The 48,985-nt window shown below is 29.6% G+C and carries 45 protein-coding genes, 5 tRNA genes and 1 pseudogene; 11 read left to right on the top strand and 40 right to left on the bottom strand.

Features of this window, described 5'->3' with window-relative positions:
• The first annotated feature begins 950 nt into the window (after positions 1-950).
• The gene (gene ispF, locus B3W71_RS03795) at positions 951-1,424 is read left to right on the top strand and encodes a 2-C-methyl-D-erythritol 2,4-cyclodiphosphate synthase (protein ID WP_346887612.1); all 474 of its coding nucleotides are present in this window, start codon (positions 951-953) and stop codon (positions 1,422-1,424) included.
• A 59-nt stretch (positions 1,425-1,483) separates the two neighbouring features.
• Here the strand turns inward: ispF and B3W71_RS03790 are convergent, their stop codons facing one another.
• The 9 genes from B3W71_RS03790 to pyrB form a co-directional block, all read right to left on the bottom strand.
• Positions 1,484-1,972 (bottom strand): YhcN/YlaJ family sporulation lipoprotein, encoded by a 489-nt coding sequence (locus tag B3W71_RS03790; protein WP_346887611.1) that lies wholly within the window; start codon positions 1,970-1,972, stop codon positions 1,484-1,486.
• A gap of 256 nt (positions 1,973-2,228) precedes the next feature.
• Positions 2,229-2,459 (bottom strand): hypothetical protein, encoded by a 231-nt coding sequence (locus B3W71_RS03785; RefSeq protein WP_346887610.1) that lies wholly within the window; start codon positions 2,457-2,459, stop codon positions 2,229-2,231.
• 172 nt (positions 2,460-2,631) lie between these two features.
• Entirely contained in the window at positions 2,632-3,204 is a 573-nt protein-coding gene (pyrE, locus tag B3W71_RS03780; RefSeq protein ID WP_346887609.1) for an orotate phosphoribosyltransferase, read from the bottom strand.
• Positions 3,205-3,216: 12 nt separating this feature from the next.
• The gene (locus B3W71_RS03775; RefSeq protein WP_346887608.1) at positions 3,217-4,113 is read right to left on the bottom strand and encodes a dihydroorotate dehydrogenase; all 897 of its coding nucleotides are present in this window, start codon (positions 4,111-4,113) and stop codon (positions 3,217-3,219) included.
• A 10-nt stretch (positions 4,114-4,123) separates the two neighbouring features.
• Positions 4,124-4,867, bottom strand: coding sequence for a dihydroorotate dehydrogenase electron transfer subunit (locus tag B3W71_RS03770; RefSeq protein ID WP_346887607.1), 744 nt, complete (start codon positions 4,865-4,867; stop codon positions 4,124-4,126).
• Positions 4,868-4,941: 74 nt separating this feature from the next.
• Positions 4,942-5,817 (bottom strand): orotidine-5'-phosphate decarboxylase, encoded by an 876-nt coding sequence (gene pyrF / locus B3W71_RS03765; RefSeq protein ID WP_346887606.1) that lies wholly within the window; start codon positions 5,815-5,817, stop codon positions 4,942-4,944.
• A 19-nt stretch (positions 5,818-5,836) separates the two neighbouring features.
• Positions 5,837-7,024: a dihydroorotase gene (locus tag B3W71_RS03760; protein WP_346887605.1), complete on the bottom strand. Its 1,188-nt coding sequence runs from the start codon at positions 7,022-7,024 to the stop codon at positions 5,837-5,839.
• Positions 7,025-7,046: 22 nt separating this feature from the next.
• Positions 7,047-7,481: an aspartate carbamoyltransferase regulatory subunit gene (locus B3W71_RS03755; protein WP_346887604.1), complete on the bottom strand. Its 435-nt coding sequence runs from the start codon at positions 7,479-7,481 to the stop codon at positions 7,047-7,049.
• A gap of 21 nt (positions 7,482-7,502) precedes the next feature.
• Entirely contained in the window at positions 7,503-8,426 is a 924-nt protein-coding gene (pyrB, locus tag B3W71_RS03750; protein ID WP_346887603.1) for an aspartate carbamoyltransferase, read from the bottom strand.
• A 646-nt stretch (positions 8,427-9,072) separates the two neighbouring features.
• Between pyrB and B3W71_RS03745 the strand changes: the two genes are divergently transcribed.
• Positions 9,073-9,210, top strand: a complete 138-nt coding sequence (locus B3W71_RS03745; RefSeq protein ID WP_346887602.1) for a hypothetical protein — start codon at positions 9,073-9,075, stop codon at positions 9,208-9,210.
• Between the two features lie 75 nt (positions 9,211-9,285).
• Here the strand turns inward: B3W71_RS03745 and B3W71_RS03740 are convergent, their stop codons facing one another.
• The 3 genes from B3W71_RS03740 to B3W71_RS03730 form a co-directional block, all read right to left on the bottom strand.
• Complete coding sequence (locus B3W71_RS03740) at positions 9,286-10,758, bottom strand: methyl-accepting chemotaxis protein (RefSeq protein WP_346887601.1); 1,473 nt, start codon at positions 10,756-10,758, stop codon at positions 9,286-9,288.
• Positions 10,759-10,877: 119 nt separating this feature from the next.
• Entirely contained in the window at positions 10,878-11,774 is an 897-nt protein-coding gene (locus tag B3W71_RS03735; RefSeq protein ID WP_346887600.1) for an HD domain-containing protein, read from the bottom strand.
• Between the two features lie 100 nt (positions 11,775-11,874).
• On the bottom strand, positions 11,875-12,438 hold the full coding sequence (locus B3W71_RS03730; protein ID WP_414631976.1) for a DUF1836 domain-containing protein: 564 nt from the start codon (positions 12,436-12,438) through the stop codon (positions 11,875-11,877).
• A 743-nt stretch (positions 12,439-13,181) separates the two neighbouring features.
• On the opposite strand from B3W71_RS03730, the gene B3W71_RS03725 reads away from it, so the two are divergent.
• Positions 13,182-13,427, top strand: a complete 246-nt coding sequence (locus tag B3W71_RS03725) for an AbrB/MazE/SpoVT family DNA-binding domain-containing protein (RefSeq protein ID WP_346887598.1) — start codon at positions 13,182-13,184, stop codon at positions 13,425-13,427.
• Between the two features lie 213 nt (positions 13,428-13,640).
• Here the strand turns inward: B3W71_RS03725 and B3W71_RS03720 are convergent, their stop codons facing one another.
• The 3 genes from B3W71_RS03720 to B3W71_RS03710 form a co-directional block, all read right to left on the bottom strand.
• Positions 13,641-14,804, bottom strand: a complete 1,164-nt coding sequence (locus B3W71_RS03720; protein WP_346887597.1) for an NlpC/P60 family protein — start codon at positions 14,802-14,804, stop codon at positions 13,641-13,643.
• 189 nt (positions 14,805-14,993) lie between these two features.
• Positions 14,994-15,836, bottom strand: a complete 843-nt coding sequence (gene rsmI / locus B3W71_RS03715) for a 16S rRNA (cytidine(1402)-2'-O)-methyltransferase (RefSeq protein ID WP_346887596.1) — start codon at positions 15,834-15,836, stop codon at positions 14,994-14,996.
• Between the two features lie 29 nt (positions 15,837-15,865).
• A complete protein-coding gene (locus B3W71_RS03710; protein ID WP_346887595.1) occupies positions 15,866-16,612 on the bottom strand; it encodes a tRNA1(Val) (adenine(37)-N6)-methyltransferase in 747 nt (248 codons plus the stop codon).
• A 671-nt stretch (positions 16,613-17,283) separates the two neighbouring features.
• On the opposite strand from B3W71_RS03710, the gene B3W71_RS03705 reads away from it, so the two are divergent.
• Complete coding sequence (locus B3W71_RS03705) at positions 17,284-17,943, top strand: type II toxin-antitoxin system VapC family toxin (RefSeq protein WP_346887594.1); 660 nt, start codon at positions 17,284-17,286, stop codon at positions 17,941-17,943.
• A gap of 112 nt (positions 17,944-18,055) precedes the next feature.
• Here the strand turns inward: B3W71_RS03705 and B3W71_RS03700 are convergent, their stop codons facing one another.
• The 8 genes from B3W71_RS03700 to B3W71_RS03665 all read right to left on the bottom strand — a co-directional run bounded on the left by B3W71_RS03700 (position 18,056) and on the right by B3W71_RS03665 (position 23,668).
• Positions 18,056-18,745, bottom strand: coding sequence for a LysM peptidoglycan-binding domain-containing protein (locus B3W71_RS03700; RefSeq protein ID WP_346887593.1), 690 nt, complete (start codon positions 18,743-18,745; stop codon positions 18,056-18,058).
• A 148-nt stretch (positions 18,746-18,893) separates the two neighbouring features.
• Positions 18,894-19,097, bottom strand: a complete 204-nt coding sequence (locus tag B3W71_RS03695; protein ID WP_346887592.1) for a heavy-metal-associated domain-containing protein — start codon at positions 19,095-19,097, stop codon at positions 18,894-18,896.
• 10 nt (positions 19,098-19,107) lie between these two features.
• The gene (locus B3W71_RS03690; protein ID WP_346887591.1) at positions 19,108-20,016 is read right to left on the bottom strand and encodes a stage 0 sporulation family protein; all 909 of its coding nucleotides are present in this window, start codon (positions 20,014-20,016) and stop codon (positions 19,108-19,110) included.
• A 2-nt stretch (positions 20,017-20,018) separates the two neighbouring features.
• Positions 20,019-20,948 (bottom strand): DNA polymerase III subunit delta', encoded by a 930-nt coding sequence (locus B3W71_RS03685; protein WP_346887590.1) that lies wholly within the window; start codon positions 20,946-20,948, stop codon positions 20,019-20,021.
• Between the two features lie 77 nt (positions 20,949-21,025).
• Positions 21,026-21,355 carry a cyclic-di-AMP receptor gene (locus B3W71_RS03680; RefSeq protein ID WP_346887589.1) on the bottom strand — a complete coding sequence of 110 codons (330 nt, stop codon included), beginning with the start codon at positions 21,353-21,355 and terminating at the stop codon, positions 21,026-21,028.
• A gap of 19 nt (positions 21,356-21,374) precedes the next feature.
• Positions 21,375-22,001 (bottom strand): dTMP kinase, encoded by a 627-nt coding sequence (gene tmk / locus B3W71_RS03675; protein WP_346887588.1) that lies wholly within the window; start codon positions 21,999-22,001, stop codon positions 21,375-21,377.
• Between the two features lie 42 nt (positions 22,002-22,043).
• Positions 22,044-23,480: an aminotransferase class I/II-fold pyridoxal phosphate-dependent enzyme gene (locus B3W71_RS03670; protein ID WP_346887587.1), complete on the bottom strand. Its 1,437-nt coding sequence runs from the start codon at positions 23,478-23,480 to the stop codon at positions 22,044-22,046.
• Positions 23,462-23,668, bottom strand: a complete 207-nt coding sequence (locus tag B3W71_RS03665) for a sigma factor G inhibitor Gin (RefSeq protein WP_346887586.1) — start codon at positions 23,666-23,668, stop codon at positions 23,462-23,464. Before B3W71_RS03665 ends, B3W71_RS03670 begins: the two co-directional genes overlap by 19 nt.
• Before the next feature lie 433 nt (positions 23,669-24,101).
• On the opposite strand from B3W71_RS03665, the gene B3W71_RS03660 reads away from it, so the two are divergent.
• Positions 24,102-25,250, top strand: coding sequence for a hypothetical protein (locus B3W71_RS03660; protein WP_346887585.1), 1,149 nt, complete (start codon positions 24,102-24,104; stop codon positions 25,248-25,250).
• 107 nt (positions 25,251-25,357) lie between these two features.
• Here the strand turns inward: B3W71_RS03660 and B3W71_RS03655 are convergent.
• The 8 genes from B3W71_RS03655 to B3W71_RS03620 all read right to left on the bottom strand — a co-directional run bounded on the left by B3W71_RS03655 (position 25,358) and on the right by B3W71_RS03620 (position 28,042).
• Positions 25,358-25,431: transfer RNA gene (locus B3W71_RS03655), tRNA-Cys, on the bottom strand.
• 4 nt (positions 25,432-25,435) lie between these two features.
• Positions 25,436-25,510 (bottom strand) — tRNA-Gly (locus tag B3W71_RS03650).
• A 7-nt stretch (positions 25,511-25,517) separates the two neighbouring features.
• Positions 25,518-25,593 (bottom strand) — tRNA-Phe (locus tag B3W71_RS03645).
• A 22-nt stretch (positions 25,594-25,615) separates the two neighbouring features.
• A tRNA-Asp gene (locus tag B3W71_RS03640) sits at positions 25,616-25,692 on the bottom strand.
• Positions 25,693-25,704: 12 nt separating this feature from the next.
• Positions 25,705-25,780: transfer RNA gene (locus B3W71_RS03635), tRNA-Val, on the bottom strand.
• A gap of 152 nt (positions 25,781-25,932) precedes the next feature.
• Positions 25,933-26,814 (bottom strand): Hsp33 family molecular chaperone HslO, encoded by an 882-nt coding sequence (gene hslO / locus B3W71_RS03630; RefSeq protein WP_346887584.1) that lies wholly within the window; start codon positions 26,812-26,814, stop codon positions 25,933-25,935.
• Between the two features lie 4 nt (positions 26,815-26,818).
• On the bottom strand, positions 26,819-27,565 hold the full coding sequence (locus B3W71_RS03625) for a class I SAM-dependent methyltransferase (protein ID WP_346887583.1): 747 nt from the start codon (positions 27,563-27,565) through the stop codon (positions 26,819-26,821).
• Positions 27,566-27,799: 234 nt separating this feature from the next.
• Positions 27,800-28,042, bottom strand: a complete 243-nt coding sequence (locus tag B3W71_RS03620) for a small, acid-soluble spore protein, alpha/beta type (protein WP_346887582.1) — start codon at positions 28,040-28,042, stop codon at positions 27,800-27,802.
• 791 nt (positions 28,043-28,833) lie between these two features.
• Here B3W71_RS03620 and B3W71_RS03615 point away from each other — a divergent pair.
• Positions 28,834-30,510, top strand: coding sequence for a peptide ABC transporter substrate-binding protein (locus tag B3W71_RS03615; protein ID WP_346887581.1), 1,677 nt, complete (start codon positions 28,834-28,836; stop codon positions 30,508-30,510).
• Positions 30,511-30,753: 243 nt separating this feature from the next.
• Here B3W71_RS03615 and B3W71_RS03610 read toward each other — a convergent pair whose 3' ends face one another.
• Both B3W71_RS03610 and B3W71_RS03605 read right to left on the bottom strand, forming a co-directional pair.
• A complete protein-coding gene (locus B3W71_RS03610; protein ID WP_346887580.1) occupies positions 30,754-32,436 on the bottom strand; it encodes a peptide ABC transporter substrate-binding protein in 1,683 nt (560 codons plus the stop codon).
• Between the two features lie 1,219 nt (positions 32,437-33,655).
• Complete coding sequence (locus tag B3W71_RS03605; protein WP_346887579.1) at positions 33,656-35,338, bottom strand: peptide ABC transporter substrate-binding protein; 1,683 nt, start codon at positions 35,336-35,338, stop codon at positions 33,656-33,658.
• Between the two features lie 508 nt (positions 35,339-35,846).
• Here B3W71_RS03605 and B3W71_RS03600 point away from each other — a divergent pair.
• Positions 35,847-35,960, top strand: a pseudogene (locus B3W71_RS03600) (IS982 family transposase); the annotation flags it as partial.
• A 198-nt stretch (positions 35,961-36,158) separates the two neighbouring features.
• On the opposite strand, the gene B3W71_RS03595 reads toward B3W71_RS03600, so the two are convergent.
• From B3W71_RS03595 to B3W71_RS03575, 5 genes are all read right to left on the bottom strand, one after another.
• Positions 36,159-37,844, bottom strand: a complete 1,686-nt coding sequence (locus tag B3W71_RS03595; RefSeq protein WP_346887578.1) for a peptide ABC transporter substrate-binding protein — start codon at positions 37,842-37,844, stop codon at positions 36,159-36,161.
• A gap of 668 nt (positions 37,845-38,512) precedes the next feature.
• Complete coding sequence (locus B3W71_RS03590) at positions 38,513-39,481, bottom strand: ABC transporter ATP-binding protein (protein WP_346887577.1); 969 nt, start codon at positions 39,479-39,481, stop codon at positions 38,513-38,515.
• Between the two features lies 1 nt (position 39,482).
• On the bottom strand, positions 39,483-40,505 hold the full coding sequence (locus B3W71_RS03585) for an ABC transporter ATP-binding protein (protein WP_346887576.1): 1,023 nt from the start codon (positions 40,503-40,505) through the stop codon (positions 39,483-39,485).
• Between the two features lie 12 nt (positions 40,506-40,517).
• Entirely contained in the window at positions 40,518-41,438 is a 921-nt protein-coding gene (locus tag B3W71_RS03580; protein WP_346887575.1) for an ABC transporter permease, read from the bottom strand.
• Between the two features lie 11 nt (positions 41,439-41,449).
• Positions 41,450-42,382 carry an ABC transporter permease gene (locus B3W71_RS03575; protein ID WP_346887574.1) on the bottom strand — a complete coding sequence of 311 codons (933 nt, stop codon included), beginning with the start codon at positions 42,380-42,382 and terminating at the stop codon, positions 41,450-41,452.
• A gap of 1,060 nt (positions 42,383-43,442) precedes the next feature.
• Between B3W71_RS03575 and B3W71_RS03570 the strand changes: the two genes are divergently transcribed.
• From B3W71_RS03570 to dapB, 3 genes are all read left to right on the top strand, one after another.
• Positions 43,443-44,444: an aspartate-semialdehyde dehydrogenase gene (locus tag B3W71_RS03570; RefSeq protein WP_346887573.1), complete on the top strand. Its 1,002-nt coding sequence runs from the start codon at positions 43,443-43,445 to the stop codon at positions 44,442-44,444.
• A 176-nt stretch (positions 44,445-44,620) separates the two neighbouring features.
• Positions 44,621-45,499, top strand: coding sequence for a 4-hydroxy-tetrahydrodipicolinate synthase (gene dapA, locus B3W71_RS03565; RefSeq protein WP_346887572.1), 879 nt, complete (start codon positions 44,621-44,623; stop codon positions 45,497-45,499).
• Positions 45,500-45,511: 12 nt separating this feature from the next.
• The gene (gene dapB / locus B3W71_RS03560; protein WP_346887571.1) at positions 45,512-46,261 is read left to right on the top strand and encodes a 4-hydroxy-tetrahydrodipicolinate reductase; all 750 of its coding nucleotides are present in this window, start codon (positions 45,512-45,514) and stop codon (positions 46,259-46,261) included.
• Between the two features lie 71 nt (positions 46,262-46,332).
• On the opposite strand, the gene B3W71_RS03555 is transcribed toward dapB, so the two are convergent.
• The gene (locus B3W71_RS03555; RefSeq protein WP_346887570.1) at positions 46,333-47,487 is read right to left on the bottom strand and encodes a pyridoxal phosphate-dependent aminotransferase; all 1,155 of its coding nucleotides are present in this window, start codon (positions 47,485-47,487) and stop codon (positions 46,333-46,335) included.
• Between the two features lie 19 nt (positions 47,488-47,506).
• Complete coding sequence (locus tag B3W71_RS03550) at positions 47,507-48,046, bottom strand: cob(I)yrinic acid a,c-diamide adenosyltransferase (RefSeq protein ID WP_346887569.1); 540 nt, start codon at positions 48,044-48,046, stop codon at positions 47,507-47,509.
• Positions 48,047-48,256: 210 nt separating this feature from the next.
• On the opposite strand from B3W71_RS03550, the gene dapD reads away from it, so the two are divergent.
• The gene (gene dapD / locus B3W71_RS03545; RefSeq protein ID WP_346887568.1) at positions 48,257-48,967 is read left to right on the top strand and encodes a 2,3,4,5-tetrahydropyridine-2,6-dicarboxylate N-acetyltransferase; all 711 of its coding nucleotides are present in this window, start codon (positions 48,257-48,259) and stop codon (positions 48,965-48,967) included.
• Positions 48,968-48,985: the final 18 nt, after the last annotated feature.

The following is a 48,985-nucleotide window of genomic DNA, read 5'->3' as shown; positions in this document are numbered from 1 at the left end:
TATTCTTTGATAATAGTTCAACCTCTTTAGCAGTAAAAGTCTTTTTACTCATTTTAATCACCTCATACTTTTATTGTACAAAAAAAGAACCTATACTGATAGGCTCTCTTTTTATAGTGTCTATCATATAGGTTCCATTTTATTTTTTTATCTCCCTTCTTTTTAATTTAGATTAAAATTCTCCTTTACATAACTGAATTTAGACAGACTACCCTATCTTAACTCTTCCTAAATCTATATTAAATATAAAACTATATCACATCCTCCAAAATTTTCAGTATACTATCCTACATAAAAATCTATTAACATACATTGTTAATAAAACTTTGTCAATTATTGAACTAAAACCTCTTAATAAATATTTTGTTTGTAATCTAATGTTATACTCTCTTACTTGTCCATATTATCAACATTATCCACAGATACCCTGTTCATAACTTAGTGAATTCAATGTTAATATCCACATTTTCATCTCATAATTACATAATTTTTATAAACTATCCCCTCATAACTATTATATACCTGATTAATTCATAAAATATTATCAACATTATCCACAGTTATGTTAATAACCTGTTTATAATTTTTAATAACATATATCATACTAGCTCATTTAGTAATTTCTATATTTAAATATTTTAATCCGTTATTCTATTAAATATATAGCTTCTCATAACGAACATCCTTAAATTTACTAATTAATATATAAAATTTTACCTATGAAAATATATAAATATTTATATATTTAACTTTTTAAATAGAATGCTAGTTTTAAAGGATTTTTCCTCTAAATTGTGCCACTTAGAGCATATTAAAATGTGAATGATTAATATTACATTGATATTAATTTTAACTCACACTATAAGTTATTTTATCTTATCAATAGATAATAATCATTGAAATGTGTTAAACTTGGGTTATATTATTTATAAATAATTGGAGGTTTATATATGCGAGTTGGTATAGGATATGATGTGCATAAATTAGTGCCTAATAGAGATTTAATTGTTGGTGGTGTAAAAATTCCTCATTCCCTTGGTCTTTTAGGCCACTCTGATGCTGATGTTTTGCTTCATGCAATCATGGATAGCTTACTAGGTGCTGCAGCGCTTGGTGATATAGGAAAACACTTTCCAGATGCAGATGATAGATTTAAAGGTATTTCTAGTATTAAACTTCTTAATGAAGTTAATGCCTTACTAAATAAAAATAATTATATGATAGAAAATATAGATGCAACTATAATTGCTCAGAGCCCTAAAATGGCTCCTTATATTACATCTATGAGACAAAACATTAGCGAAGCATTAAATATTTCTATTGAGCAAATTAATGTTAAAGCTACCACCGAAGAAGGCCTTGGCTTTACTGGTGCCAAAGAAGGGATATCCTCTCAGGCTATATGTTTAATTAACAAAATTTAATAAATCAAAATATAAGTCCAAGGTTAAAATTCTAATAACCTTGGACTTGTAAAAACCTATTACATTTTTTCTATTATTTCTTCTAAATCTTTCTTAAACTCTTGAAAAGGCTTATTCTCTTTAAAAGATTTTAATAATTTATCTATGGATTCATATACATATTCATCATTACTTATAGCTATAGTTTTGGCATCAGAATAAGTGTCCTTTACTCTTTCCTCAATTTTCATTCGTAATTCAGGAGATATATCATTGTAGTTTTCCTTTAGCTTTAATGCAACTAATACAGATTCATGGTTTATAAAAGTTACTACTGACTCTACTTCTGGAATTTCTTCAACCTTTGACATAACTCTTTCACAAGTAGCTATAGCATTACGAATTTCTTCTTCCTTAGCTATAGGTTCATCACTCATATCTTCTATTGTAGGTCCAGCTCCAACAGTATCACTTTTTTTATTATCCATATTACATCCCATTAATACTACAGTTACTATAATTAATAATACTACAACAAATAATAGTATATCATTTATCTTTTTCTTCATCTTATAACCTCCTATATATGATTACATTAATTTAGTTTCTATATCTCATAGAACTAATAAACAGAGTTCTAAGCTTCAGAGGGGATTTTTATACTCCTACTGAAGCTTAGAAATCGTTATCCAGGATCGTAGCCGCTCTTTACCCCTACTTTGAAGAAGATGAGAGTATTAGAGCGGGTAGTCATCGGATAAATAATCATATATAGTTTGGCTTATAATCATAAGTATATTCCTATTTTAATTTATATCTTCGTATCTATATACCTTGTAGTGTACCTGAACTCTCAAATATATCTTTTGTAATAATAAAACTACCATTATTTTCGATTAGATCAAATTCACTTATACTCGTTATTCTTTCCTCTCTCTCAACGTGAAACACATATCCAACTCTTCCTTGTTTTTTAAAAAATACCTTAGTTGATTTTATAACTCTAAGTGGATTTTTATTTTTATCGTATATAATACTAGGAACATTATTAATCATATTTGCTTCTCCTTACACCAGTTGTTAATTAATGATATATAATATTAACCTTTTATACAATTTATGACTCTAATTATAGCTAAGTATAAAATTTACTTATAAACTTTATATAAAAAAATTTACCTTACTATACACAATGGTAGGTAAGGTAAATCTTATTTTATCTATATGACTATTTAATATTTCTGCTGCCTGGTTTTACATAAGATATATTCTTTTTACATAGAGGGCATTCTTCCTTCTCAAAACTTTCTATTTCTAACTTGCATGCACTATACACTGGTAGAGTTAAAACACAATTTTCAACTCTTCTATCAACTATACAACATACACCTACAACTTCTGCTCCTAAACCTTTTAGTACTTCTACAACCTCCATCGTAGATTTTCCTGTGGTAACTACGTCTTCTGTAATCAGAATTCTTTGACCAGGTTTAATTTCAAATCCTCTTGTTAATGTCATCACTCCATCTTTTCTTTCAGTAAATATCCCTGGTTTTCCTAACTGCCTTGCTAGCTCATAAGCAACTATTATTCCACCCATAGCAGGCCCTACTAACATATCTATATCTAAGTCCTTAACTTGATTTGTAACTATCTCTAATACTTCTGCTGCCTTGTTTGGGTATTGTAGTAACTTTGCACATTGACAGTATCTATTACTATGTTTACCTGATGATAATAAGAAATGTCCTTCTAATAATGCTTCACACTGAATTAATATATCTACAACTTTATTTTCCATAATATTTTCCTCCTATACTATTCCTCTAATTTCACTGATATCTTTAATATTTTCTCTTACTAAAAATTCCTCTATCCCCTTTATAATTTCTATTGGAGCAAAAGGATTTATAAAGTTAGCTGTTCCTATTTGAATTCCTGTAGCGCCAGCCATTATAAACTCTATAGCATCTTCCCAATTAGTAATGCCTCCAAGACCAACTATAGGCACTTTACATGCCTTACATACTTGATGAACCATCCTTAGGGCCATAGGCTTTACTGCTGGCCCAGAGAACCCAGCATAGGTATTATCAAATACAGCTTTTCTTTTCTTATAATCTATAGACATTCCTTGAAAAGTATTTATTAATGATAGTGCATCTGCTCCAGCTTCTTCACAACTTAATGCCATTTCTACTATATTTTCAGCATTAGGAGATAACTTTACCATTAAAGGCTTTTTGCATATCCTTTTTACTTCCTTTACTGCTTCGTATGCAACCTTTGATTTTATTCCTAAAGCCATCCCGCCATGCTTTACATTAGGGCATGAAATGTTAAGTTCTATAATATCTATATTAACTTCATTAAGTTTCTCTATTATACTAATATACTCCTCTACTGTAGCTCCCCCAACATTAGCTATTATATTAGTATTATATTCCTTCATCTTTGGAAGCTCATCCTTTATAAACTTTTCCACACCAGGGTTTTGAAGCCCTACACTATTAAGCATTCCACCTGTGGTTTCCTTAATTCTTATTCCATAGTTACCTTGTCTTTCATTTAAGGTTAATCCCTTGCTACAAATTCCTCCAAGTTCAGATATATCATAAAACTTACTATACTCATCTCCAAATCCAAAGGTACCTGATGCCGTCATTATTGGATTCTTAAACTCTTTATCACAAATATTTACCTTCAGCATAACTTCTCCTTTAAAATTCTAAATCTAATCCATTAAATACTGGACCATCTTTACATGTTCTTTTATTTCCATTAACAGTCTTACAAGTACACACAAGACAAGCTCCTATTCCACAAGCCATCTTCTTTTCTTCAGATATATATATTTTTGTACCAACTTCCCTACACATATTAATTACTCTATACATCATAACTTCTGGCCCACAACATAAAACTATATCATAATTTTTAGGACTAAATAGCTCTGTTACGTACCCTTTATGCCCAACATTTCCATTTTCCGTGGATACTTTTACTGATATGCCTAAAGTTTCTATATCTTCTAGTCCATAGATTTCATCTCTAAAACCAGCAAACACATGAACTTCGGAATTCTTTATACTATCTACTAGGTATCTCATAGGCGCTACTCCAATACCACCTGATACTACTGCAACCTTTCCTTTTATCCCTTCTAAATCAAAGCCATTTCCTAGTGGACCCATAGCCTTAACTTCTTGTCCTGGTATTAGATTACTTAGTAACCTTGTTCCTTCTCCAACTAATTGATATAAAAATTCTATCGAATTAGATCCTATATTATGAATACTTATAGGCCTCCATAATATAGGTTCCTTTTCCCAAGATCTTAACATATAGAACTGTCCAGGTTTACCTTGAAACTCTCCCTCTATAGATAATTTAAATATCCCTTTAGCAACTTCTTTATTTTCTATTACCTTACCCACTTTATATTCATAATTATCTTTTTTCATTCTACTGCTCCTAATAACTTATTCTAATATAATGCCATACAATAAAGTTGTATGGCATTGCCTGTAATTATAATTTATTTCTTTAAGTTTTCTATAGCTGTTAAAATTTCATTTTTCATTCTGATAACTTCTTCCTTTGCATATTTAGCGAAATTTTCTTCACCGTCTACCTTTCCTTTGTATGCAAGCATTATACCTCTTGAAGAGTTAACAACTCCTCCATTTCCATCTTTAAGGTAAAGAGCTACATCTTCTGCTCTTCCACCTTGAGCGCCATATCCTGGTATTAGGAAGAATGTACTATCTAAATTATTTCTTATTTCTATACCCTCATCTACATGAGTACAACCTATAACTCCACCTATGGAGCTATATCCATATTTACCCATATAATCTTTGCCTAGACTATTTATAGTTTCTCCTACTACATTAAATACTCTTCTATCACCTTTAGTCTCTATATATTGAATATCCTTACTACCTTTATTGGAAGTTCTTATTAGTACAAAAATTCCCTTTTCACTATTCTCTAAATAAGGTAAGTATGGCTCAATACTATCTAACCCCATATATGGACTTAAAGTCACAAAATCAGCTTCAAATTCTCCTGCAAAATGTGCTTTAGCATACATCTCAGCTGTTTTCGCAATATCTCCTCTTTTTATATCTCCTATAGATATTGCTCCTCTTGCCTTTATATATTTTAAAGTATTCGAATATGCTCTTAGTCCTTCTAATCCATAGGCTTCATAATATGCTATCTGTGGTTTATAGCAAGCTACGTGATCTATAGTTTCATCTATTATAGCTTTATTAAACTCAAAAATTGCATCTCCTATATTTTCAAACTTTTTAATAAAACTGTCTGGTATATATGATATATCTGTGTCTAATCCCACACATACATGTCCCTTTTCTGCAATTGTCTCAAATAGTCTATCTATAATCATATGGCACTTCCTCACTTTATTATTTTCTATAAACAACCTTACCACCTTTTATGGTAGTTAGCACTTCTCCATATACTTTCATACCATTAAATGGAGTATTCTTTCCTTTTGATAAGAATTCTTCTTTACGTATCTCATATTCTTTTTCTAAATCTACTATCACTAGGTCACCATCGTATCCTATGTTAATTTGTCCCTTGTTAACTCCTAATATTTCACTAGGTCTCTTACTCATAATTTCACTTAACTTACTTAAATCTATATAACCTGCTTTCACAAGCTTAGTATATGAAACTCCAAAAGCTGTTTCTATTCCTGAGATTCCTGGAGCTCCCTTTCTCTTATCTTCTTCAGTGTGTGGTGCATGGTCCGTAGCAATGCTATCTACATATCCGTCCTTTATAGCATTAATTAAATAATCTATATCTTCACTTTCTCTAAGTGGAGGATTTACTCTATACTCTATGTCATTAGCTAAAGCTATATGATGAGGAGCTACTTCACAAGTAACTTTATCTCCCCTTTTCTTTGATTTAATTATATATTCCATAGATTCTTTAGTACTTACATGTGAAAAATGAACTTTGCATCCTGCATGTTTAGCTAAGGTTATATTTCTCCAAGTCATAGTATTTTCTGCAAGCCTCATGTCTATATTAGATAGATTATGATTCTCGCAATGACACATAACTGTTATATCCTTTTCTTTAGCTTTAATCATAGCATTTAACATAACTTCACTATGCATAACATCTTTTCCGTCTTCAGATATTACCTTTATGTCACCTTTTTTTAGATTATCTAAATGGCTAATATCATCTCCACTAAACTTATTAGTTATAGATATAACTTGATTTATATCTACAAGTCCTACTTCTTTACCTTTATTTATAACATAATTAACTGTATCCATATCGCTACATACTGGATTCGTATTAGCCATAAGATTTACCATAACATATCCACCTTTAACTGCAGCTTTAGAACCAGATTCTATATCTTCCTTATACGTTAATCCTGGGTCTCTAAAGTGTACATGCAAATCTACAAAACCAGGCATTACTATCTTTCCTTCAGCATCTATAGTCTCACAATCCTTTATAAGATTTCTTCCTATCTCACAAATTACTCCATCTTTTATATACACATCACCAACAAAGGCTCCGCTCCAGTCTACTACTGTACCATTCTTTATACAAATTTCCATAAATATCCTCCAATCCCAACCATTAATATAGTGAAGTTACTCTTTGTAAGTCATCACAGTAATGACATCTGTATTCCTTTGTTTCTTCATCTACTAAATGATGTATGTGCTTTATGTTAGGCTCTATAGATGTAACACACCTAGGGTTTTTGCACTTTATAACACTTTCTACTTTTTCTGGAAGTCTAAGCTTGATTTTCTCCTTAATTTCCTCATTTTCTATTATATCTATAGTTATATTTGGGTCTATTACTCCTAATATTTCAAAATCAATATCTATTTTATTTTCTATTTTTATTATATCTTTCTTACCGCACTTATCACTATTAGCATTCATTATAAGAGCTACAGTGAAATTAGCCTTATCTAGATTTAAGAAGTTGAATATTTTTATTCCTTCTCCAGCTTTTATATGATCTATTACCAATCCATCTTTTATACTATTTATAGTTAACATATTCCTTCCTCCTTATATACCTTAGTAAATTCCTAATAATTTTAGTATTAATGCCATTCTTACATACATTCCATACTTAGCTTGTTTAAAGTAAACAGCTCTATTATCACTATCTACTTCATAAGCTATTTCATTTACTCTTGGTAATGGGTGAAGTACTATCATATCTTCTTTTGCATTATTCATTTTCTCATTATCTAATATATAAGTATCCTTAAGTTTTATATAGTCTTCTTCATTGAAGAACCTTTCTCTTTGTACCCTAGTCATATATAAAACATCTATTTCTTTCATAGCTTCTTCCATGGTCCTAACTTGCTTAAACTCTATATTTCTCTTCTTAAGTATTTCTTTCTTTATATACTCAGGTATCTCTAGTTCTTCTGGTGAAATTAGTACAAATTTATTATTTTCATATCTGCTTAGGGCCTTTATTAATGAATGTACTGTTCTTCCAAATTTTAGATCTCCACAACAACCTATAGTTAAATTATTAAGTCTTTTCTTTAATGTTCTTATAGTTAATAAATCCGTTAAAGTTTGGGTTGGATGTTGGTGTCCACCATCCCCTGCATTTACTACTGGAATATCACTATATTGTGCTGCAACTTGTGGTGCTCCTTCTTTAGGATGTCTCATTACAGCTATATCTGCATAACATGCAACTGTTCTTATAGTATCTGCAATACTCTCTCCTTTAGCTACTGAGCTAGCATTTGGTTCTGAAAACCCTATTACACGTCCACCTAGCCTGTTCATAGCTGCTTCAAAGCTAAATCTCGTTCTAGTACTTGGCTCATAAAATAATGTAGTAAGTAAATATCCATCACAAGCATGTGTAAATTTTTGGGGGTCTGCTATTATCTCGTCTGCTAAGTCAAATATTCCGTCTAATTCTTCTAAAGTAAGGTCCATTGGTTCGATTAAATTTTTTCCTTTTAACATATAAAACACTCCTTTTTAACCTCTCTGGGATAATTTAAAGGTATTAAGATTTACTTATAAAACTCAATAAAAAAAGCTTTCCTTAACAAGGAAAGCTATAAATATCTCTGCATATAATTTTGCATATGAATATAATAGTATAGTGAATTTTATTGTACTACAACTGTATTCATATCAAAATCTTTTCTTCCCTTGTCGGCATCTCTGTACCATTTTTAAAAGGATTCTTTATTAAATTTTATTGCTTTCATTCTACTGTAAATAAACTATAATGTCAATACTGTTTAAAATAATGGTTTAATTTTATTAAATTAGCCATTAAATATGTGACTTAATCACATATTTTTTTATTTAAATATTGTATCATAAAGTATAAAATATTTTATCCTAAGAAGTAAATACCAAGTCTATCATATATTTATCAGGATAAATGTAAAGTCATATGGTATACTAAATAAAAGTAAAGTATAAGGAGGATATTAAAATGAAAATAACTTTTGATAATGAAACTAAAGATGCTCTTTTAGAAAGCTTAAACAAACAAGGCAAACCTGTTGTTAGACTAGCTATTGCTGGTTTTGGTTGAGGTGGCCCTAATCTAAGCGTTGTTCTGGATGAACAAAAATCAGATGATACTGTAGAAACTGTGGATGAAATAACTTTTGTAGTTAATAAAGATGAAGAATACATTTTTGAAGATTGCATTGTTGCTTACAAAAAAACATTATTTGGAAAGACTTTCAAAGTAATATCTAAAGCTATAGGAGAAAGCTCCTGTAGCTAAAGTATAAATACCCATAAGTAGTGCATTCTTCAAGAGAAAGAGTGCACTACTTATGGGTTCTATTTATGTGTATTTTTATTTAATATATTTATTTATTTCTTCTATTGAATCATTTAATACTTCTGCTATACTTTCTAATTCCTTAAAATTATTTAAATTTTCATGAGATATAGCTGAAGCTTCTTCTGAACTAGCCATGGTCTCCTCCGCTATACCTGATAAATTTGTAATATTATCATGTATCTTTTCACTACTTTTTAAAATTTCAGATACCTTGGAAACTACACCTATTATCTCTTCTTTTACTATAGACACATTTCTCTGGATAGTGGAAAATGCTCTATCTGTATCTTTTACTAATTGTTGTTGCTCATTATTAGCATCAACTAATTCTTCTACTTCTAAAACTGATACATTAGTATCCTCTTCTAAAGATTTTAATATATTACCTATCTCTAGTGAATTGTTTTTACTCTCAGCTGCTAATTTCTTTATTTCATCTGCTACTACAGCAAATCCTCTTCCACTTTCACCTACTCTAGCTGCTTCAATGGCAGCATTTAACGCTAAAAGATTAGTCTGCTCTGCTATAGTCGATATAACATTAGTTATTTGAGCAATATTAGATGACTTTTCAGCTAATTCTTTCATAATACTACTAACATTTTTATTCTTATACATAATATATTCACTTTTTTCAGATAATTCATGGACAATTTTTAGACCATTATCTATTACTTTATCTGCTGCTTCAGAAGATTGTTTAACTATAGTAGTAACATCTTCAGTCTCTGTTATTTGTTGCTTTATATTATTTACCAAATTAGTTTGACTCCCAATTTCTTCACTAGTGTTAGTTGCCCCCATAGCTATTTCTTCTATGGATAAATTTATAGTTTCTGTACTTTCTCCAATTAAAGAAACAATCTCTTTAAGATGATTAGACTTTTCTTTAACCACATCATATACGTTAGATAAATCTATTAACATATTCTGTTGTACCTTACTATTTTTATTTATCTCTTCCACATTTCTATCCATATCTTCATTCATTTTTGCAATAAATTTTGTAGCTATTACAATCGTTGGGAAGAACATTATAGTAGCTCCTAAAATTCCAGTTAACTCAGCACTATTTCCTAACCTAATTTGCATATATGCATATATCAGTATTGATATAAAATTAAATCCGCCAACAATAGTTATTAGTTTTGTATCTAAGTATAAAACTAAACTTAATATAAAAGGAAATCCCGCTGCAAAGGCAGATGCGCATGATGATGTAAGTAATACATATGTATCTACCATTAGAAAACCTGTAGCCATAACCCATCTAATTATATTATTTGATGTATTTTTTATATATAGATGTATTGAGATAACATATGTTATTGTTGCTACTAATATATTAAATATTGCAAATTCAATTCCCCTATATCCGTTATACACTTGTAAAACTGAACCTGTAATTGTGACAAACATGATACTCAAGAATACAATTAATATTAATTTATTAACTTTCGCAATATCGCTTTTATTTCTCCCCATTATAATACCCCCCTATATTTCCCCATTAATAGATTATCGATCCATTTTATGCATATCTTTATATATGCTAACATTAAAAATCATACAACAAATTACTCAAGTAATTTGTTGTATGATTTTTATATGAATAATTTAGTTTCTATTTTTTTTTCATATTCTGACCATGTATCTTGTTCTGTTATATCCTTCACATTTGATACTTTATTCATAGTAGCATCGATATAATCTGCATAATGGACTATAAAAGCTTCTTCAGTGTTAGGAGATTTAGGTGAGCCATATTCTAGTTTACCGTGATGCTGTACAATGCATCCTCTAATCCGATTTTTAAAATCTTCGCTATAAAATCCAGGTGCACTTTTAAATGCTTCCTCTACCATAGTTATTCCTATAACTATATGGCCTTCCATTTCCCCCCTAATGGTCGCTTTAAATTTTCCCTTTGATGAATATTCATGTATTTTTCCAATATCATGAAGTTTTGCTGCTAATATAGCAATCTCTCTATACCTACAATTATATCTATTAGCAAGTTCATTTGCCCAATAGGTTACATTAAGAGTATGTTCTGCAAGTCCCCCTATATATGTATGATGTTCTAATCCCCCAATTCCTTGTGAAAACTCACTTACGAAATTCTTATCGCCAAAAAAATATTTATTTAAAGATATAACTTCCTTACATTTAAATTGTTGAGTTGTCAATTCTTCTAATTCATATAATATAGATTTTATATCTTTCTTAACATAATTCATAAAATCATTTAAGTTATAATTAAATTCTGATGAATCTACTTTCACTATCATATTATCTTTTATATAAGCCTTAACTACATCACCTACATTTAACGTATTATTACAATTATTTTTATCCTTAAATGTCAATTCTTCTGTTATATCCCCTAGGGTATATATTATCTCATTTTTATATATCTTTTTATCTTTTACCATAAGCAATAATTCTACTAAATCTTTATTTATATTACTAATTACCTGGGTCAAGTAAATTGATTTCATATTCTCATCTCCTTATAAATACATCTAATATGTATCTTTTCATAAGAAGATATTTTTATTCTTTAAATCCTAACTTTGATTTATATACTAAACACCACTTTTATTTATATTTATCCTCGAATTCTTTAACTAATGTAGTCACTAATTTCTTTATATTACTTGCATGAGCCACTAAACTCATAACTAATAAAAACATTATTATTCTTTCTTTATCTTCATCATTAAATTCATACTTTTCCAAGTGTTTCTTAAATATTGCATCTAATTCTTTTTTTTCTCCAATGAACGAAATGTCCAAACTTTTCTGTTGTAAATCACTAAATAACTTAAAAGTATCCTCCCAAGAAAGAATATCGTCTCCTCTATTATTTATATCGTTAAAGGCCAGTCTAAATACACTTTTTATCTCATCTGTTGTCAAAATTGGTCTCATATATCCTAACAGAACTAATTGAACTAAATGTAACTTAGTATAGCCTCTTTTCTTACCATCTTCCGGTTTAGAAATAACTTCGCTTTTTATATAATTTTGAAGTATACTATTAGTAAAATTATCATGAGCAAACTTATCATTAAGATAATCTTTAACTTGTGATAAGAATAGATCATATTGAGGCAATTCATCATATTGTATTATACTTTTTTCAGTATTTTCATCTATCATCTCTGAAAACTTAGATACTATCTCTTGAAAAATAGTTCCATTATCACTCTCTTTATTATTCATTTTCATTCCTCACTTCAATAACATTTTAAATTTTTCTACACTAACTCATATTAATTATAAAAGATAATTATTATATTTACAAATATCTTATAAGATAAAAGTAAAAGCCGAAATTTTTATTAATCTATTATGACGTTTATATATATAAATCCTTCATATATTCAATATATGCTAATATTATTAACAACAATCACATTTTATTAACACATTTTACTAAATAATATCAACATAATATGTTAATTAATCTATATATAGTTTCCTTTAATTGTATCGATTATAAGCTTATATTGAGCATTATCCACATTATCCACAGATAGGTTGTGTATAATATTTTTTATTTTCTGTTTAAAACAATGAATAGCACTACTCTTTTTCCTTCAAAATTTGATATTTTTTGTAGAATTAATGCTCTATTCATATAAATTTCTATTGAAAAACAGTATTTTTATGTTAAAATAGTTAATTATAAGTTAAATTATTCATCTTTTCCTTATTCTCTGATTAATATTACTATAATAGCCATTATATTAATGGGATATAATGTAATAAACTTATTTTTTTTATCATTTTTTATTGACTTATGATTTTTTTTGTATTATAGTTATTATATGGTATTAATTATAATATCTGTAACTAGGTTTTGTTTAGTTACACAAGCGAAAATATAGGAGGAATTTATTATGAAATCAACTGGTGTTGTAAGAAAAGTAGATGAGTTAGGGAGAATAGTTATCCCAGTGGAGTTAAGAAGAACATTAAATATCGATGTTAAGGATGCACTTGAAATATATGTAGATGGTGATCAAGTTATATTAAAGAAATATGAGCCTGCATGCATCTTCTGTGGAGATGCTCGTGACGTAATTAATTATAAATCTAAAAACATATGCCAAAAGTGTCTAACTGAATTAAAATGTCAAGAATAATAATAGTTAATAATAAAACGTTACTTAAAATTAGGTAGCGTTTTTTATTATTATATATATTATATATAGTGAGATTTTATCCTCTGATGGCTGATTATACACTAATTATTCTCTTAAGAAATATATTAGTAGGCTTCAATACTAATATATTATTAAACTCTTTATAAATATAAAAAGATCAGTAAATTGAATTACTGATCTTATTTGGCAGAATTAATATCTTCTTGCTCCAGCATAATCTCCTCTAGTATTCAGTGGAGATATCTTTACATATTCATTGTCTTGAGGCGCATGAAGATAACTATTGTTACCAACGTATATACCAACATGATATATATTTCCAGCTGATCCAAAGAACACTAAATCCCCGGGTTCTGGTTGAGAAACTGGTGTTCCTGCATTCATTTGAGCTTCAGCTACTCTAGGAATGCTTTTTCCACAAGCAGCATATACATAACTAGTTAAACCAGAGCAATCAAAACTATCAGGTCCGGTTGCACCCCATTTGTATGGACGTCCTATAAAGTTCATTGCATAGCCAACTATAGAACTACCTGAAGCATTTGGAGGTGCTGTTACATTTGAACTACTATCTCCTCTACTTGGTCTATCTGTACTTGGACTATTGTTAGTTGTACTACTATTATTGCTAGCAGTATTATTACTATTAGCAGTATACTCAGCTATTTGTCTCTCTGTTTCTTTTATTTGCGCTTCACTTTCTTTCCAAGCAGCTTCAAATAAATCTCTATTAGCCTCTGCTTTAGCTAAAGCCTCTTTATGTTCAACTCTTTTTTCTTCTAGTTGAGCTAATTTTGTATTATTCTCTTTTTGTAATGTATCTAGCTTTGCTTTTTCATCTTCAATTGCTTTTTTCTCTGATACAAGAATTTCTTTCTTTTCAACTAGACTACTAACAACTTCTTTATCATAGCTTATAATTCTGTTTACGTTACTTAGTCTAGTCATAAAGTCGGATATACCCTCTGAGTCTAAAAGTACCTCAATATAGCTATCCATACCATTCATATACATTGATTTCATTCTCTTATTAAATAATTCATTTTCGTCTTTTATATCACTTTCAGTAGCTTGTACCTTCTTGTTGCTCTCTTCAATTTTACCTTCTGCTTCATTAATTTCAGCATTCAACTTTTCTATATCAATAGTGATATTTTCCATTTGAGAATTTACTGACTGTATTGAAGCTGATATCTCATCGACTTGCTCCTGAGCACTTTTATAGCTATTTTTATTTTCCTCTAGCTTCTGCTCATATTTTGCTTTATCACTGTTTGGATCTGCAAATGCGCTAGTTCCAGCACAAGAGATAGTTAATGCTAAAGCAAGTACTAATGATATGCTTTTCTTATTCAAAAAAATTCCCTCCCCCTCAACGTTATAAATCTCATTTACCATTATAACACTATAATGACTAATATCTCAAGTAATTTAGAAAAAAAATGAGACAAGCCTCTATTTTTTATGAATATACAAGTAAATATATTTAATGTAACTCTTCACATTCATTCTTACTCATAAAATTTTATAATAATTCTTCTTTACTTATATATCAATTCCAAACTTATATACCTCTGATTTATGCATATTTCTTTCCTTTGCAACTTTTTTTATTGCTTCTTTTTTATCTAGACCTTCATTTATGTATGCTCTTATATGCTCTTCAATGTTCATATCTTCCCACTTAGCCCTCATTTCTGCCACAATCTCACTCTTGCTTTTACCTTCCAGAACTAGTACATACTCACCCTTAGGCTTATTTTCTTTATAATACTCTATACATTCTTCTAAAGTACCCCTTAATATAGTTTCATGAAGTTTCGTAAGCTCCTTACATACAGCAATATTTCTATTTCCTAAGTTATCTTTTATAAAACTTAATGTTGATTCTAATCTATGAGGTGCTTCATAAAATATTAAAGTTTCTTGTCTATCTGATAACCCCTCTATAGTCTCTCTTTTCTCTTTATTTTCTCTAGATAAAAATCCTACAAATAAAAATTTATTCGTATTTAGTCCAGAATAGACTAAAGCAGTAGTTATTGCTGTAGCCCCTGGATATACTTCAAATTCTATATTTTCCTCAATACATCTTTTTACAATAATAGCTCCTGGGTCTGAGATTCCCGGAGTACCTGCATCACTTATTATAGCTACATTTTGACCTTCTACTAATTTTTTTATTATATCCTCACTTTTTCCATTTTCATTATGTTTATGATAGCTTATTAAAGTTTTCTTTATATTAAAATGATTTAAAAGCTTTAAGCTCTGTCTTGTGTCTTCACATGCAATTATATCTACACTTTTTAGAGTCTCAAGTGCTCTAAGAGTTATGTCCTTTAAATTTCCTATTGGAGTAGGTATTAAATATAATTTACCACTCATTTTACTCACCTCTTCTATACTTTGTTTTATTATCCTAACCATTGTGAATTATATATTTTTTTAATCTCTTCTGAATAAGAATCATCTTCCATATGTACATACAATGGGTCTTCTATTTTTAGAAATGCACCTCCATCTCTTTGTCCTTCAACTAATATTATATTAGGTGCTTTTCCTGGTTTAGGATGAACTAATCTTATTCTCTTTGGTTCTATTTTGTATTTTCTCATAAGAGTAAATATATCTACTATCCTATCAGGTCTATGTACCATAAAAAACTTACCATTGTCCTTTAATAGTACCCTAGCTGCCACTATAACATCTTCTAGGGTACAGCATACTTCATGCCTTGCAATAGTACTTTTATCGCTCTCATTGAGTATTCCAGAGTTATATAACTTATATGGTGGATTTACAGTTACTATATCTACCCTACCTAATGATTTTAAAAGCTCCTTATCCTTTAAATCCCCTTCAATAAATTTAACCTCTTCACTAAAATTATTATATTTTGAAGTTCTATTTGCCATTTCAGCAAACTCACCTTGTATTTCTACACCCTTTATAACTCCACATTGACTCTTTCCTTTTATTATAAATGGAATTATTCCTGTTCCACTACATAAATCAATAATGGTAGCATTTCTTTTAACTTTAGCAAAATTAGCTAAAAGTACTGCATCAACGCCAAATCTAAACCCATCTTTTTTTTGTATGATATTGATACCCTTTAATTGCAGGTCATCTAATGTTTCATCTACATTTATCAAGCTCATAATATAAAATTCCTTTCTATTAGCCAAATTACTCATATTCTATTATATAATAAGTTGTTCTGTTTTTCATCTTATCAACAATTACAATAAAAATTTATAGACTATTTATATGGGTCTTTCGCAAAATAAGCTAATCTAAATAAATATTGAATAAGCACTTATATTATTGTTAGCGAAAACCCCCATTATTTTGTAATATCTAGATTATAATTATTAATTACTTCAAAATAGTATTATATGAATTATAAAATCCCCTTGAATAGTTATAACTTTTAACCATCAAGGGGAAACTTTCTTATTTCTGTATACTATAATATAGGGGGAAGCAATATGTTATTATCTAGCCTTCTACAAATAATCTATATCTGCTAAATAAAACATATTGCATTTAGGGTTTATATTTATGATTTAATTTGTCATTTATCCGATGACTACCAGCCCTAATACGCACATCTTCTTCAAAGCTGGAGTAAAGAGCTGCTACGTCCCTGGATAACGATTTCTAAGCTTCATAGAAGCTAAGAACTCTGTTTATATTATTGCCAGTATAAATAGAAATATACAGCTATATTTAATTTATTACTTAAATAACAGTAATAAGTAATAGTTTAATTTAATATAATACAATAATCATTTAGTATTTCAATATATAGTTAGGAAAGGTTTGCATTATGGAAATATTATTTTACCCTTTTTCATCAGTAGGTTTTCAATCAAATACTTCTATTTTATTAGATGCATCATTCTTACTTAGTTTGGTCTATGATGATGATATAAAGCACGCTGAATGTATAGAGGTATTCAGGATATTACTTAATAATCAATGCAAACTCTTAGTTACAAACATAATCTCTGCTGAAGTACTAAATCAAATCATGTATAAAATATTTATGATAGATATATGTCATAAAATTGATAAAGAAAGTGCCTTCAATTCTCAGACAAATATAAAGCAAATTATATCGTCCTTTAGTAAGTATGACAGAAAAATCATAAAAGATAAGAAAATAGATAAGTTAAGAGAAATTCCTTATAAAAAGTATTTTGATAATCTTTCTAAAAATAGCTCTAAAAGAGATCTCCTTAGTGTTTATTATAAAACAGCTGTAACTATGCATAATCAACTTGAAAATACAGTTAAATATAAATACGTTGAAATAAATAAGGTTTGTATGAGTAAAACTAAAGAAATTATGATCAAGAATCTATTATCTATAAATGATGCAACCCATATAGCTACTTGTATTTGCCACAACATAGACTATTTATTAACTTTAGATAGTGACTTTGTTTATGCAGATTGTGATTCTGTTAAGATATTAAAAATATAGCTATGTAGAGTTCTCTACATAGCTATATCACTTTTCATAAAATCTTAAACCTTTTTATAGTATATTATCATTTAGATAGATGACTTAATTTAAGTTACTTTATTCATACAAACTATTTATTAGGTATACATAAAGTATCTTCAACTTTTATTGCATTATCATTTATGTTATTATGTGCTTTAATTAGTTCGATTCCCTTCATTATATCCATATCGGATAAATGTTCCTTAGCTATGCTAAATAATGTATCCCCTGATTTAACAATATATTTAGTGTGATCAGTATGACTTTTGTTATTAGCTGAATCTGTCTCTTCGCCTTTTTCCTCAGCGGCTTTTTCTCCTGTTACTAATGAAGTTTCATAAGAAATAATAAGTTTTTGACCTGCTGTAATAATATCATCTTTACTCATATTATTTCTTGTTAATATCTCTGCTACTACTTCACTTGGATCAGAATTTGGCATGTAAGTTCTAGCTATACTATAAAGTGTGTCATTTGACTTTACTGTATAGTATCCTTCTTTTACTTCCTCCATACTTGTATCCTTTTTATCTTCATTTGTATTTTTCTTGTCTTCCGCATCTTTATTCTTATCCTCTTGTTCTAATGCAGTCTTATCAGAGTTAGCTTCTTTATTTTCATTGTTGGCTTCATTACTCTTTGAGTCAGTAGTTGAAGCTGTATTATTTTTAGGCTCTTTGCTTTGATCCTTATTTCCTATATAGCTTACAGAAAAAAATATTCCACCCAAAACAATTGCACAACTTATAGCTATTACTATTTGCTTTTTAAATTTCATAATTAACACCTCTCTATATTTTAATAACTAATATTTAAATAATTAACAAATTTATAGAAAATATACATGATACTATGAAATTTATTTAGTTTAATGCCAATATATAAAAATCCTTGTAGTCTTTCTAACTACAAGGATTCTTTGAACACTATATAACGGTATATCCACTATCTTCTATGGATTGAATTATATCATCTATATTTATAAAATAATTGTCATAGACAATTTCTACTTCTTTTTTAGCCTTGTGTATTCCGCAAGCTATAACTCCTTCATTAATGGATATAGCATTCTTAACTCTTGTAACATCTTTACTTGTAACCATATCACAAACTTTAAGCGTAGTCTTCATATCCATCCTCCTAATTTTCTTTAAATAATTCCTTAATTAATGTAGGATCTTCAGCTTGATTCTCTAATTCCTTTAAATCAATTTCATTGATTATGTCTTCATAACTACCAGATATTAAAGTTAAATCATTTATGCTAACAACCTTAATGTCATCTTCACCATCTTTTAGGTTAACTTTAACTTTCACAGCCTCTTTTACTACACTATTAGAGATTACTTCACCTTTTCCATAGCATGTATCTACTATAGAACCTACCTTAGGTAATCTTTTTCTTATACCTTCATAGGTTTCTTGTTCGTAATTTAAACAGCACATAAGTCTTCCACATATTCCTGAAATTTTAGTTGGATTTAAAGATAAATTTTGCTCTTTTGCCATTTTTATTGATACAGGTGCAAATTCACCTAAAAATGTAGAGCAACACAGACTTCTTCCACAAGGGCCAAGACCTCCAGTCATTTTAGCTTCATCTCTAACTCCAATTTGTCTCAGTTCTATTCTAGTTCTAAAAATTGACGCTAGGTCTTTTACTAGTTCTCTAAAATCAACCCTACCATCTGCTGTAAAGTAGAATATTACTTTATTATTATCAAAGGTATATTCTACATCTATAAGCTTCATAGTTAAATCATGAGCCTTTATTTTTTCAAGACATACCTTAAAAGCTTCTTCTTCCTTTTCTTTATTTATCTTATTGGTGTTTATGTCCTCCTCCAAAGCTTTTCTTATTACATTCTTTAAAGGGGCTACTATTTCACCTTCTCTGAGTTCTTTCTTGCCAACTACACATTCACCAAACTCTACACCTCTTGCAGTCTCTACAACTACAAAATCGCCTTTTTTTATATCTAAATCACCGGGATTAAAATAATATATTTTACCGGCTTTTTTAAATCTTACTCCTATTACTGTTATCATATTTAAACCTCCTGCATTCTCAAAACCATCGTTATAAATGCCAATGACGAGTTTACATTATTTTTTAAAATCTTTCTTGTTTCATCTACAATGTTAATCATACCATTTAATTTGCTTAATGAAAATATATTAACTAAATCTTTAATTTCTGATATTTTATCAATGTTTATTAATAGTCTTTCATCACCAATTTCTTTATATATAATTATATCTCTTATTATAGTTATAACTATATCTAAAACTTCCTCCTGGCTACTACTATAATCATTAAAAAACTTTTCATAGTCTAAAGATGTTTCATAATCTTTATCCTTAATTCTATATATAAGTTCAAAAATTGTATTTCTTATTAAATTAAAATCTTCATTTTCTATTAGACTTTCTGCTTTTCCTGGTATTCCTTTTGCAAAAGAAGTAGCTACTAATAGCTTCTCCTCTTCGATTCCTGCATATCTATTCTTAAGAAATAAAATCATCTCTTCATCTGATAATGACTTTAATTTATGTATACCACACCTTGATTTAATTGTATCTAGCATACCTTCTAACTCTTCACATAGTATAAATATATAAACATTGGCTGGAGGCTCCTCTATGGTTTTTAAAAATGCATTTTGGGCCTGAAATGTAATTTTGTCACCATTGTCTATGATAATAACCTTATTATCTCCCTCAAAGGGTTTCTTATTACATTCCTCTATAATATTTCTTACGGTGTTTACCCCTATAGACGACTTTCCTTTATCTAAAGACCAATAAATTATATCTACATGTTCCCTAACTGTATCTATACCTAAAAGCTTTAATGCTATAAATTTAGCTAGAACACTTTTTCCTATTCCTTTTTCTCCAACTAATATATGAGCATGAGTAAATTTATTATTATTAATTGCTTCTAGTAAGCTATTTTTCATCTTATCATGACCTATCATACTCATCTGCTCCTTCCTATATAATAAATAATGTACAATAAGTTTAACTTATTGTACATTATCTCACTTAAATTATATTATACTCTTAAAAACTTATCTACATCAACAACAAATATAGTAGCGCCGCCTATATTCACCTCTATAGGATATGGAACGTATACTCCTGTGGAACCAGCAACTGGAGAAGGTGATGATATAAGTTGTTTTCTAACTTTACAGATTTCTTCTATATATCCTAAAACAGTATCAACTTTATTTTCATCTACACCTATCATTAATGTTGTATTTCCTGCTTTTAAAAATCCACCTGTAGTTGCAAGCTTTGTAACTCTTAAGCCATTCTCTGTTAAGAGATCAATTAAATCCATAGCATCGTCATCTTGAACTATTGCAATTACTAATTTCATATAGTACCCCTCCTAAATTTTATTTATGCTTTATATAGGATTCAACTCTATTTACTATGTTTCTATGAATATTTTCTATAGAGTCATCTCCATTTATTAATTCTATTTTATCATAAATGCTACCAATTTTTGAATATGCTTCAAAAACTTTTTTATGAAAATCCATACCAACATTTTCAAGTCTATCTAATTCTCTTTGGCTTTTCTTTCTTTCAATTCCTTTCTCATAAGGAATACTTATCATAAATACTAAATCTGCTTCAAGTCCTCCTAAAGCAAAGTCATTTATAGATTTTACTGTATCTATTCCTAATTCCCTAGCAATTCCCTGATAAACTATAGATGAATACACAAATCTATCACATAAAACCACCTTTCCTTCAGCAATAGCAGGCTTTATTACTTCTCTTACTAACTGAGCTCTTGCTGCTGAATATAATAAAGCCTCACACATATTATCCATCTCTTGGTTATCATTATCCAAAATTATCTCTCTAATTTTCTCACTAATTCTAGTTCCACCTGGCTCTCTTGTTCTTATAACTTCAATACCCTTATCTACAAAATACTTTTCTAGCAACTCTATTTGTGTAGACTTTCCACTACCATCTGGACCTTCCAATGCTATTAATAACCCTTTATTCAAATAACTTACCTCCAAACTTGCCTCTTCTTATACGCTTTTATGTTATTTTATTATAACTAAACTATCATCTTTAACTCCTAATAGTGTAATCTTATTATCTCTATAGTATCCTATTATATCAATAATATCTTTTGTAACAATTTCACCTGGCATTATTAGCGGTACTCCAGGTGGGTATGGAACTATAGCTTGTCCGCACACTTTATTTATAGAACTCTCAAGTCTACACTCTACTTTTTTCATGTCTATAGTTTCCCATGGTAATTTTTCTATTGGTGGAATATCATACTCCTTAGGCTTCACATATTGTTCTTTTAAAATATCTTTATTACATTCTTTTAGTACTCTATATAATTTATCAAAATCATCCTTAGTATTTGAGGTAGCAAAAATTAATACTACATTTCTTGAGTCGCTCATTTCACATTGAATTTTATTTTCTTTTAAATAGTCTAATAATAGATGACCACTAAACCCTTTAGGTACATTTATAATATATCTAGTCTTATCAATATATACTCTGCTTTTAACAGATTGGTTTTGTCCTATTATATCATATTCATCTATTATATGATAAAACCCAAGATCATTTATTTTTATTCTATATTTCCCACATAGAGTAATCAAAGTACTATAATCTTTTTTTCCATACTGTTGTAAATAATATCTACTATAATCCATACTTGCAAGAAATACATAGGAAGGACTAGTTGTCAAAAAGGCACTAGTGTAGAAACTAACATCTTCTAAAAGTTCCTCACAATTCACATGTAAAAATGATGTTTGTGTTAGACTTGGCAAAGTTTTATGAGCGCTATGAACGACCATATCACAACCTAATTTAAGTGGATTTTCAGGTAATTCATCTATAATTCCAAAGTGTGCTCCATGAGCAGAATCTATTAATACCTTCATATTATATTTCTTAGCTTCTTTAACTATTTCCTCCAAATCTGTACAAATACCGTAATAGCTCGGATAAGTTAATAATATCCCTTTGGCATCTTGATTTTCTTTTATTACCTTAAATAGATGCTTCTTATTAATAGAAAAAGGTGCATCATATTTTTTACTTACTTCATTCATTACATATATTGGTTTTAATTTACGTAGTATTATACTATTGAATACTGATCTATGGCAGTTTCTTTCTACGATTATTTTATCCCCTTCTTTAAATGTGGCAAATATCATAATCATATTTCCTGAAGTACTTCCATTAACTAAAAAGTAAGATTTTTTACTTCCATAATAATTAGCAAGCTGTTCTTGTCCTTCTTTTATTATACCTGTGGGATGATGTAGATTATCTACACCATCTACCTCAGTAATATCAAATTTAATAAAATTATCTAATAAAACCTTTCCTTCTTTTGTATCTTCATAAGCTTTTCCCATTTTATGTCCTGGCATAGCAAAATAGCTATTTTCTTCTTCTTTGTATTTCAATAGTGCATGCACTATCGGTAATCTTGGCACCTATCACTCACTCCTCTTGGTATAAGTTGAACTAGATTCTTTTTAATACAGTTCTTATAAAATTCATAGAAATCTGTATTGGTTTCTATTGTTAATAATCTTTTTTCACAGTTCTCACAAATTCTTCGTCCATATATAAGTATACCATTATCTAGAGGCTTTCTGCATATAATACATTCCTTATTCATATTTTTCCCCCTCAAAATTTATCCAATAGAGCTTGTTAGTCTATTATTATATTGTCTTTGAATAAGTTAACTTAGCTAAAATACAATAATTTCACTAAGCTTTACTTCATGTTAAGACTGTCTAAATTCTCGCCCCTTATAATATATTTTATTCATAAAATTCTTTTTTTTATTTTGTCCAAAAAAAAAATTTCATCTTATAATTCATACTTTTTCTACCTAAAGTAACATTAAATATCCTATTAACAAGTTGAAATACTAATATATCTATTTATCATTTATTTTTCTTCTAATTATTAATATATAACTTAGTACTATCATTAAGTTATCCTTAACATCTATAAATCTATTACAGGATAATATAAATATATGTGCACATACTAATTATATAAAGTTATAGTTGATATCTTTGACATTGTAGGGAGGGTTATAATTGAAACAAAACGTTTTGAGCTTTTTATCTACTATAAAATCAGAAATACTAGATGTTAATAAATTTCTATATGATACTAGTGAAAGTTGCTTTAATGAGTATAAGTCATCAGACTACATTATAAAACTTTTGGAAAAATATAATTTTAATATTGAAAGAAACTTTATGGGTATTCCAACAGCTTTTCGTGCAATGATTGGAAACGACCATCCAGAGATATGTTTTATATGTAAATATAGTAGTGGAAGTGATGATGGGCATGTGTTTGGTAATAATGCTAATGCTACTATGTCCTTAGGCGCAGCCATAGGTTTATCTTCCATTATAGATAAAATAGGTGGATCTATTGTAGTGATAGGATGTCCTGGAAAATATTCTAATGGGTCTGAAATTATAATGACAAAAGAAAATGTGTTTGAAAATTGTAGTGTGATTTTTGCTCCTCATGTAGATAATGTCACATCTATTAACAATACTTCTCAAGCGTGCACAACCTTACAGCTCGATTATAATAATTTACTTATCTCTAATGATAATGCTAATCAAAGTTCATTAGATGTATGCCTGCATACAGTACATTTTATAAATGAATTAATTAAAAATATCTCGAAGGACTGTTATATGGATCACTTAAATCTCACCTGTGATAATGCACTAAGTGAATATCCTTCATGTGCAAAGGTTAAGTTTGAAATTAAATCAAAAAACTGCAAATTGTCTAATAAAATTGAAGAAAGCATAAGAAAATATATTAAATGTATAGAAGATATCATAAATATAAATTGTTCTATTAAGTTAATAGAGCTTCCATGTAAAGAACTTTTAGATAATAAAATAATAAATAAATTATTTGAAAGTAATTTAAAAGAAAGTTGTTTAATTGAAATAAATTGTGGTAAAAAAATGCTATACCCTTTAGGTATTGGTACTGTAAGTCATACTACGCCTACTATATATCCATCTATATCAATAGTAACTGACTCCTCTATTCCTTGCCCTTCAAAGGAATTTAGAGATTCAACCCTAACAGAATATGCTCAGTGTAATATATGGAAATCTATTGAAGCTTTAAGTCTAACTTCTATAGATTTAATTGATCGTAAAGATTTAATACATGAAAGCACAGCACTTCTTTCTAAAGATATATAAATAACTAAAATCTAATTTTAATATATAGTATATTAGAATTAGGTTTTTTAGCTATCAAAACTATACAAAGCAAAAAGACTTGTAAGTAAGTTACTTACAAGTCTTTTTGGAGGCGCCACCCAGATTTGAACTGGGGATAAAGGCTTTGCAGGCCTCTGCCTTACCACTTGGCTATGGCGCCATATTGGAGCGGAAGACGAGATTCGAACTCGCGACGTTCACCTTGGCAAGGTGACGCTCTACCACTGAGCCACTCCCGCTTAATAATGGTGGCTCGAGCAGGAATCGAACCAGCGACACGAGGATTTTCAGTCCTCTGCTCTACCGACTGAGCTATCGAGCCAGACACAAATTTTAGAATTTATTGGCGACCCAGAAGGGACTCGAACCCTCGACCTCCGGCGTGACAGGCCGGCACTCTAACCAACTGAGCCACTGGGCCATAAAGATTTTGTGGTGGTCGCAACAGGGATCGAACCTGTGACCCCCTGCTTGTAAGGCAGGTGCTCTCCCAGCTGAGCTATGCGACCAAAATTTAAACTTGTGACACCATTATTAATAAATAATCTTTGTCAAGTTTTGAGAAAACACTTTATTTTTCCAACTCTTAACAAAGATTATTATATTAAATTTTAAGTTCATTGTCAATATACTTTTTAAAATTTCTTTTATCCTAATAAAATTATTTAACAGTATCTAATATTTTTTTAATATCCTCTGTTTTAAACTCATAGGTCTTATTACAAAAATGACATAAAACTTCTTCTGTTTTGCCATCATCGTATATTTCTTGTAAATCATTTTTACCTATACTCATTAACACTCTTTCTATTCTTTCTCTTGAACAATCACATTTATAAATCGGTGTTAAAGAATCATATATTTTTAAATCCATATCTTCAAATACAAATTCCAATATCTCTTCAATAGTCATTCCTTTATCTATCATAGATGTAATGGATGGAATTTCTTCTAATCTATAAGTTATAATGTCTGCCAAAAACTCTGATGCACCTGGCATCATTTGCACAATAAATCCTCCAGCAGCTTTTATAGATAGATTTGTATCTACTAGTACTCCTAAAGCAACTGCAGAAGGTGTTTGCTCTGATACAGTGAAGTAATATGCTATATCATCACCTACTTCTCCAGTATATATAGGTACTTGCCCTACATAAGGTTCTTTAAGTCCCATATCTTTAATTACCTTTAGATATCCATTTTTACCTATAGCACCACCAACTTCTAACTTACCCTTTTCATTTAAAGGTAGATCTACTTGTGGATCGCCTATGTATCCTTTAACACTTCCATCATGATGAGCAGTAACAGTAATTCCTTTAGCTTCCCCTCCACCATCTATTTGAATAGTTAAGCTATCAGTATCATTTTTTAACATAGCTCCCATTAAAACTCCACCAGTTAACATTCTACCTAATGCCGCTGATGCTGTTGGCATACATTCATGAGTTCTAGTTGCCTCATCTACTAACTCCGTTGTAGTAGCTGCAATTATTCTCACTTGACCATCTTTTGCAGTAGCTCTAATTAATTTATCTTTCATTACTTTAACATCCTTTCTTACGTAAAACATAGGTAATTCTCTCTGTGTTCTCGTTTATAGCAGTTTCTTCATAGCAGTTAAATTTTTTTTCTATAAAGAGCCCTGCTTCATCTATAAATTTTTCTATTTTTATATCACTATATGCTCTTTCTCTATGATGTTCATCAAATCTATGATACACTTGTCCTTTTTTCACAAAAAAAGTTAAATACATATCCACTATATCTTCTTGTAATTGATTTTCCCATATATATACTACATCTTCACTATCATAATTAAAGATGTTATTTCCTAATATATGCTTAATCTTATACTCTGTATTAATATCAAAAATAAAAATTCCATCGTCTTTTAAGTGTTTATTCACTGACATAAAATACAGTTTAAGTTTTTGATCTTCAACTATATAGTTAGTTGAATCCAATCCACAGGTTATTAAATCAAATTGCTTTTTAAGATTAAAGTTACATATATCTTGACACATAACTTTAGCTTTAATTCCCTCAGCCTTTAATTTTTCATCTGCAATGGATAGCATATATTCTGATAAATCTATAGCTGTTGTAAATATAAAGTTTTTTCCAATTAATTTTGTAAAGTTTCCTGTACCACAGGCTAGATCTAAATAATCTCTTCTTCCAACTTTATATTCCTTGCAAATCTCAATAATTTTATCTGCCCAACTTCTATAATTTATATCTTCATTAATAAGCTCATCATATATATCAGCAAAATCATTATAACAGTCCATAGGTTCACCATCTTTTCTATATAATCACCTATCCATTTTACATTACTTTCTTTATTTTGTCTAAGAAATCTTCTACAATTATATAAGGAATTTCACCTCTTTATATTTATATAAGCTACAATTGAACTTCTGAGTCAGATTAATAATTTATCTTAATTAATTTATCCTAATTAATAATTCTTTCCATACTTAAAAATTCTTGATTAGAATGAATTATTACTATAATATATACATCTAAAAAAACTCATCATTCTTAGGAATATTTAACCCTTTTTTCTTTTTAGTCATCATGCCTCCAATTCTTCCTGTTTCTTCAGCCGTTAAACTACTCCACCCAAATTCATTTACCTTGTCTGCTAAGCCTAATTCTTCTACTATATCATACTTTATCTTTTCTCTTAAAGCTTCTTGTGGAGTTAATTCTTTATTAGCTTTCAATTTAGATTTTATTACTTTCTTTAACGGAGTCTTACCCATAAACTTCCACCTCTGCATTATTAAAATATAGTTTTAGGCATCTGAAAATAAATAATAAGTCAAAGATGGGAAGTATATTTTGAGTTAGACAAGGAAACAGGTTCNNGGTTCTGTTGACGCAGTATAACCCAAAATAGACGTGCATTCTGACTTATTTATTTTTTGAAGATGGCTAAATATAATAATTATATTTTTTACCATAGGCTTTTTTTTATTCATGTATTATGTGAATTCTATTTAATTTATTAATGTATAATTTTTCCCCATATAGTGCCAATATAATAAATTTAAAAAACAAATTTTATTACATATTTTCACTTAAATTAAATATTTTTATCTTAATTAAATATTTTCACTTAAATAAAATATTTTCACTTAAATAAGCATATTTACATCTGACAATTTATTATGTATAATTAAATAAAGTAATGAATATTCTGTATTTTTATTTTATCATGAAATATTTTCTGTATTATTATATGAGTATTTATATAATAATATAATTTATTTAAAATATTAAATTTTATCTTCATCATATATGTGAATTTATTTTCATTCTACTTCTATTATTTTTACTTACTTTCATGTTCATGAAAACGATTTTTATGAACTTCGACTGAATTTTATTTAATAAATTGGATATATTATAAAATTTGAGTTTAGCTTATATTATTTTTTACAACTTTTAATAATATTCCATCTTAATTAATATGACATACTTCTTCAAGCAGGAATTATATTAGCCTTTGCTAATATTTTCATATTATAAATATAAATAGGGGGAAATATTTATGAAAAGTAAAAAAATTTTAGCTTGCATTCTTACTCTATCCATAGCATCTAGTTTATTCCTTGGATGTGGTAAGTCAAAAGATTCTGATCAAAGTAAAGAAGGCGGCATTGATAAAGATCAATTTCTTAATGTAGTACTGCTTAACGAGCCAAAAAGCTTAGACCCTGCAAAAGCTTATGACATTTATACTTCTTACGTCCATACCAATATTCAGGAAGCGTTAACAAGATTAGGTGTCGATGATAATGGTAATGATGTAGTTAAGGAAGGGATAGCTAAGGAGTGGAAGCAATCTGAAGATGGTTTAACTTGGACATTTAAATTAAGAGATACTAAATGGAGTGATGGCCAACCAGTAACTGCAGAACAATTTGTTTATGGCATTACAAGAACATTAGATGGAAATACTGCTTCAGAAATGGCATACTTACTTTTCCCAATAAAAAATGCTGAAGAATTCAACTCTGGAAAGGCTAAAGCTGAAGAATTGGGAGTTAAGGCTATAGATGATAAGACACTAGAATTTACATTAAAAGCACCTTGTGCATATTTTTTAAACATGACTTATTCAAAAATCATGGAACCTCAAAGAAAAGACATAGTTGAGAAGCATGGAGATAAGCACGGCTCAGAAGCAGATACTTTAGTCTATGCTGGCCCATTTAAAATTTCAGAGTGGGTGCATAACAATAAAATTGAATTAGTAAAAAACCCTGAATATTGGGATGCTGAAAATGTAAAACTAGAAAAAGCTACAATGAAAATCATAAAAGATGAAAATGCTAGAATGAATGAAATATATAACGGCTCATTAGATCTAGGTACTGTATCTAAACCAGAGTGGATAGAACAACTTGATAAAACTGGCCAATTCGAAGTTAAAAAAGGTTATGATACTTCCGCTACCTATAATTTCTTCAACCATGAAAATAAATATTTCAAAAATGCTAAAATAAGAAAAGCTTTTCTTATCGCTAAGGATCGTGAAGGAACAATTAAAATTGCACAGAGAGGATTAGCAGAGCCTGCTACAGCTTGGGTTCCACCATCAGTTAAAGTTGGTGACGATGAGTTTAGAAAAGTTACTGATTTCCAACCTGTAACTGAACTTAAGAAAGAAAATCCAGATCCTAAAGCTTTATTTATTGAAGGTTTAAAAGAAGAAGGTTTAGATCCAGACCCTTCAAAACATACTATCAAACTACTTGAAGGAGGAACCGATTCCACCGCTAAAGAAAGGGCAGAGTTTGATCAACAAAATTTTACTGAAAAATTAGGGATAAACATTAATGTAGACTATGTTGAGTGGGCAACATTCCTAGAAAAAACAGATGACATGGACTTTGAGTTAGCTGGTGCGTCAGTTACTGCAGACTATAATGATCCACTAACTTATTTTGATATGTACATGAGTGATAGAGCTTCTGTTAAAACAGGTTGGAAAAATGAGAAATATGATGAATTAATTAAAAAGGCCATGACCACAAATGACCCAGAAGAAAGAAAGAAATTATTCCAAGAAGCTGAAAAGATTTTTATTTACGAAGATGCTGCTATAAGTCCAACTGCATGGAGATTTAAAAATACTTATGTTCGTAATTATGTTAAGAACTACACATCTCCTGTTTTTGGAAACTTAGATTTAAAAACAGTTTATACACAAGGTAGAGAATAAAATCAATAAACTTTTTACAAAACTATATAAAAAAGACTATATAAAAATTTCTAAAGAATTCTTATATAGTCCTTACTATTTTATTATTTTTCTATCAATTTTTATAACTTCTATTGTTATATAAAAGTATATCTTCACTATTAATCTATACACCCTCTATAGTAGATTCTATAAAAGTGCTCCTTAAAATATCTATAATAAATATTTTAAGGAGCACTAATATTATTCTAAGAATATTTTATACTATTTTCTTCCTGATGTATAAGTGTATTTCAAATCAATTGTTCCAAATAATGGAGCACTATAGTTTTTAACATACTTTCCTACATAAGTATTTTTAAATCTCCAAGCTTCCGGACTTATAACTCCATCTTCATATAATAAGATTCTTTCTGCCTCTTTAAATAACTCAGTTCTTTCTGCTGGATCGACAGTTTGTGATGCTTTAGTTAAAAGTTCATCATATTTAGGATTTGACCAACCTGTTGGTACAACACCAGCTCCACTCATCCATAAATCAAGATATGTGTTAGGATCATTATAATCTCCAGACCATGCCATACCAGCAACTTGATAATCCATATCATCAGTTCTAGTTTGGAATTGTGCCCATTCAACATATTCAACGCCTACATTTATTCCAAGCTTTTCTTGATAAACTTGTTGTTGGAATTCAGCATACTCTTTAGCTACTGAATCTGTACCTGATTGTAAGTATTTAATAGTTATAGTTGATGGATCTTCTCCAAGTCCTAATTCTTTCATTCCTTCTATTAATAAAGCCTTTGGATCTGGATTTTCATCCATAAGATTTTTAATTGGAAGATCTTTAACCTTATCTCTATACTCTTCTCCACCTATTTGTACTTTTGGAGGTACGAAAGATAATGCTGGTTCTCCAAGACCTTTTCTTAGAGTCTTAATTTTATTTTCTCTATCTTCAGCTATTATGAAGGCTTTTCTTACCTTAGCATTGCTAAATAGTTTGTCATTTTGGTTAAAGAAAGTATAAGTAGTTGAACTATCATACCCCTTTTTAGCTTCATATTGACCAGTTGCATCAAGTTTTTCTATCCACTCTGGTTTAGATACTGCAGCCATATCTAAAGAACCATTATATAATTCATTCATTCTAGCATTTTCATCTTTTATGATTTTCATTGTAGCTTTTTCTAGTTTTACATTTTCAGCATCCCAATATTCAGGATTCTTAGTAAATTCAACTTTATTATTATGAACCCATTCAGAAATTACAAATGGTCCACTATACATCATAGTATTGGCTTCTGAACCATACCTGTCACCATGTTGTTCTACTATATCTTGTCTTTGTGGTTGCATTACTTTAAAGTATGTCAAGTCAAGGAAGTATGCACATGGTGATTTTAATGTAAATTCTAGTGTCTTATCATCTATAGCCTTAACTCCTAACTCTTCAGCTTTAACTTTTCCAGAGTTGAATTCTTCAGCATTTTTGATTGGATACAGTAGAAATGCATATGGTGATGCAGTATTTTGATCTAATGTTCTTGTAATACCATAAACAAAGTCCTTTGCAGTTATTGCTTGTCCATCACTCCACTTAGCATCTCTTAACTTAAATGTCCAAACTGTTTTATCCTCTGAAGCTTTCCAACTTTCTGCTATACCTGGTTCAATCTTATCTTTTCCATTTTCATCTTGTATAATTCTTGTTAATGCTTCTTGAGAGTTAGCAAGAACTTGTGAAGAATATAAATCACTTGATTTAGATTGGTCAATTGTTTTTGGCTCTGCTCTTAATTCTAAGTTAAGATACTGATCCTTGTCCATTCCTTCAGATGCAGCACCATTTCCTGATTCTTCCTTATTACCACAACCTACTAAAGCAACGGATGTTACCATAGATAATGCTAATAAAGACGACAATATTTTTTTGCTTTTCATGAATAATCCCCCTTCATTAACCATCAATAATAATAGACATAAGCACATATCTATTTGATTTAAATTTATTATATATTAACATTTTTGCGATTGCAATACCTATTATCTGAATATTTATAAGATTGCTCAAATTCGACTTTTTCTATTATAATTAAACAAATATCGAACTAAAATATCTTCAAAAGTCTTTTTTTAAATATTAATCTGATATTTTTTTAAATTTTAATTTATTTTTTTAATTATTTATTATTTTTCTTAATTTTTTTCTTCATTTTTCATCATCTTTCTTTCTAAATCGCATTTTTATTCATTATTTGTCGAAATTCGTAATACGAATTTCGCTATTAATTTATATGAATTTTTTGTATATTGAAATACATTTTACTAGTAATTTCACTAACAATTATACATATTTTACAATATATACAATCACTTCATTCATTATTGCATGTTAATATATAATTTCCTTCATTTTGATTATAATAAGTAACTATTCACCTATTAAAATAAATTAAGGTTAGTGCTATTATTAGATTAATAAAAAACTTCTTCCATTTACATCTATCTTTGATAGTATGAAGCCTGTCTTAAAAAAGCTAATGGTAAAGTAGGTTACACGATTTTTAATAGAATTCCTGGTTATGTATCAACAGTAAGAAATTAAAGTAAAAATGCTTTAGATTGTTTAAATTCAATATTTACTTAAAATCCATTTGATTCAACGTTTGTCTAAAAAGCTTCGCTAACTGAGGTGTTTCACCTCATTTTTTCATACATAGGTTTAAAAGTTATCCCTTATTGTAAATTGGATAAATCATTTTACAATAAAGGATAATTTTTTATGTAAATATATTTCACCCTTAATATAAATCATATAAAAATACCGGTTTATCTAGGAGCCTCAAATCTATTAGTACCAATGGATCAATGATACAAGAACATAAAAACCTCTAGAATATTGATTATTCTCAACAGGTAATTAAAAACTGGAATAAATATAATTACTTTTTGAAAGAATGTTGTTATTTTTATGTATATATTTCAAAATTAATATGAGTAACTGAATAGTTACTATAATAGTTGTAATATGATAAGATACTATAGATAATATAAAATGATATGATTTTCAAGATCTTTGCCTATACACATAATTCTAAATATAAAAATAATAAAAGAGTAAAGCTCAATACTTTACTCTTTTATCATTTTTATATTAATATTACTCTCTTCCTGATGTATAAGTGTATTTCAAATCAATTGTTCCAAACATTGGATAATTATAGTTTTTAACATACTTTCCTACATAAATATTTTTAAATCTCCAAGCTTCTGGACTTATAACTCCATCCTCATATAATAAGATTCTTTCTGCTTCTTTAAATAACTTAGCTCTTTCTTCCATATCGACAGTTTGTGCTGCTTTAGCTATAATCTCATCATATTTAGGATTTGACCAACCTGTTGGTACAGTATTAGTTCCAGTCACCCAAAAATTAAGATATGCATTAGGATCATTATAATCTCCACTCCAAGCCATACCAGCTATTTCATATTCCAGATTATCAGTTCTAGTTTGGAATTGTGCCCATTCAACATAATCAACGTTTACATTTATTCCAAGCTTTTCTTGATAAACTTGTTGTTGGAATTCAGCATATTCTTTGGCTACTGAATCTGTACCTGATTGTAAGTATTTAATAGTTATAGTTGATGGGTCTTCTCCAAGTCCTAATTCCTTCATTCCTTCTATTAATAGTGCCTTTGGATCTGGATTTTCAGCTATAAGATCTTTAACTGGAAGATCATTAGCCTTCTCTCTATACTCTTCGCCACCTATTTTTACTTTTGGAGGTACGAAAGATAATGCTTCTTCTCCAAGACCTTTTCTTAGAGTCTTAATTTTATTTTCTCTATCTTCAGCTATTATGAATGCTTTTCTTACCTTGGCATTGCTAAATAGTTTATTATTTTGGTTAAAGAAAGTATAAGTAATTGCACCCTCATACTCTTTTTTAGCTTCATAATTACCAGTTGAATTAAATTTTTCTATCCACTCTGGTTTAACTACAGTAGCGATATCTAATGAACCATTATATAATTCATTCATTCTAGCATTTTCGTCTTTTATTATTTTCATTGTAGCTTTTTCTAGTTTTACATTTTCAGCATCCCAATATTCAGGATTCTTAGTAAATTCAACTTTATTATTATGAACCCATTCAGAAATTACAAATGGTCCTGAATACATCATAGCATCTGCTTCTGAACCATATTTATCACCGTGTTGTTCTACTATATCTTGTCTTTGTGGTTGCATTACTTTATAGTATGTCAATTCAAGGAAGTATGGACATGGTGATTTTAATGTAAATTCTAGTGTCTTATCATCTATAGCCTTAACTCCTAATTCTTCAGCTTTAGCTTCACCATTGTTAAATTCTTCAGCATTTTTGATTGGATATAGTAGGAATGCATTTTGTGATGCAGTATTTTGATCTAGTGTTCTTGTAATACCATAAACAAAATCCTTTGCAGTTATTACTTGTCCATCACTCCATTTAGCATCTCTTAACTTAAATGTCCAAACTGTCTTATCCTCTGAAGCTTCCCAGCTTTCAGCCATACCTGGTTCAACTTTATCTTTACCAGTTTCATCTTGTACAATTCTTGTTAAAGCTTCTTGACAGTTAGCAAGAATTTCTGAAGAGTATGCATCACTTGATTTAGATTGATCAATTGTTTTAGGTTCTTCCTTTAATGCTACGTTAAGATACTGATCCTTGTCCATTCCTTCAGATGCAGCACCATTTCCTGATTCTTCCTTATTACCACAACCTACTAAAGCAACGGATGTTATCATAGATAATGCTAATAAAGATGCCAATATTTTTTTGCTTTTCATGAATAATCCCCCTTAATTAACCATCAATATAATAGATATAAGCACATATCCATTTGATTTAAATTTATTATATATTAACATTTTTACTATTGCAATACTTATTATCTTAATATTTACAATATTGCTTCAGTTCGACTTTTTTTATTATAAATATACAAATATCGAATTAAAATATCTTTAAAAATCTTTTTTTAAAATATTTATCTAAAATTTTTTAAATTTTAATTTATTTTTTAAATTATTTTTTCATTTTTTTCATTTTTTTCTTCATTTTTTCTTCATTTTTCTTTCTAAATCTTGTTTTGATTTCCAATTCGTCGAAATTTGTATGAATCTTTTGCATATTAAGATATATTCCGCCAGCAATTCCCTTATAGATACAATTTTTTTAATCTAACTCGTTGTGTTAGTAAGTTAATTAGCATTATTTGCAAATAGAAAAGCCCTAGAATATCATGTTATTCTATAATTTAAAAAGACCAATTCATCCTTTAAACTGGAGGTTTCTTATGGAAAGTGTCCATCAAAGAAAGAGACATACTATTGTTTTAAACTGCACGCAACCATAGCTTTAGACGGCTTTATAACTAACTTTACTATTACTTCTACAGATACAGATGACTGCGTAGCAATTTGAGATTTAACAGTACATGCATCCTCCTTCGCTTGCCTTATAATAAAGCATAATGTAATAATCTATTATAAATAACACAAGATGGTATGAGTTTCAAGACTTTTCCCTATAAATATAATTCTAAATATAAAAATAATAAAAGAGTAAAGTTCAACACTTTACTCTTTTATCACTTTTATATTAATATTATTGTCTTCCTGAAGTGTAAGTATATTTTAAATCAACAGTTCCAAACATTGGAGCAGTATAATTTTTAACATACTTTCTTACATAAGTACTTTTATATCTCCAAACTTCTGGACTTATAACTCCATCTTCATATATTAAGATTCTTTCTGCCTCTTTAAATAAGTTAGTTCTTTCTTCTGGATCAGCAGTTTCTGATGCCTTAGTTAAAATTTCATCATATTTAGGATTTGACCAACCTGTTGGTACATTTTTAGTTCCAGTCATCCATAAATCAAGGTATGTGTTAGGATCGTTATAATCTCCAGACCAACCCGCACTAGCCACTTGATACTCCATATTATCAGTTTTAGTTTGGAACTGTGCCCATTCAACATAATCAATTTCTAAATTTATTCCAAGTCTTTCGTGATAAAGTTGTTGTTGGAATTCTGCCATTTCTTTAGCACGGGCATCTGTACCTGATTGTAAGTATTTAATATTTATAGTTGATGGATCTTCTCCAAGTCCTAATTCTTTCATTCCTTCTATTAACAAAGCCTTTGGATCTGGATTTTCAGCTATAAGATCTTTAACTGGAAGATCATTAGTCTTAGATCTATACTCTTCGCCACCTATTTTTACTTGTGGAGGTACGAAAGCTAATGCTGGCTCTGCAAGACCTCTCATCATAGTCTTAGCATTGTTTTCTCTATCTTGAGCTATTATAAACGCCTTTCTCACCTTAGCATTACTAAATAGTTTGTCATTTTGGTTAAAGTAAGTATAATTAGTTGCACCATCATACCCCTTTTTAACTTCAAATTGACCAGTTGAATTAAGTTTTTCTATCCACTCTGGTTTAGATACTGCAGCCGCATCTAATGAACCGTTATATATTTCATTCATTCTAGCATTTTCATCTTTTATGATTTTCATTGTAGCTTTTTCTAGTTTTACATTTCCAGCATCCCAATATTCAGGATTTTTTACTAATTCAATTTTGTTGCTATGAACCCATTCAGAAATTACAAATGGTCCTGAATATATCATAGTATTTGCTTCTGAACCATATCTGTCACCATGCTGTTCTACTATATCTTGTCTTTGTGGTTGCATTACTTTATAGTATGTTAAGTCAAGAAAGTATGGACATGGTGCTTTTAATGTAAATTCTAGCGTCTTATCATCTATAGCCTTAATTCCCAATTCTTCAGCTTTAGCTTCTCCAGAGTTGAACTCTCCAGCATTTTTGATTGGATACAGTAGAAATGCATATGGTGATGCAGTGTTTTGATCTAACGTTCTTGTAATACCATAAACAAAATCTTTTGCAGTTATTGCTTGTCCATCACTCCATTTAGCATCTCTTAACCTAAATGTCCAAACTGTTTTATCCTCTGAAGCTTCCCAACTTTCTGCCATACCTGGTTCAATCTTATCTTGTCCATTTTCATCTTGTGTAATTCTTGTTAATCCCTCTTGACAGTTAGCAAGAATTTGTGAGGAATATGAATCACTTGCTTTAGATTGATCAATTGTTTTTGGCTCTGATTGTAAAAGTATATTTAAATATTGGTCAGAATCTGCTTCTCCATTAGCCGCAGCACCTGTGTTATTTCCTTCACCTTTACCGCATCCAACTAATGCCACAGATGTTAACATAGATAATGCTAATAGTGATGCTAGCATTTTTTTACTTCTCATAAATAATCCCCCTTAAGTAATGTAGTTAGTCTAAAGATTATAAATCTTTCTTCTAAACTTAACTTATCTTTTTTCGTTACTCACTGCGCAAATTTCTACACATTTCCTCATAACTTTCGCTTGTAATTATAATACACCCTTTTATCGACACTGTCAATGTTTATTTTTCCGACTAAAGACACATTAATTATAATTTTATTCAATTATATGAATTATTTTCTCTATTTTTTATTTAAAATACCTGATTTTTCTATAAAGTATTACGTATATACGATTAGTTATTTTTTAACTTTCATTGGTATGTCTAAGTTGTAAAGTTTTATACTGTTTTTTGTCGTAATTTGTAGTTTTTTATAAAATAATCAGTTCATGAATTGATATGTATTAAATCATTCTTTTTTCTGTATTTTCTTTAAACTTTATTTGACCAAATCTAATATGGTTTTTTATTTCAAATAATCATATATTACCTTCTTTATACTATTATATAAATATGAAATAACTAATATGTACATGGTAATATAACTCAATTGTCAAATAAAGTTCGCCCAAACCTTTCTTCTGTTATGCTATATCCCATAAATATATTACTTAATATTTTTATCTTTTCACTTTTAAGATAAAAAAAGATAAGAGCAACAAATTACTCTTATCTTTTTCTATTTCAATTATAATATATGACATGCAGCAAAGTGATTTGGCTCAATTTCTCTAAATTCAGGATTTTTTTCACTACATATAGGTTTTGCATATCTACATCTTGGCGCAAATCTACAACCTGGTTTAGGATTTATTGGGCTGGGAACCTCTCCCTCTAATGGTATTCTCGCCTTTTTCTTAGTTGCATCAGGATCAGGAATCGGAATTGCTGATAATAATGCTTGAGTATAAGGATGTAAAGGCTTGTTATACAAATCTTCACTACTAGCAAGCTCTACCATAGTTCCTAAATACATAACTCCAACTCTATCAGATATATGTTTAACCATTGATAGGTCGTGAGCTATGAATAGATATGTTAATCCTAATTCATTTTGTAACTTTATTAATAGGTTAACAACTTGAGCTTGAATAGATACGTCTAGAGCAGAGATAGGCTCGTCACATACTATAAAGTCTGGTTCTATAGCAAGAGCTCTTGCTATTCCTATTCTTTGTCTTTGTCCACCTGAAAATTCGTGTGGAAATCTAGATGCATGTTCTTTATTTAATCCTACTAATTGTAGTAATTCATTTATTCTAGCTTGTCTTTCTGCACCTTTATGAAGGTTATGAATATCTATTCCTTCTCCAATAATGTCTCCAACAGTCATTCTTGGATTTAAGGATGCATAAGGGTCTTGAAATATTATTTGAGCTCTTCTAGTAAAATCTTTTGTCTGCTTCTTATTATATTTACTAATGTCATCTCCATCAAACAATATCTCACCATCGGTAGCCCCATAAAGTCCCATTACAGTTCTTCCACAGGTTGTTTTTCCACACCCAGATTCTCCAACAAGACCTAAAGTTTCACCTTTATATATGTTGAAACTAACATCATCTACAGCTTTTAATGTAGCATTTTTACCTACTTCAAAATACTTTTTAAGGTTCTTTACTTCAATTAAAACTTCTTTTTTATTTGTTTCAGCCATCTTATTCACCTCTTCTTAACGCTTCAGGAATTTCAACCTTAGGTGCCATTGGGTGTTTTAACCAACATGACACTTGGTGATCATTCACTACATTAGTAACTTCTGGCATCTCCTCTAAACATATTTGCATACAATATTCACATCTTGCAGCAAATGGACATCCAACTGGTGGTTTAATTAAGTCTGGCGGAGTACCATTTAAGGCATAAAGCGTATCTTTATTTTTTGTATCTAATCTTGGCACTGATTGAAGTAATGCCCAAGTATATGGATGTTGAGGGTTTGAGAATATCTCCTCCACAGTACCTCTTTCAATAATTTGGCCTGCATACATTACTTGAATTCTATCAGCAGTATCTGCAACTACCCCAAGATCGTGAGTGATAAGTATAACTGCAGTTCCTAATTTCTTTTGAAGATCTCCTATAAGCTCCATTATTTGAGCTTGAATAGTAACATCTAGAGCAGTAGTTGGTTCGTCTGCAATAAGTATTTTAGGGTTACATGCAAGAGCTATAGCTATCATCGCTCTTTGTCTCATACCACCTGAGAACTCGTGAGGATATTGATGAGCTCTCTTATCAGCATTTGGTATGTTAACAAGATCTAACATCCTTATTGCTTCATTCATTGCTTCAGCCTTATTCATCCCTCTATGGATTATTAAACTTTCAGCAATCTGTTTTCCAATTGTCATGGTAGGATTTAATGAAGTCATAGGATCTTGGAATATCATAGATATATCTGATCCTCTTAATTTTCTTAAATCCTTTTCGCTCATATCTAAAATATTCTTTCCATCAAAAATAATTTTAGAATCTTTTTTGATTTCTGCTGGCATTGGTTCTGGTAAAAGTCTCATTATAGCTTTTGATGTAACTGTTTTTCCACAACCTGATTCTCCAACTATAGCTAAAGTCTCACCCTTATCAAGATGAAAGTCTACACCTCTTACTGATTTTACTTCACCAGCATAGGTATGAAATGAAACTTGTAAATTCTCTACATCTAAAATTCTTTCCATTGCCTTCCCCTCCTATTGACGTAATTTAGGATCCAGTGCGTCTCTCAAACCATCACCTAATAAATTGAAAGATAACATCGTTAGCGAAATTGCTAAGGCAGGGAAAATTAATTGATAAGCATAGAACATTAAGTTCTGTTGTCCTGCTGATGCAAGAGCTCCCCAGCTTGTCATTGGTGATTGGATACCAATTCCTAAGAAACTTAAGAAAGCCTCAGCGAATATAAATCCTGGTATATCAAAAGTTATAGCAACAATCATAACACCTAAAGTGTTTGGTACCAAGTGTCTTGCTATTATTCTTGATGGATTTGCTCCTAGTGCTTTTGCTGCAAGTACATATTCTTGCTCTTTAATCTGTAAAAGTTGTCCTCTTACAAGTCTAGCCATATAACACCATCCTGTTATAGTCATAGCTATAATAAGAGGTGCCATACCACCACCATCCATAAGAACTCTGATAAGTATAACTAGTACTAGGTAAGGAATACTAACTAATATCTCAAGTATTCTCATCATGATATCATCAGCAATTCCACCAAGATATCCAGCAATACCGCCATAAATTGTTCCTACAACAGTATCTACAAGTGCTCCAACTAGACCGATAATGATAGAAATTCTACCACCTATCCAAACTCTAGCAAATAAGTCTCTACCTAATGTATCTGTTCCAAACCAATATGTTGAGTTTGGCTTTACATTTAACATATCATTATTTGTTGCTTGATATTCAAATTTACCAATCATAGGTCCTATTATTGTCATTAGTACGATTAATCCTAACAATACTAATGAAACCATAGCTACCTTATTCTTTTTAAGTCTTCTCCATGCATCTTGCCAGTAGGTCATACTAGGTCTAAGTATTCCCTCTGAATCTAAGTTATTACAACCTATAATCTGAAATTTTTCTTTTGAAAATTCTGCCATACTTATCCCTCCTAACGCTTACTACTTGATACTCTTATTCTTGGGTCAACTAATCCATAAATTATATCAACTAAGAATAACGAAACTATAAATAACGCTGATACAAATATTGATTGTCCCATTATCATAGTATAATCTCTATCTGTAACTGATGATACGAAGTATTGTCCAAGTCCTGGTATTGCAAATATACTTTCAACTACAAAAGATCCTGTAAATATATTAGCAATCTGTGGTCCAAGAAGGGTAATAGCCGGTAATATCGCGTTTCTTATAACATGTTTAAATACTAAACTAACGCTAGAAACTCCCTTAGCTTTAGCTGTTAGGATATAATCTTGTCCTATAACATCTAGACAGTTAGCTCTCATATACCTTGCATAAGTAGCTATAGAACCTAAACTTAATGCTATAGTAGGTAATATGGTATGTTTAAATTGCCCCCATCCAGTTGTTGGTAACAATCTTAATTGAACAGTAAAGAAAAATTGTAGTAGTGATGCTATAACAAAACTTGGTACTGATATACCAACTATAGCTATAAACATTACTAAATAATCTGGCCATTTTCCTCTTTTAAATGCAGCTACTATACCTAGCGTAATACCTATTGATACTCCAAGTATAAGCCCTTGTCCACCAATTCTTCCTGAAATAGGTGCGTGTTTCTTAATAGTGTCTGTAACACTTCTTCCTGGGTATGCTAATGATTGTCCTAAGTCTCCGTGTACAGCATTCTTAATAAATAATTTGTATTGAGTGAAAAGTGGCTGATCTAATCCGTATTTAGCATAGTAGTTTGCTCTGATTTGCTCCGGAAGTTTTCTTGCTGCCACTGAAAGTGGATCTCCAGGCATAGCATGGATAAGCATAAATGTTATTGATGATGCAATGAATAATGTCAATAGCATATATCCAAATCTTTTTAGAGTAAATTTTAACATCGTTCTCCCTCCATTTTAAGTAAAAGTATGCAATAAAATCCCCATCTACTGCATTTCCCCCAACATTAACCTTTTTCTACCTCAAGTGCAATGAGACATTATCAGAAATTACACCTCACCTATAGACTCCTATAAACGAAATGTAAATTTTCAGCGCATTTACAAGTTTATACATGATATCGTATACATAATTACTTATCCCATAAGATAAAGTGTTTTTATTTTATATCAAAAACCTTAGCACCTCATTATTTTCTTTTAGCCTCGCTTAACTTTTGAAATTTCATAAATTATTTCCCCTTACTAACACCTCCCACACTATTAATAAACCTAGTAAGGATCATTCTTTTAACTTTACTAAAATACATTTGGAATGTTACTATAAAACTTTTAAATCGATTTATTTAAATAATTTGTCCCTTTCAAATATTTTGATAATTCCCACAATAAGAAAGTCACAAGCTTTTAAATTATACCATTATGAAATTATTTCATAATATTAAAATCAATTATAATCATTTTATATTTACTATGTGGATATGAATTTTAGTAGTCTTAATTGTTAAAAGTATGAAAATAAAAATAATAATAAATTCATTTTTTATAATATTAACACATGATTCTGTGAGTTGTCAAACTATTTTAATCTGCCAATTACTCTTAAAATTACAAATTGCAACAAAATATCAGATAATAAATAAAATTCATATAGTTAACATTCCATTTACTTTCATAATTTTCTATAACTCTAACTACAAATTTTTTATTTTTTAATATAATTTTTTAATATATTTTAATATAGTTATTCATGTAGAAAGAACTTAATTTTATACTCTTCATATATACTTAACCTTTATCCTTTTCTTGAACCCCCTTAAACACTATATCTTAAACCACTATTTATATGAATCTCATTATACTTTTTTTTCTTTGTCCTTAACTCCTTGCAATGTATTTAAGCAATAATAAAATTTTATATATAAATTTCATAAAGTTATATAACTTTACCTCTTTAAGTTATATAATGTATTATAAATATAACTTAAATGAGGTGGTATTTTTGAAATACAATGTTGCTATAGTCGGTGCTACCGGAATGGTTGGAAGACAATTTATAAGTATTTTAGCTGAAAGAAACTTTCCAATAGATAATCTATATCTTTTCTCATCTGCTAGATCTGCTGGAAGTACTATATCTTTTGATGGCAAGGATATATTGGTAGAGGAACTTAAGAAAGAAAATATAATTAACAAAAAAATTCACATAGCTCTTTTTTCAGCTGGTGGAGATGTTAGCTTAGAATTTGCACCTATTTTTGCAGATCATGGTGCTGTGGTTATTGATAATAGTAGTGCATGGAGAATGGATCCTAAAGTTCCATTAGTAGTTCCCGAGGTAAATGGTGATGATATCAGATGGCATAATGGTATTATTGCTAATCCTAACTGTTCTACTATTCAAGCAATGGTTGCTCTTAAGCCTCTTGATTTAAAATATGGAATTAAAAGGGTTGTATACTCAACTTATCAAGCTGTTTCTGGTGCTGGAGTTCAAGGTTTTAATGACTTAAAGGATGGAGCATCTAAAGTCCCTCCTAAAAAGTTCCAATATCCAATAGCTTATAATGTAATACCACAAATTGATATCTTCTTAGATAATGGTTATACAAAGGAAGAAATGAAGATGATAAATGAAACTCATAAAATTCTTCATAATGACCAGATCAAAGTTACTGCTACTACAGTTAGAGTACCAGTATTCCATGGACATAGTGAAAGTATTAACGTAGAATTAGAAAAAAACTTTGAATTGAATGATATCTTCGATTTATTTAAAACTTTACCTGGCATTACTGTGATGGATGATATTAAAAATAATATTTATCCTATGCCTATAGATATAGAAGGTCATGATGATGTTTACATCGGAAGAATTAGACGTGATTTTAGTTTGGATAATGGACTTAATCTTTGGGTAGTAGCTGATAATATTAGAAAAGGAGCTGCTCTTAATGCAGTGCAAATTGCAGAAGCTTTTGTAAAAGAAGATTTAATAAAATAGAAACTTTTATACTAACTTATATAATATAAAACTTCTATCATATAATATGAATAGAATAACATTTTATATATTTTAGTAATTCATCTAAATTTCAATAATTTAAAATATATAAATATAAAGTTTTTATTATCTTATTACTGTGTTATTAAAAATATAAGGATTTAAGAGGTGTATTTATGAGTATTTTTAAAGGCTCTGGTGTTGCAATTGTAACTCCATTTAACAAAGATGGTGTAGACTTTCCTAAGTTAAAGGAATTAATCGAATGGCATATTGAAAATAAAACTGACGCTATTATAGTATGTGGTACAACTGGAGAAGCCTCTACTATGACTGAAGCTGAAAGAAAAGCAACTATAAAATTCACTGTAGATACAGTTAATAAAAGAATTCCTGTTATAGCTGGTACTGGTAGTAATAATACCCTGTCTTCAGTAGAGATGAGTAAATTTGCTGAATCTGTTGGAGTAGATGGACTTTTAGTAATTAATCCTTACTATAACAAAACTTCTGCAAAAGGATTAATTGCTCACTTTAAAACTATCGCTGAGGCTGTTAAAACTCCTATCGTAGTATATAATGTACCATCTAGAACTGGTATGAATATTTCACCAAAGGCTCTTCATGAACTTTGCCAGCTAGATAATATTGTAGCTGTAAAAGAAGCTAGTGGAAATATAAGCCAAATTGCAGAGATAAGATATTTATGTGGAGATAAGTTAGATATATATTCTGGAAATGATAATGAAATCCTGCCTACACTTGCTATTGGTGGACTTGGAATAATATCAGTTATCGCAAATATTGTACCTAAAGATGTTCATGATATATGTGAATTATTCTTTAATGGAGATATAAAAGCATCTCAAGACTTATTTTTAAAGACTATACCTTTAACTAATGCATGTTTCTGTGAAACAAACCCTATTCCTATAAAAACTGCTTTAAACCTTATGGGTAGAAACGTAGGAAATTTAAGACTTCCATTAGTTGATATGGACCCTAAGAACTTAGATACTTTAAAAGATGCTTTAAAAGATTACGACTTAATATAAAGGAGACTATACATGGTAAATATTTTATTAGTTGGATGTAACGGAAAAATGGGTAACATGATTTCAAAGGTTGCTTCTACTTCTGACACATTAAAAATTCAGGCTGGAGTAGATATGAATACAGAAACTAATTTTGATTACTCTATCTATGATTCTATAGATAAAGTAACAGAAAAAGTAGATGTAATTTTAGACTTTTCAAGACCTTCAAGTTTAGACGCTATATCAAAATACGCTTTAAATAATTCATTACCAGTAGTATTTTGTACTACTGGCTATACAGCAGAACAAATAGCTCATATTAAAGAATTACAAAATTCGATTCCAGTATTTTTCTCTGCTAATATGTCTATAGGCATTAATATAATAAACAATTTATTAAAATCTATTAGCAATAAGCTTTATATGGATTTCGATATTGAGATAATAGAAAAGCATCACAATCAAAAGGTAGATGCTCCAAGTGGTACTGCACTACTTCTTGCTAATACTATAAAAGATTCTATAGATGAAGAAACAACCTTCAACTATGGTAGAGAAGGTATTTCTAAAAGAGAACACAAAGAAATAGGAATTCATGCAATTCGTGGTGGAAATATTATAGGCGACCATGAAGTTATATTTGCAGGTATGGGTGAAGTAATCGAAATTAAACATTCTGCTATTTCAAGAGAAGTATTTGCTGTAGGAGCTTTAAAAGCCTGTGAATATGTTCACAATAAACCAAAAGGCTTATATTCTATGGATGATGTAGTTAAATAGCATATAAATAGAATAATATCTATTATAGAAATAAAAAATGGTGTGAAAATATAGACTTTCACACCATTTTTTTATTTACTATTTAACTTTAATTTATTTAACCATTCTTCCATGAAATCTAAAGCTAATTTTAAATCTTCCATGCTGTAACAATAAGAAATTCTTACATAGCCTTCTCCACCTTCTCCAAAGGCAGTTCCCGGTACTACAGCTACTTTAGTATCTTTAAGTAGTTTTTCACAAAACTCTTCACTACTAAATCCAAGTTTTTTTATAGATGGAAATATATAAAAGGCTCCTTCCGGTCTTACAACTTCAAGCCCCATAGAAATAAGTCTATCATATACATAGTCTCTTCTTAATTTTAAATTCGCTTTTATGTAATCTATATGATACATAGATTTTTTAAGCCCTTCTAAAGCTCCATATTGACCAATAGATGGGGCACAAGACACATTGTATTGATGAACCTTTATTATGTTCTTTAATATCCATTCTGGAGCACATACATAACCTGTTCTCATTCCTGTCATGGAAAACATCTTCGAAAATCCACCTATAAGTACTAGTTTATTTTTTAGTTCTTTATACTGTGATATGGAATTAAACTCGCCAAATATAATGGAACTATAGATTTCATCACTCATGATTAATATATCTTTATCTCTTAATATATTGAATAGCTCATCACATTGTTCTTTGGTCATAAGTCTACCTGTAGGATTTGATGGGTGAGATACTACCATCACCTTCGGGCATTCTTGCTCTACAACTCTCTTCAATTCTTCCATATCTATAGATAGATCTTCTTTAAGATTATAATTTATAACCTCTCCGCCAAGGATTTTAACACAATTTTCATAGGCAGGATATGCAATAGTCGGTATTAGAACTTTATCTCCATGATTTAATATTCCAGTAAAAGTTGATAATAACCCCTCACTTCCTCCTACGGTTACGCATATTTCTTCCTTAAAAAAATCTATATTTAAAGACTTTAGATACTTTGAAATTTCTTCTCTCAACTCTTCAATTCCAGCATTAGGAGTGTAGGTAGTTTTATCTTCATCTATGGACCTTTTTATAGCCTCTTTTATTTCCACAGGCATTTTAAAATCTGGCTCACCTAAAGTTAATGAGATTGCACCATCTATTTTAGCAACCTTATTATAAAACTTTCTTATCCCTGATATTTCTATGTTGTCTACACTACTTGACAATCTCATAATTTATACCCTATATTCCTTAGAATTCTATTCCTTTCCTTGCTGGAACACCTTCCTCAAAGTAGTGCTTAATATCTTTCATTTCAGTAACTAGGTTAGCTCTTTGCATTATTGACTCTGGTACATTTCTACCTGTCATTATAAGTTCCACATCATCTGGCTTTTTATCTATAAGCTCTATTAATTGCTCCTCTGTAATTAATCCATTAGATAAAGTTCCCATTATCTCATCCATTATTAGTATATCGCAGTTTCCTTCTTCCAATTGCTTTATACAAAACTTATACGCTTCTTGAATATCTTCTTTTAGCTCTAATTTTTCTTGATCATTTAATGTCCAGAAAAACCCTCTAGGTTTTTCAAATCTATGAATAGTAAAATATGGAGCCATAAGTTTAGCTGATTCTAATTCTCCTGTTACTCCACTTTTTAAAAATTGAACCATGCATACTCTAAATTTATTTCCTGCTGCTCTAGTAGCAAGCCCTACAGCTGCTGTAGTTTTTCCTTTTCCATTTCCAGTATATATTTGAATATATCCTTTGTTTAAGTTTCCCATGTTTTTACCTCCTAGGCCTATATTTTAATTTTATTATACCATTTACAAATAAAATGTTCCATTATATATGATTTTTATGATATAACTATATTAGTAAATTAAGTATATTAAGTATTATATTCAAAAATATCTTATTTATTTATAATTAATGTAGAGTTTTAGGATAATATATAAATGAATATATATTACTTGTCGAAAGGAGTTAGAGGTATGGAATATAATTTTACTGACCCATATGAAATTGCTAGATTTATAAAGGAATCAAGAAAATCAACCCCTGTCAAGGCTTATATTAAAGGTGATTTAAAAGATTGCAGCTTTGAAAATATAGACTGTTTTGGTGAAGGCAGCTTCTATGTTTTATTTGGTGACAGCTCTGATATAAATAAGTTTTTAGAAGAAAATAAAGGCAAAATACATAACTACAGAATTGAATCTGATAGAAGAAACTCTGCTATCCCTATGCTTGATACAAGAGGTATAAATGCTAGAATCGAGCCAGGTGCAATAATTCGTGATAGAGTTTCTATTGGAAATAATGCTGTTATTATGATGGGTGCTGTTATTAATATAGGTGCTGAAATCGGTGATGAAACCATGGTGGATATGAATGCTGTTGTAGGTGCTAGAGGAAAACTTGGTAAAGGGGTACACCTTGGAGCTGGGGCAGTGGTTGCTGGAGTTCTAGAACCACCAAGTAAGTCTCCATGTGAAATTGGTGATCATGTACTAATTGGAGCTAATGCAGTAATCTTAGAAGGGGTCAAGATAGGAAATCATTCAGTGGTAGCTGCTGGTGCTATAGTTACAGAAGATATCCCAGAAAATGTAGTTGTAGCTGGATCTCCTGCTAGAATAATTAAACATGTAGATGATAAAACTAAAAGTAAAACTGAAATCTTAGCTGATTTAAGAAAATAATAAGGCATCTGAAAATAA

The sequence above is a fragment of the Clostridium sp. UBA1056 genome (assembly GCA_002316385.1).
GTDB lineage: Bacteria > Bacillota > Clostridia > Clostridiales > Clostridiaceae > Clostridium_J.
Note: the sequence above shows the minus strand (reverse complement) of the source record. Positions and strands in the feature narration are given on the sequence as shown.

What these genes read in the sequence shown, in the direction of transcription:
- ispF (WP_346887612.1), top strand. Translation starts at nt 951, where the DNA reads ATGCGAGTTGGTATAGGATATGATGTGCATAAATTAGTGCCTAATAGA.
- B3W71_RS03790 (WP_346887611.1), bottom strand. Translation starts at nt 1,972, where the DNA reads ATGAAGAAAAAGATAAATGATATACTATTATTTGTTGTAGTATTATTA.
- B3W71_RS03785 (WP_346887610.1), bottom strand. Translation starts at nt 2,459, where the DNA reads ATGATTAATAATGTTCCTAGTATTATATACGATAAAAATAAAAATCCA.
- pyrE (WP_346887609.1), bottom strand. Translation starts at nt 3,204, where the DNA reads ATGGAAAATAAAGTTGTAGATATATTAATTCAGTGTGAAGCATTATTA.
- B3W71_RS03775 (WP_346887608.1), bottom strand. Translation starts at nt 4,113, where the DNA reads ATGCTGAAGGTAAATATTTGTGATAAAGAGTTTAAGAATCCAATAATG.
- B3W71_RS03770 (WP_346887607.1), bottom strand. Translation starts at nt 4,867, where the DNA reads ATGAAAAAAGATAATTATGAATATAAAGTGGGTAAGGTAATAGAAAAT.
- pyrF (WP_346887606.1), bottom strand. Translation starts at nt 5,817, where the DNA reads ATGATTATAGATAGACTATTTGAGACAATTGCAGAAAAGGGACATGTA.
- B3W71_RS03760 (WP_346887605.1), bottom strand. Translation starts at nt 7,024, where the DNA reads ATGGAAATTTGTATAAAGAATGGTACAGTAGTAGACTGGAGCGGAGCC.
- B3W71_RS03755 (WP_346887604.1), bottom strand. Translation starts at nt 7,481, where the DNA reads ATGTTAACTATAAATAGTATAAAAGATGGATTGGTAATAGATCATATA.
- pyrB (WP_346887603.1), bottom strand. Translation starts at nt 8,426, where the DNA reads ATGTTAAAAGGAAAAAATTTAATCGAACCAATGGACCTTACTTTAGAA.
- B3W71_RS03740 (WP_346887601.1), bottom strand. Translation starts at nt 10,758, where the DNA reads ATGGGGAGAAATAAAAGCGATATTGCGAAAGTTAATAAATTAATATTA.
- B3W71_RS03735 (WP_346887600.1), bottom strand. Translation starts at nt 11,774, where the DNA reads ATGAAATCAATTTACTTGACCCAGGTAATTAGTAATATAAATAAAGAT.
- B3W71_RS03730 (WP_414631976.1), bottom strand. Translation starts at nt 12,438, where the DNA reads ATGATAGATGAAAATACTGAAAAAAGTATAATACAATATGATGAATTG.
- B3W71_RS03725 (WP_346887598.1), top strand. Translation starts at nt 13,182, where the DNA reads ATGAAATCAACTGGTGTTGTAAGAAAAGTAGATGAGTTAGGGAGAATA.
- rsmI (WP_346887596.1), bottom strand. Translation starts at nt 15,836, where the DNA reads ATGAGTGGTAAATTATATTTAATACCTACTCCAATAGGAAATTTAAAG.
- B3W71_RS03710 (WP_346887595.1), bottom strand. Translation starts at nt 16,612, where the DNA reads ATGAGCTTGATAAATGTAGATGAAACATTAGATGACCTGCAATTAAAG.
- B3W71_RS03705 (WP_346887594.1), top strand. Translation starts at nt 17,284, where the DNA reads ATGGAAATATTATTTTACCCTTTTTCATCAGTAGGTTTTCAATCAAAT.
- B3W71_RS03700 (WP_346887593.1), bottom strand. Translation starts at nt 18,745, where the DNA reads ATGAAATTTAAAAAGCAAATAGTAATAGCTATAAGTTGTGCAATTGTT.
- B3W71_RS03695 (WP_346887592.1), bottom strand. Translation starts at nt 19,097, where the DNA reads ATGAAGACTACGCTTAAAGTTTGTGATATGGTTACAAGTAAAGATGTT.
- B3W71_RS03690 (WP_346887591.1), bottom strand. Translation starts at nt 20,016, where the DNA reads ATGATAACAGTAATAGGAGTAAGATTTAAAAAAGCCGGTAAAATATAT.
- B3W71_RS03685 (WP_346887590.1), bottom strand. Translation starts at nt 20,948, where the DNA reads ATGATAGGTCATGATAAGATGAAAAATAGCTTACTAGAAGCAATTAAT.
- B3W71_RS03680 (WP_346887589.1), bottom strand. Translation starts at nt 21,355, where the DNA reads ATGAAATTAGTAATTGCAATAGTTCAAGATGACGATGCTATGGATTTA.
- B3W71_RS03665 (WP_346887586.1), bottom strand. Translation starts at nt 23,668, where the DNA reads ATGAATAAGGAATGTATTATATGCAGAAAGCCTCTAGATAATGGTATA.
- hslO (WP_346887584.1), bottom strand. Translation starts at nt 26,814, where the DNA reads ATGAAAGATAAATTAATTAGAGCTACTGCAAAAGATGGTCAAGTGAGA.
- B3W71_RS03625 (WP_346887583.1), bottom strand. Translation starts at nt 27,565, where the DNA reads ATGGACTGTTATAATGATTTTGCTGATATATATGATGAGCTTATTAAT.
- B3W71_RS03620 (WP_346887582.1), bottom strand. Translation starts at nt 28,042, where the DNA reads ATGGGTAAGACTCCGTTAAAGAAAGTAATAAAATCTAAATTGAAAGCT.
- B3W71_RS03615 (WP_346887581.1), top strand. Translation starts at nt 28,834, where the DNA reads ATGAAAAGTAAAAAAATTTTAGCTTGCATTCTTACTCTATCCATAGCA.
- B3W71_RS03610 (WP_346887580.1), bottom strand. Translation starts at nt 32,436, where the DNA reads ATGAAAAGCAAAAAAATATTGTCGTCTTTATTAGCATTATCTATGGTA.
- B3W71_RS03605 (WP_346887579.1), bottom strand. Translation starts at nt 35,338, where the DNA reads ATGAAAAGCAAAAAAATATTGGCATCTTTATTAGCATTATCTATGATA.
- B3W71_RS03595 (WP_346887578.1), bottom strand. Translation starts at nt 37,844, where the DNA reads ATGAGAAGTAAAAAAATGCTAGCATCACTATTAGCATTATCTATGTTA.
- B3W71_RS03590 (WP_346887577.1), bottom strand. Translation starts at nt 39,481, where the DNA reads ATGGCTGAAACAAATAAAAAAGAAGTTTTAATTGAAGTAAAGAACCTT.
- B3W71_RS03585 (WP_346887576.1), bottom strand. Translation starts at nt 40,505, where the DNA reads ATGGAAAGAATTTTAGATGTAGAGAATTTACAAGTTTCATTTCATACC.
- B3W71_RS03580 (WP_346887575.1), bottom strand. Translation starts at nt 41,438, where the DNA reads ATGGCAGAATTTTCAAAAGAAAAATTTCAGATTATAGGTTGTAATAAC.
- B3W71_RS03575 (WP_346887574.1), bottom strand. Translation starts at nt 42,382, where the DNA reads ATGTTAAAATTTACTCTAAAAAGATTTGGATATATGCTATTGACATTA.
- dapA (WP_346887572.1), top strand. Translation starts at nt 44,621, where the DNA reads ATGAGTATTTTTAAAGGCTCTGGTGTTGCAATTGTAACTCCATTTAAC.
- dapB (WP_346887571.1), top strand. Translation starts at nt 45,512, where the DNA reads ATGGTAAATATTTTATTAGTTGGATGTAACGGAAAAATGGGTAACATG.
- B3W71_RS03555 (WP_346887570.1), bottom strand. Translation starts at nt 47,487, where the DNA reads ATGAGATTGTCAAGTAGTGTAGACAACATAGAAATATCAGGGATAAGA.
- B3W71_RS03550 (WP_346887569.1), bottom strand. Translation starts at nt 48,046, where the DNA reads ATGGGAAACTTAAACAAAGGATATATTCAAATATATACTGGAAATGGA.
- dapD (WP_346887568.1), top strand. Translation starts at nt 48,257, where the DNA reads ATGGAATATAATTTTACTGACCCATATGAAATTGCTAGATTTATAAAG.